Here is a 57,671-nt window from a genome sequence, read left to right as displayed (position 1 = left end):
AAGTTATGTGCTGCTAGTGCTTGTTTACGGCGGAGCGCAAGATCGCTTATCTTATCGTCAAGTTTCTTCATATTTAATGCGATGTTACTTTTGCTGGTTTGCTCTAATTTAGTTGCTGGAGCACTCATATCTTCATCTGGACTTATAGTTTTAGAGTGATCAAGAGTTGGTTCATTCGCTATGACTTGAGGATCTGATGGTTTTGCTGATACTCGAATATTGACATCTTCATCTGGACTTATAGTTATAGAAGGATGATTCTGAAGCAGGAGTGCGATCTCATCCAGTCTCTTCTGAATTTCAGGATTACTTGAAGTAGGCAGAAGATCGATCGCTTGCTTTCCATCCGTTCGTTTTAGAGTAAGATCTGCTCCTGCGTTAATCAATGCCTTGATGATCTTAGTGGTGTCATGTTTACCACTTTTCTTTACAGCAAGCATTAGGGCGGAGTTGCCATTAGTCATTTGCAGATTCACCGATGCATTCTTTGTAATAAGCAGTTGTACTGCATCGTAATCATTTGCGAGTACTGCTTTCATTAAAAAGGTGTTTCTTACTTTACCTATACGCTCATCAAATTGATTTATATCAAGTCCCGCTTTGATGTACCGATCAAGTTTTTTTTCAGTAATCGAAATTTTATGTTGTACATTAACATGTTCCTTCGACATAAACGGACCGAGATGTTGTGGTTTATCGAAATATGTATAGATTGAGTTTAAATTCGGTTTAATTCCTTTTTGATGCATTACCTGGAAGGCCTCATCATTGAGGATATTGTCAGTCCATAGTGCACGACGAACTAATTGTTCCAGATAGTTCCTATCCGTTATTTGTCTGACATATACCAGCACAGCATCTCGATTAGCATTTTTCACGGCTTCCTCACACAATCCTTTTAATCTGGCCTGATTTAATTGTTGAAATGATTTCGGATTATTATTTTTTGATAACTGCTCGATTGCGTCGATTATTGCCGGGTCATTCCATGAAATTTTGCTTGCTTTGAATAGTAACGTTTTCAATATATTGAAACGATTATCGTTTGTTGTTTTTGTTGCTATCAAAGCTATCAAGTCTTCTGATGAATTAAGTTTATAGTTGTATTCTTCAATGAGAAATAACGCGATGGGCTCCTGATTGTGTTCGATAGCGGTTTTTAGTGCCGCTTTAAATGCTTTAGAAGACAGGCGAGTTCCTTGTAATAACAAGGTGATATCAAAAATTGATTTTTGGTTTTTGACCGCATCCACAATTTCTTCTGTAGTAATTGGTTTGGCACCTTTTTTGAGCAGAAAATCGATTAAATCAGGGTTGGAATGTTGATAGATTGCTGTTTGAAGAGGAGTAAGACCTTGCTCATTTCGCTCTTCAAGATCGGCACCATTGCTAATCAGGCGTTCTAAAATATGAAATGAGAATTTATGAGCATCTTTGAGGTAGTTGAATAGGCTGGGTCTTATTGGCTCGGCGTATCGGGTTGTAGTGAAACCCAGATTTTGTGTTTGTATATGAGCAATTAATTGTTCACTCAGGCTTTTCTCAGGGGCAAGAGTGCCATCAACGGCTGCTGATATTAATTTTTTAATTTCCATTAATTGTTTATTGAACTCAATCACTTCCGAATTTGTGGATTGGAATTGAGGGACAATTGTTGCACAATAATAAGAAGAATATGCAAAAGGGATTATATTATCTGCACTCGTTGAATACCGTCCAACAGATAAATCGATTGTATTTATTATTCCATTAGGCATCTTTTCAAACAGGATGATTGCAGCACTTCCTTTTCCTCCAGGACACACTGCTAACAGATTTTTATTTTGATTAAACAGAACACCGTAGAACTCTCTGCCATGTCGATTAGGCTCAATCACAGTGCCCAGTTTTCCTTCAGGAACAGTTTGGTGTTCACTGGTATACAGTCTCAGATAGTCTTGAATCAATGCTAATGAACTATCGGGATAGTCGCAAAACAGTTTATCGTATCCTGTTGTTGCTGATTTCACCGCATCTCTATAAGGATTGGGTTCGTCAGGATTTATTGCGGATAATTTTGAATTGAATTGATCGGTATTGAGTATCTCCCACGATTCATCAGTTAATGCATAATGTTTTATAGCTGATTGATCTGCTGGATGACTGGTAGCTGCAACGCGTGCATTCGTCTTATTATTATCTTTAGTCATTAAAGATGTATCGTGTTTCATGATGTAACTCCTAATGTAAATAAACGTCTGATTTTGCCTTTCTGAGTTTAATTTTGGCATTTGGAGATTAATTGAACATTAATTTTGCTGTGTATTTATTGATGACGGCTATGAGTAATTTCAATGTTGCTTGATTTTCAGTCGTACAGTACCATTTTTGAATGAGGTAAGAATAGGTACATGGCGATCGTAGTAACTGTTCTAAATTTTTAATTCAAGACAGTTCCCACGCATATTATTTCATATCGGAAGGTATTCTGATTTTTATTCCATATAAATACCTCAATTCCAAACAAGCATTTCAGGAAACCACTTAGGTATTTCCTCAATTAATAATAATTAAATAACAAAATAACCATGATGTATAAATTGCGCTAGGAGAGTTTTTGATACGTTTTAAAGTCTTCTATTCTAATAATATCGCAACATTCTTCTGTATGTGAATAAACAATAACAGCATCACCAGATGCAAGTTTATCTATTAATTGTTTCTTTTTAATTTGAATATCAATTTCATACTCACCGTAATCAGTAGCTTGACGAGTAATGATATCAATAATCAAATTTTCCAAGGCTTCTTTACTTAATAAAGTATAATCAATCTCAATCATTTTTCCCTCAGGGCACTTCTCAATTACTTTTGAGTGTAACATTCACTCGCCAGGTAATACTAATTTTAGAACACTAGGGTGAACTGTAATACGCCCTCGTTTTCCCCAATTAACTATTCTAAACAGCAATCAATGAATCTCTAAAGACGTATACATCATGGGCTTGTTTCAAGTAGGCGTGTTTCCTGGATCTCTGGATTTTTTGCACCAAGAATGGATCGAAGCTCTTGCAGATATGCTCCTTTATGGGAACGTAAGGAAATAGCGCCACGAATTGTTGTTTTTAATTGCTTCAGATCAGGATTCTGTAACTTGAAGGAAGTTCAAAAATTATTTCATAAATAAAAATTACTTTTAAAAAGAGATGTAATCTCTACTATTATATGAACTAAACATTGATTAATAAAAAGGCATCTCCTTGAAGACTAAACGACTAAAAATTGGTTTGGCACTGGGTAGTGGATCTGCTCGAGGATGGGCTCATATTGGGGTGATCAAAGCCTTAACCCAATTGGGTGTTCCTATTGATTGTGTTGCCGGTTGTTCCATTGGTTCATTGGTCGGGGCTATCTATGCCTGTGGAACACTGGATGCATTTGAGCAGTGGGTGTTAAAACTTGACAGAAAAAAAATGAGCAAGCTTATTGATTTGAATTTCACAGGAGGAGGGCTGATTTCGGGAAGTAAGTTAATGAATTTTTTTAAAGAATTTGGGCTGGAAAAGAAGATAGAGGAACTTCGAATTCCATTTTGCGCCGTGGCTACTGATCTTAATACGGGTCGTGAAGTCTGGCTGAATAAAGGGTCATTGGTCCCCGCGATTCGTTCTTCAATATCATTACCTGGTTTATTTACTCCTTTAGGCCATGAAGACCATTGGCTGGTAGATGGAGGTTTGGTTAATCCCGTGCCTATTTCTTTATGTCGAGCTATGGGTGCAGAACTGGTCATTGCAGTAAATCTTAATCACGAATTGTTACGTTCAGTTCATAGTCCTATGGAACAATCGGGAATGCTATCTATTTTTAGTCTTCGTTTTGATAAGTTATTACAGCGAATTTTTGGCTATAGTGAAGGGCCAGGTTATTACGATGTATTAACAAAAAGTATTAAAATAATGCAAGATCGAATCACTCGTGCCAGAGCTGTTGGTGATCCTGCTGATTTAACTCTGATTCCTCAATTGCCTCAGATTGCTTTACATGATTTTCATCGAGCTGAAGAAGCAATTAACGAAGGGGAGGCCTGTGTATTAAGAGAAAAAACTAATATTTTACAATTAGTTGGTCTAGACTAATATTAAAGTGATTTAATAAACTCAATTGCTTAAGGATAAGTCATGCAAAATGAAACTACGTCTAATTCATTATTCCAGTTGCTGTTAAAAAATGAAAAAGATTCAGCTGATCGAGTATACCTTAGACAACCCAAAAATGGGGTATGGCATGAATACACCTGGGCAGAAGTCATGCTTCAAGCCCGTAAAGTAGCTGGATTTTTGCAACAATTAAAAATTAAAAAAGGAAGTCATATTTCCATTATTTCTAAAAATTGTGCTGAATGGTTTATTACAGATTTTGGGATTCATCTTGCCGGTATGGTCAATGTTCCGTTGTTTGCAAATCAGAATGCGGACAGTGCTCGTTATGTACTGGAACATGGGGATGTAAAACTGGTATTTATAGGCAAGTTGGATGATCATCAACACGTACGCCAATTCATCCCGGATAACTATATTACTGTCGATTTTAACTATCACCCTGATTTAAAGGTTAATTACAAATGGGCTGACGTAATGGCAAGTAATCCTTTAGTCGATTTAATTGAACCAGGTCCGGATGATTTATATACCATTATTTATTCCTCTGGTACTTCTGGCTCACCTAAAGGGGCTATGTACACGAATAACTCTGTAGCAAATTATCTTACTTTGTTCCCGAAAGACATACTTAGAGTCAGGGATTTGAATCATTATAAATTAATTTCATATCTTCCCTTGGCCCATGTTTACGAGCGTTCTGCCATCCAGTTAGCAAGTGTCACGATTCATTGTGATGTCTCTTTTGTTGAAAGTCTGGATAAGTTCGCCGAAAATTTACGGGAAATTCAACCTACCTTTTTTACCGCAGTACCTCGTATCTGGGGGGTATTTAAACAAAAAATTGAGCAAAAAGTACCACCGGCCAAACTGAAATTTTTATTAAAAATCCCGTTTATTTCTTCACTAGTCAAAAAGAAAATAATTCATGGTCTTGGCCTGAACGATTGTGTCAATTCTTTTTCGGGAGCGTCGCATTTACCCATTCCCATAATTGAATTTTTTGAGAAAATAGGCATCTACATACAAGAAGGGTACGGTCAAACTGAAAATCTGGCTTATGCAACTTTATCTATGTTAAACGAAAGAAGAGCAGGGTATGTAGGTACTCCAAGGTTAGATGTAGCAGTTAAAATGGGTGAGGACTCTGAATTATTGATTAACTCACCTTGTCTCATGTCCGGATATTATAAAGACAAAGAAGCCACGAAGAATGCTTTTACCTCTGAAGGTTGGTTACGTACAGGAGATGTCGTGGAGTTGGATTCCCTGGATCGAGTTAAAATATTGGGACGACTATCGGAAAACTTTAAAAATCAGACTGGGGAATTCGTTGCTCCTTCTCCTATAGAAAAGCGATTCGCTTCGAACAGCAAGATTGAACAATTATGTCTGGTTGGTCGTGGATTACCTACTAATGTGCTGTTAGTCACCTTAAGTGAAGGGGCTCGTTTGAGCAAAAACAAGAACGAGATCAACCAATCACTACAAGAGAGTCTGCACAAGGTGAATGCCAAGCTGATGAAATACGAAAAAATCAGCCATATCATCGTTGTAAAGGATGCATGGTCTACTAATAATGATATGTTAACTCCCACTCTCAAGGTAAAACGTAAAGTCGTTGAACAAAATTACGATAAGCTGATTCAGGATGTTTTATCGAAACATCAAACGGTGGTCTGGGAGTAATTGAACTTAGTACAAAACTCCCAGGCTGTACCAAAAAGGAATAGATGCCAGGATGACGAATAATTTTAAAAACGTGAACCAGGCATTTAACTTTAATAGTGGCTTGAGGAGAAAATTATTATTGCGTTTAAGGAGTTCTTCAAAACACAGAAAGTAACTGGATTGATAGGGAAATATCCAGGCTTCTGTAGCCAAAAGAATGACAAAAGCGATTATCCAGTTGCAAACGGGACTTTGCAGCGCGAAGGGGATAATCGCAGTAAACAATATGGCAGGGGCAATCATTGTTCCTAAAATCAAACCACCAACCCAGCTGATGGCATAAATCAGGGTAATAAAACAGGCGACATTACTTTGAGCGAGATGAGTCAGCCATTGGAAATGATGAATTAACCAGAGATCAACCCCGATGCTTTGAATGGTACGCATTACCCCAATAATGGCGCCAAAATAGAACAGGAAACCCCAGTTAATATTATTTTGTAGTTCTTTTGAAGTTAAAGCACCAGTCACATAAAGAATGATAAAGAGAATCAGGCAAGTCCAGAGACCCGATATATTGAACCAGGTTGATAGAATTGTTCCTGCAAAAAATACGATGAAACTTATTATCGCTACATGCTCGATTAAGGTGGTTTTTCCCATGGAACACAGTTCTTTTTTTAACTTATAGCGATTGATATTCAGAGTGTTATTGGGTTTGAATAGAAGAGATTGCAGAATAAAAAATACAGCAACAAGCATTAGTCCCGGGAATGATGCTAACCATAACCAACTGAACCAATTGCCTTGCCATTGATGTTGTTCAGAAAGCAATCCATAGATAATAAAATTACTTGATTTTCCCGTAAGAAAAATAGTGGAAAGCAGTATGCAGCCGTTAAATGCAGAATTAGCTAATGCATTGGCCGAACTGCTGCGTGGTTTTATTCGGCTGCTTTCCATAATATCATTCAATAATGGAGCAATTAAAGCGACTCTGGAGCTTTGGACGCTCATCATCGGCGTCATTAATGCCCCAAGAAAAAACAAGCATTTTTGCAATACTGCTTGTTTAAAAGGCAGTTTAATTAACAGGATCAATGACAATCGATAAAAGAGCCTTGATTTGGTTAATAGAGCGCCAATACTAAAAACACTTACTGCAAAATAAAAACTATCAGAATTAAATCCGGATAATATTATGGTGCTAGGGGCTATATTAAGCAGTATGGTAGCAATCATTATTAATAAGGAGGGTATGTATTCAGGCACCAGCCTAAAGATCCACATGACCAATGCGGCGACCAGAATGATTGTGAATTTGGAGTAAGCCAGGCTGATGGCGTAATTCTGGGTAATATGGAATACGACCAGAGAACATAAAATAGTCATTAACCATCCCAACACTGCTACGCTGTTTTTGGATGCCGTGATCATGGTTTTGTTCATCAGAATTCGACTGTGATGGAGCATCATACTCGAACCCTGTAGAAAATAGTTAAAAATTGCCATCAGTACATAGTGCCATAATGGGTGATTACTTAGTAACGCGAACTTATTTGTAAGCTAACTTACTTAACAAAGAGCTTATTTCAAAGATGCGTTCATCGGGGGCGGTGCTATCCAAAGTGAAACGCAGGCGCTGTGGACCTTCCATTTGATAACGTTTTGCATGTACTTGAATCAGACTAATTAATGCGCCTGGGTCTATTGATGGTTTTTCGTTAAAATCCAATTTTCCCTGTTGTCCACTGGCACTGATCTTTTGAATGCCTAATTCTGCGGCCTTTAATTTCAGTTCAGTAATCAGTAGTAAATGTTTAACAGGTTGAGGTAATAAACCGAACCTGTCGATTAGTTCTATTTGTAAATCGTGAATTTGTTGATTGCTTTTAGCATTGGATATCCTTTTATACATGATTAAACGATTATGAATATCTGCTATATAATCTTCTGGAATAATAGCGCTGATGCGCATATCAATTTCCGGCCCCTGGTACATGGGCGCTGATAATTCCGGAATTTTTCCAGCTTTTAGATCATGTACTGCTCTATCCAGCATTTCCATAAACAAATTAAAGCCTATAGCATGCATATTTCCACTTTGATCTTCTCCGAGTAATTCCCCGGCTCCTCTAATTTCAAGATCGTGAGTTGCCAAAGTAAAGCCTGCTCCCAGGTCCTCAAGTGACACTATGGCTTCCAGGCGTTTTACGGCATCAGGAGTTAATGATTTTTCTTCGGGTGTTAACAAATAAGCATAGGCTTGATGATGCGAGCGTCCTACGCGACCACGGAGCTGGTGTAATTGCGCCAGACCGAATTTGTCTGCTCTATCAATGATGATGGTATTGGCGGTAGGTATGTCTATCCCGGTTTCTATGATTGTTGTACAGACCAATACATTAAAACGATGATGGTAAAAATCGGACATCACTCGTTCCAGTTCTCGTTCACGCATTTGTCCATGAGCACTGCGAATTTTTGCTTCGGGTACCAGGGTTTGCAGATCCTGGCATACTCTATCGATAGTTTGTACATTATTATGCAGGAAAAATACTTGTCCACCTCTAAGAATTTCCCGAAGCAAAGCTTCTCGGACTACGATGTCTTTCTTTTCCTGCCAAAAAGTTTTTATTGCCAGCCGTTTCGCAGGAGGAGTTGCTATCAGTGAAATGTCCCTGATTCCCGCCATTGCCATATTGAGCGTTCTGGGAATCGGAGTTGCGGTCATCGATAATATGTCTACATGAGTGCGTAATGATTTCATGTGTTCTTTTTGTTTTACACCAAATCGATGTTCCTCATCAATGATCAATAATCCCAGATTCTTAAAGTTAATGTTACTTTGGAATAATTTATGAGTTCCAATAACGATATCGACTTTGCCTGATGTTAATGACTGGAGCACGGACTCTGATTCTTTGGCGCTGCGAAAGCGGGATAAGAGCTCAATATTGATAGGGAAATCCGCGAAGCGGTCTCTGAATGACTCAAAATGTTGACCTGCCAGAAGGGTAGTAGGTACCAGAACACACACCTGCTTTCCATTTTGTACAGCCACAAATGCTGCTCGCATGGCAACTTCAGTTTTACCAAAACCTACATCACCGCAGATTAATCGATCCATCGGCCTTGGGGATTGCATGTCTTTAATGATCTGGTCTATGGCCTGGAGTTGGTCTACCGTTTCAGTAAATGGAAAGGCACTGGCAAATTTTATATATTCGCTGTGATTAAACTCATACTGATGTCCAGGTTGTGCTTCTCTTTTGGCGTACAAATCCAGTAATTCAATAGCCACATCATGAATTTTTTCAGCTGCTTTTTTCTTTTCTTTTTGCCATTGATCCGTACCGAGTTTATGCAGTGGAGCATGTTCACTGTCAACACCAGTATAACGGCTGATCAAATGAAGCGAGGTGACGGGTACATATATTTTATCATCACCCGCATAAGCAAGTACCAGGAATTCGCTGGAGGTATCATTGGTGGTGATGTATTGCAGCCCCTGATATCGTCCTACGCCAAATTGCAGGTGGACTACCGGAGCACCCAGTCTTAATTCAGCCATATCGCGAATAATTAAATCAGGGTCTACTGATTTTTGGGTTGTTCTGCGCTGTGGCGTACTTTGTTCACCAAATAACTGGGATTCGACAATTATAATAATATTCTTATTATTTAATTCACAGCCGTAAATCAGTGGTCCAGTGGTAATGTTGATTGGAGCATTATCATTAATAAAATCAACCCAGGTATTTTGCACCGTTGGGAATATTCCACTCGCTTTAAGAAGGTCCAGTACTACTTCACGTCGTCCAGCGCTTTCAACAACGATTAAGTATCGGGAAGAGGGTATCGAGCAGTACTGACGCAATTGCAGTAAAGGTTCCTGATTTTTTCTGTCTATAGGCAACTGAGGCGCTTTGGAAATATCAAAATTGACTACTGCGCCTTTTTTCTCAGAGGGTTTATGGAATACACGCAATTGCTCGTAAGTATTAGCATAGGTTAATAATTCAGTAGAATTAATGAAGCATGCGCCTGGAGTTAGAATGGGTCGACTTACATCATAGCGTCTTTGCTCGTATCGTTCATTTAATTCCTGCCAGAATTGTTCTGCGTTTACTTGTATCTCTTCAATAAGACATACTCTGGAGTTCTCAGGGAGGTAATCAAAAAAGGTAACGGTTTTATCAAAGAACAGTGGAAGATAATATTCGATACCTGCGGGAAACTGGCCATGAGAAATGGATTCGTAGATTGGGCATTGACTGGGATTTCCTGGGAAAAGCTCTCTGAAGGATCTTCTGAAGAGGGTTTGACTCTGTTCATTTAAAGGAAATTCACGTGCCGGCAATACATTTATTTCTGAAATTTTTTCTATAGTTCTTTGTGTTTCTGTATCGAATTCTCTTAAGCTTTCAATTTCATCATCAAAAAGTTCAATTCGAAAAGGAAGGCCGCTTCCCATTGGGTAAACATCTATTATGGAGCCACGTAAGGCATATTCTCCATGTTCCAGTACCTTGTTGACACAGTGATAGCCTGCTTGTTGTAATTGATTTCTGAACGTATTCAGATCAAGTTTTTGACCTTCTTTCAACATTAATGCATAGTGATTTAAAAATTCGGGAGGGCAGAGTCTGTGCATTAACGTGCTGGCTGAAGTAATTACTACAGCATCCGTTACCTGTTGCATGCGGCTTAAGGTATAAAGTCGTTCTGAAATAATGTCCTGATGTGGAGAGAACTGATCATACGGCAATGTTTCCCAATCAGGAAAAAATAACAGTTCTTGTTGTTTTTTTTGTGGGTTCAGGAAAAACTGCAGTTCGTCCTGTAACTGGCTTGCACTAAGATTGTCTTGTGCAATAAGTAATTTAATTCCAGGTGTCTCCTGGCAATATTCAGCCAAAGCAAGAGCCAGACTGCTACCATATAGTTGCCCCCAAATTTGTTTATTTTTTGTTGGATGGTAAAGCAGTGTTTCTGTAACCATGGGATTATAAAGCAGTCAAAACTGAAAAGAGGGGTATTATACCTGTATATTTTCTATTCTGCATCCTAAAATACACACATCAGCATCATCGTAATCAAATGTTGAACCATGATTCCCTCCGGGAGTGGACGAGGCACACACCGCCATTAAATTAAAAATTATTTAGTGCAGATGGGTTCTTTTCGTAGCCCGTATTAGCGAAGCGTAATACGGGGAAACAATGGGGTTTGTTGCTGCTTCTGATCCCGTATTACGCTTCGCTAATACGGGCTTTGATTTTCTCCTTAGCCTGATGGCTAAGAGTCGCGACCCAACTTAAGCCCACTGATCAGTAACCCTCATCCCCAACCCTTCTCCCTTAAAAAGGGAGAAGGGAGTGTTTGGGTATAGACCGGGTAGACTGGTAACACTCAAACAGTTGCTACTCCTGCTTATCAAATAGCCTTAATCTTTTTTGACGCAATGCTCAATGTTCAATTTCAAAGGTTATCGAGATCTTACTAGAATTGCCTTCTCCATCAGGGAGAAGTTGCCGACAGGCGGAAGAGGGGATCTTAAGGAGAAGGGAGCGGTTGGGTATAGACCGGGTAGACTGGTAACACTCAAATCGTTGCTACTCCTGCTTATCAAATAGTCTTAATCTTTTTTGACGCAATGCTCAATGTTCATTTTCAAACGTTATTGAGATCTTGCTAGAATCGCCTTCTCCCTTCGGGAGAAGGTGCCGACAGGCGGATGAGGGGATCATAAAATTATTAAAATTAGCCATCAAAATACTTAGCCCAACGGACAATGGATAATATGCATGGAGTTACTTGATAAAGCAAAAAGTAAGTGGCTTGGATCGTGAATCATAACCGTCAGGCTAAGGACTTTTTGTATTAAGAGTAGATACTGTCTTTAAAAGCGAGCTTTTAATGTACACTTAACTTGCTTTTAAAGACACTATCTACCAGGTTTCGCAAAGCGGCTTAGTTCTTAAGTCGGTATGGACTCCAGTTCAAAGCTTATTTCTTTATGCTCTTCAGTATTCAATACAATTTGAGACAGATAAAGCAGGATGATGCTCAAAGGCAGTAAACACATCATATCTACTGGAAACTTAAGAACACCAATTCCGCCAAAAGATCCAAGGTAGGAAACCAAAAGCAGCGAAAACATATAGAATATAAACCAATATAAGGGGTAATTATGGAGGATAAAACTTTTACGATGGTAGGCAATACTAATAAACAGGCCGATCAATAATGCGACATCAAGTTTCCATAAAATGGAAAATCCACACCAATACAACATTAAATTACAAAAATAAAATGCCAGATGAGAACATACCAGGCTGCCTGACAGTTTAAATGGTCTGTGTGTATTGGGTTGTAATTTGCGCATTGCCAGAAGACAGATAGGCCCAATGCTATAAGAGAGAATACTTGCCGAGGATAGGAACGCCACCAGTTTCTGCCATCCGGGAAAGGGTAAAAAGGAAAAGATGCCAACCAAAAAATTGGCATAAAGGGTTACATAAGGGATCTTGTGACGATTTACTTTTAAAAACAGTTTGGGTAAATGATTATTCAAAGCCATACCATGGACAATTCTTGAGGTTGCAGCGGTATATACAAGAGTAGTTCCAAAAGGAGAGAAGGCGGCATCAATCATTAACAGAGTCGCTACGACTCCAAGACCCAGCAGTAAAGTGAGTCCAACCAAAGGACCACTATCTCCAGGATAACTCAATGCGCTCCAACCGTGGGTTAAGTATTTTTGCGGCATGGCTGCAATAAAACTGAATTGCAGCATGAAATAAAGAAGAAAACCAATTAGAACAGCGCCCAATATTGCAATGGGTATGTTGCGTTGTGGGTTTTTAACTTCTCCAGCCAGAATCAGGCCATTTTAAAAACCAGTAAAGGCAAAAATAACACCACCTGCTGAAAGGGCTGAAAAAATATTCACCCAGCTGCTTTTATCGCCCAGACTTAGGCTAATATTTCCCAGGTCAGGTGCGCTGTGTAAAAGAGCGATGATTGCCACGCTGGGCAGGGCAAATTTGATGAGGCTGGCATATTTGTTACATTCTGCCAGTAATTTGATGCCGTATGAGTTAAGAATGACGACAAACAGCATAATGCCGATGGCTACAATATAGCCCGTTCCTGACAGTTTAAGCGTTGCCGGATCGTCAACAATCAGTGTGGGAAAAAAATGACTCGAATACTGCAGAATTGCCTGTATTTCAATAGGAGTCATCACGACGTAGGAGAGCCATGAAGTCCAGGCAAACAAAAAACCTACTTCCTGGCCATGAGTATAAGTTGGATAATTTGACATCCCCCCTGAAACGGGAAACATAGTACCCAGTTCACATAAGGGAAGGGCGATGAATAGCATGAACAGGGCGGCAATGACCCAGCTTATCAACGCGTTGCTTCCAGCCATCTGGGCGCTGATGAAGGGGCTAAAAAGCCAGCCTGAACCAATCATTCCACCAGCAGAGGCGACCAATATATTAATTGTTGAGATATCACGTTTTAGCAAGGGCAATTCCTTTTGGTTACTCGGTTTCGATTAATTCTACTTTACTCAGCTCCGGCTCATCCAACTCAATTTCTACTGATTCAATTTTTTGGAAGCGCGAAGTGATTTTTTTAGCTGAAGTATTCACTTCATTGACGTCTTGATGTGCTAAATCAATGTGTTTGGACAGTTTATCCATACGCTTTTCAAAACGTTGGAAATCATCTGCCAGAGCGTGTAAATGTTTTTGGATGATGTGCACCTGTTTTCGTGTGGCATCATCTTTTAGTACTGCTTTAGCAGTAGTTAATACAGCCATTAAGGTACTGGGTGAGACCAGCCATACTTTTAATCTTTGTGATAAAGAAATCAGATCGGGGTAATTTGCATGAATCTCGGCAAAAATGGATTCAGCAGGTATGAACATCATGGCACCATCTGTTGTTTCATTGGGGATGATGTATTTTTCTGCAATGTCCTTAATGTGTTTCTGGATGTCCTGACGAAATTGCTGTTGGATGGATTTTCTTTCAACAGACATGGCATCTGTGTTGATTAAGCGTTGGTAAGTTTCCAGAGGAAATTTGGCATCGATGACTACATTGCCTGTAGGTTCTGGTAAAAACAAAATACAATCAGCCCGTTTTTGGTTGCTCAAAGTGTATTGCATTTGATAATGGGCACTTGGGATCATATTGCTGATTAATGTTGAAAGTTGTACTTCACCAAAGGCGCCTCGGGCTTTTTTGTCTACCAGTACATCCTGTAAACTGACCACATGATTGGACAATTCGGTAATTTTCTTTTGTGCTTCATCAATGATGGTCAGTCGTTTGACTACATCAATAAATGTTGATGATGTCTTTTCAAATCCTTCAGTTAACTTATGGTTAACCTGCTGCGTCAGGCTGTGCAGATGATTGCGTATTTCTTCAGTCAGAAGGTGTAAATGAGAGGTTAGAGAGCCTGCATGTTGCTGAAAACTATGACTCATTTGTTCACGAACATCAGTCATTTGTTTTTGTATCGTATCACTGATGATTTGTTGGGTAATCAGTTGTCCATGAGCAATTTTTTCATTAATACTGTTTTGGCTGCTTTGATATGATTGAGCCAGATCCATATGCAACTGATGCAATTGAGTAGTCAGAGCGTGCTGAATTTTTTCGTTAATACTTTCGCTCAGGGCTTTTTGTTGATGTTGCTTTTTGATAAACCAGAGTGTCAGGAGCACTTGCAGGGCAATAGCGCATGCTATGCCCTCAATAAGGGTGAAGGAAGAAAAGGATATCATGCATTATTCCACTAATTGGGTAAGCTTGATAGGTTGATTGTATTGGTACACTGTTTTCAGCTGACCGTAATCTATCAAACGTAAATAACCTAAATAGAGACTATCGTCTGATAATTGATTGGAATTGTCAAAGGTAAATTGAATAACCTGTTTTCCAGGTTCAAGCCATTGCGCCCGTTGGGAAGTTTCAATAGGAGTCACTTCACCTTTGCCATTTTTTCGATATAAGACACTTTGTAAGGCATAGCGGCTTCCAGTCGCTACATCCAGGGTCGCGACAAAGGTTAAGGGTTTAGATGATAACTTTTTGACATTCAGCATACTGGCAGATGGAACTGAATAAGAAAATGCGGTGTGTCCACTGCGCCGTATCAGTTCTTGCCCATATTCAGACTGGATGTTTGTTTCAAGATACCAATTCTCGCCATGGTCATTGTTTTCCGAGTTTAATACAATAGTGGCTTCAAACTGGTTTTTTTTAACTTTGCTTAATTTCAGAGGTACATATTGTCCGCCGGGTCCTATGAGCGTCGCATTAATATCATAAATATCATGATCGATATAATCATCTACCAACGTTATTTTTGCAGTTAACTTATCGCCATATTGATAATGGATAGAGTCCGTCTGGACTTCCAGATAGGTTGGGGAAAATTTGTCATACACGTTAATCAGATATGCGTCGGCATCATTTGAAGAGTGTTCATCGCTTTTAAGAATGAATGTTCCAAAACCTAATTCTGGCTTTATTTGCAGCATGGTTTGATGTTTGGTTGATAAGGTTTTATCGCCAAAAGGCTCATCCTGACTGAATAAGGCGGAGGCTTCCTGTAAACTCAATAATTGATTCTTAGGAGTTTTGATCTTTAACTGCGGAATCAGTTTATTTTGCATGGGAGTAATGCGCACAACCGCTCCCGGGGCTGTTGTGGTGATCAGGACTCCAGCACGAAGCTGTTCCAGGCTGATGCGTTCTTTATAACCATAACTTTTTTGGCTGTTATTGATTTTACGATTCAATGGCTCATTGGATATGCTCCATTTATCCTGTAAATTTTCATGTGATAATTGACTGCACACATCGCACTCATAGGATTTGACAGGTTGTCTTGGTAAGGTCAATGCATGTGCCTGGGTAAAACAAAATGCAGAGATTAATACGAGTTGAGTCGTTTTCATTGTACAGCTCCTTCTGTAGATAAGGCACTTTTCAGAATTTGATCAAAACCAAAACAGGAGTGACGGCTTTGGTTATGGCTTAGAGGCGCATTATTTTCGGTTTTATCCCGGTCGTAAAACCACAGTTCACCAGCAGCCGTTTGTGAGGTGCAATTTAAAAAACCATCCGCGCAAGTGTCCAGATACAGTTTGGTTATTTTTAATCCACTGTTTTGTAGATAACCATTGCAATAACTTGACGTAGAAAAGGGTGAGGCATAGACATCGGTACCCACAATTACTTTAAAAGGAGTTGAAAGGGAAGGGCGTCCTTTACCACCCAATAATAATTCTTCATTATAAATGAGCATGTCGCCTACACGTTGTTGCTTGACCGCATCAGAGATATAACCCAGCAACCAGGCAAGGCTGGTTTCAAACACTCCACCACCAAGAACTTCATCCGCCAATGGTGTTCCTGAACTGGACGGTGCGATAGCGATGACCTGACTTATTTTGTGTTTCAATGTCAGATAGCGGCCGTCATAAGTAGGATTGGAGAGTATCCAGCGAATAATATTGGCGCCATCAGAGTGGGTGTAGACGGTCATGGAACTGATTTTTTTTCCCTTAATAAAATCAAGGAGTTGGTCTGCAACGCAGTTTGCAGCGTCTTCATGCCACATATACTGACTAAAATCGCAATGTACCACTAATAAGTTTTCCGGATTAGCCAAGCCTTTGGACATACTGTCAATAAAATCCGCCTTCCAATATCCGCCATAGGCGTCTTCTCTATGATCACGGGTACCATGTACTAAAGCGATACCTGGATTGGGTGTGTTTTCTGGAAGAGCCTGGATTAAAGTCGAGAATAAAAACAAACAGAGAGCGATTATTTTGCGTTGAAGGTCCATTTCTAAAATACCCCAATTAAATCAGAAACGTATCTATATCATAATTATGATCATGGATTCAAGCGCTATAAAATGAAGTATAAAGTGTACTTTTTGAGGTTCGAAAGTAGGAATAAAAGTGATAAACTGGATTTTTAAAAATCGGGAATCTTTTCAATGAGTAATGATGAAATTAAAGAGCAAATTAAAACTCTTAGAGATTTAATTCAAACCTACGATCATCATTATTATGTTCTTGATGAACCCTTGGTTCCTGATGCTGAATACGATCGAAATTTCAGGGCATTGCAGCAATTGGAGGCTGAGTACCCTCAATTTTTAACTCCGGATTCACCAACCCAGCGAGTCAGCGGAACACCTGCTGATGCTTTTATGCCGGTGTCCCATAAGCAACCCATGCTATCCCTATCGAATGTTTTTACTGATGAAGAGTTGCAGGCCTTTATAAAAAGGGCTACCGACAAGCTGGATGAACCCAATCAACAATTAGTATTTACCTGTGAACCCAAGCTTGATGGTTTAGCTGTGAACATGACTTATGAACATGGAGTATTAACCCATGCGGCGACTCGAGGTGATGGGGCTACCGGTGAAAATATTACTGCGAACATAAAAACGATCAGCTCCGTTCCTTTAAAATTGAGAACAGCGAATCCCCCTCGTTTGATTGAAATTCGAGGAGAAGTGTATATTCCCAAGGCAGGTTTTGACGCGTACAACAAGAAGGCCAGGGAAATCGGTGAAAAAACTTTTGTTAATCCTCGAAATGCCGCCGCAGGCAGTTTAAGGCAATTGAATCCGGCAGTGACCGCCAGTCGACCATTGGCAATTTATTGTTATGGTATAGGCGCATGTGAAGGGTATAAATTACCTGACAGTCATTGGGAACAATTGCAGTTGCTTAAAGAATTTGGTTTTAGAGTGTCTGCTGAATCGAAAAAAGAAATCGGGATGGAAGGATGTCTTGAGTACTATCATCGTATGTTAGAGAAAAGGCAACAATTGCCTTTTGAAATTGATGGTGTTGTTTATAAAATTGATAGTATTCCATTGCAACAGCAATTGGGTTTTGTATCACGAGCTCCTCGTTTTGCCTGCGCACATAAATTTCCTGCATCTGAAGAAATGACCCAGCTGCTGGCCGTAGATTTTCAAGTCGGTCGTACGGGTGCCTTAACTCCGGTAGCTCGTTTGGTTCCTGTTAGTGTAGGAGGTGTTACAGTCAGCAATGCCACTCTACATAATATGGATGAAATTGCGCGAAAGGATATACGCATTGGCGATACCGTCATTGTGCGTCGAGCGGGTGATGTCATACCCGAAGTGGTTTCTGTCGTTTTAGCCAAACGTCCTGCGATCACAGAAGCCATCGTGCTTCCCGCACATTGTCCCGTCTGTGGCTCCGATGTGGTTCGTGAAGAGGGAGAGGCTATAGCACGATGTATCGGTGGTCTGTTTTGCAAAGCGCAATTAAAAAGGATGATGTGGCATTTTGCTTCGCGTAAGGCCATGTATATTGAAGGTTTAGGTTCAGTTTTAATTGAACAATTGGTTGATGAAGGATTAGTGCGTCATCTTGCAGATCTTTATGAGCTGGATTTACCTACCTTGGCAAATTTACCCCGAATGGGTGAGAAGTCTGCGCAAAATCTTTTGCTGGCTTTGGAACAGAGCAAGAATACAACATTCAACAGATTTCTTTATGCTTTAGGGATTAGAGAAATAGGGGAGTCCAGCGCGCGGGTATTAGCAGAACACTATTCGGATATCGGTATGATTCAATCAGCCACTGTTGACGAGTTAATGTCTCTTCATGATATAGGACCAGTGGGGGCATCATACATCGTTCATTTTTTTGCTCAACCTCATAATATGGAAGTTATAAACCGTTTATTGGCGCTAGGGGTTCATTGGCCGAAGACTGAGAAAAAACAGATTAATCAGGATAATCCATTTTTTGGAAAAACAGTCGTTTTGACTGGAACTTTGGAAAGTATGGGGCGGGAAGAAGCTAAAGCTCAGTTATTAACCATGGGTGCCAAGGTGAGCGGCAGTGTTTCTGCCAAAACAGATTATGTCATCGCGGGAAGCGAGGCAGGATCCAAATTGATAAAGGCTAATGAATTAGGCGTTAAAGTTTTGGATGAAGAGGACTTTAAAGAGATGCTGTCAGCATCTTAAAAATGACACTCGCTAATCGGTTTGAGATAAGGATATACTTTCATGAATATTCTATTATTTTTGGCACAGGGAATTTAAGTGCGGCGACTTTCCGTTAAAGTGATGCTGTTGGTTTTATTGCACTACAGCCTGGGCTTGGCTAATGCCAGCTCCTGGGTGTTAAATAATCCTTATCCTGAAAATGAGTCCAATGAAAATATTTATTATTCATCTTTTAATGAGCAACCTAAAACCCTGGATCCGGCAAAATCCTATTCCGCCAATGAGTATGTTTTTATTGCCCAGATTTACGAACCATTGCTAGAATACGATTATTATATTAGACCCTATCAATTAATTCCGTTAACGGCCACTCAATTACCCCAGATTAGGTATCTGGATGATAAACGGAATCCAATTCCGTCTGGTGAACAGATTAACCCCGCATACAGTGTTTATACCATCCAAATAAAGAAAGGAATTTTTTATCAGCCTCATCCCGCTTTTGCGAGAACTAAAAAAGGCACCTATCGTTACCATCATTTATCAGAAGATTATCTTGATGATCACGATATTAATCAGTTATCTGATTTTAAGTATACAGATACCAGAGAACTGATCATTGATGATTATATTTATCAAATTAAACGAATGGCTAATCCTATGGTGAATTCACCAATCTATGGATTAATGAGTCATTATATAGAAGGTTTTAAGGAGTTTGGCGAAACAGTTCCCCAGGTACCCTTATCAAATTATCGCTATGTAGATTTAAGACAATACCCCTTGCAGGGAATAAAAAAAATTGATGACTATACTTTTGAGCTGACTTTAAAAGGGCAGTACTCACAATTTTTATTCTGGTTGGCTATGCCTTTTTTTTCCCCAGTTCCCTGGGAAGCCGATCTGTTTTATTCACAACAAGGCATGGATGATAAAAATTTATCATTCGGTTGGTATCCAGTGGGTACGGGCCCGTTTATGTTGGCTCAAAATAATCCAAACAGACAGATGGTTTTAGAAAAAAACCCGAATTATCGCGAAGTATATTTTCCAGTTGATGCTACAGAGAGGGATAGACGAGAAGGATTTACAACTAACATAGGCAAAAGGTTACCCCTGATTGCCAAGGCAGTTTATACCCTTGAAAAAGAATCCATCCCTCGTTGGAACAAATTCATGCAAGGATACTATGATATTTCTGGAGTCAGCGCGGACAGTTTTGATCAAGCAATCCATATAAACCGTTTTGGAGAAGCTATTTTAAGCCAGGAAATGGTAGATAAAAAATTACATTTAACGCAAACCCTTGAGCCTTATATTTTTTACATGGGCTTTAACATGCTCGACAATGTGGTCGGAGGGCGAAGTGAACGGGCACGTAAATTAAGGCAAGCCATATCCATTGCAGTCAATTACGATGAAAACATAGCCATATTTTTTAATGGTCGTGGTATTCCTGCTCAAGGCCCCATTCCCCCAGGCATTTTCGGTTATAAGGAAGGAAAAGAGGGCATTAATCCCTATGTTTATCAATGGAAGGATAATGCGCGTCAACGGCGTTCATTGGCTGAGGCACAACAATTGATGAGACAGGCAGGATATCCTGATGGCATTGATCCCAAAACTGGCAATGCTCTGATTTTGCATTACGATGTGACCACCAAGGGTGGTCCTGAAGATAAATCCATGTTGGACTGGATGCGAAAGCAATTCGCCAGTATCGGTATTGATTTGAACATCAGAGCGACTTTGTATAACCGATTTCAGGAGAAAATGCGAACAGGTGATGCGCAAATCTTCAGCTGGGGCTGGAATGCGGATTATCCGGATCCTGAAAATTTCCTGTTTCAGCTCTACAGTAAAAATGGAAAAGTACAATTTGGTGGAGAAAATGCAGCGAATTATTATAACCCTGAATTTGATCGATTATTTGATTTAATGAAAAATCGAAGTAATGATGAGCTCAGGCAGGAATATATAGATAAGATGGTGGAGTTAGTCCGATATGATGCACCCTGGGTATGGGGTATGCATCCAGAAGATTTCATTTTATCTCAAAGTTGGGTTTCTAATGTAAAACCTAATGCCATCGCGCTCGGTACTTTAAAATATGTTTCTATTAATACCACGGAACGCAATAAACTACGTGATGCCTGGAATCAACCCGTATTTTGGCCTTTGATGGTTATTGTACTTTTGTTGGTGGCATTAACTCTTCCATTGATAGTGGCGTATCGAAAAAAAGAGAAACAACCTGCAACGAGGTTTAAATTATAATGCTTATTTATTTAGTACGAAGAGTCATTTATGCAATTCCCATTTTGTTTGGAATTAATTTGTTAACCTTTGTTCTTTTTTTTATGGTTAACACTCCTGATGATATTGCACGCATGCATCTGGGGAACAAGCACGTTGAGCAAAGCACGGTTGATGAATGGAAGGTGGCTCACGGATATGATTTGCCTTTATTTTTCAATCAGACAAAACAGGGGATGAGTCGCTTTGAACAGACTTTGTTTTATCAAAAATCATTGATGCTGTTTACCTTTAACTTTGGGGTATCTGATGCAGGCAGGGACATCAGTCATGATATTACCTACAGAATGTGGCCCAGTTTGGCGATTGCTGTTCCAATTTTATTTTTCGGAATTCTGATCAACATAGTCTTTGCAATGGGAATGGCGTTTTTCAGGACCTCTTATCTTGATCTGACTGGAGTGGTTATCTGCATCATTTTAATGTCCATATCCAGTCTTTTTTATATCATCGGCGGTCAGTATCTTTTTGGAAAAATACTGCGTTTGTTCCCTATCTCTGGTTATGATGGGGGTTTTGAGGCGCTTAAATTTATTATTCTTCCTGTGCTTGTTGCCGTTTTAGGTCAATTAGGAGCTGGGGCCAGATGGTATAGAACTTTGTTTTTGGAGGAAATACATAAAGACTATGTTAAAACGGCTAAAGCCAAAGGTTTGTCGGATCAACAAGTATTGTTCAAGCACGTGTTAAAAAATACCATGCTGCCCATTTTGACAGGAGTCGTGGTTATTATCCCCTCATTATTTATGGGAAGTCTGGTATTGGAGTCATTCTTTGGGGTGCCCGGTTTGGGTAGCTATATCATAGACGCCATCCAGCAGCAGGATTTTGCCATCGTTCGTGCCATGGTGTTTCTGGGGTCGATTCTCTACATTATTGGACTGGTTATGACGGATTTCTCCTATATGCTGGTAGATCCACGTGTACGATTGTCATGAGGAACATTATTTTAATGAGCGCTGAATATCACTTGAGAGTTGAATCATGAGCTTTGAATTTCTATGGACAGACACGTGTTTTCTAACTCTGTTGGTATTGGGGTTGATCATCACTTTGTTCAGCTTGCGAAAGCAACACATCAGATTATCCTTTTCCATCATCTTGCATAGACCTATAGCGCTAAGCGCCGCGATTGTATTATTGCTGTTTTTGACTATTGGCGTCCTGGATTCAATCCATTATAAATCGGGTGAAACTGGCTCTGATATTGCTGAATCACTTTTGGATAAAATATTAGCTCCTCTAGGTACTGTATATGAAAAAACCTATTCTGCTCCTTTAGCGTTAACCATGTTTGTTACCGAAACCGAGCTGGTGGATGGAATAACAAAACAGGTCTATCCCCGCTTAAAGTATCCTCCTGCTTCCATCACGACAGATGCAGATAAAGTGATTATTATAAAAGCAGTCACCGAGCGTGCACTGGTGTATAGTATAGGGGTTACTTTAGTGTGTTGGCTGCTGGTGTTTTTAATTAGATTAGCGACGCAATCGAAGCGACTGTATCAATTAAGCTCGAGAGGCATCACTGTTTTATTGACCGTAGGCCTACTCACTTTTGCCGTGCTTTTGAGTTATTGGTTATCACGATCATTTCATGTCTTTGGAACCGGTCAGATTGGACAGGATATCTTTTATTTTAGTGTGAAAAGTATTCGAACCGGATTAATCATTGGTTTATTAACTACGTTGTTCATGCTTCCTTTAGCTTTATTTTTGGGCATAGTAGCTGGATATTTTGGTGGCGTAGTTGATGACATCATTCAATACATTTATACCACTTTAAGTTCTATTCCAGGTGTTTTATTAATCACTGCTTCAGTTTTATCGTTACAAACCTATATTGCCAGTCATCCGGAGCAATTTGCTACTTTGGCGCAAAGCGCTGATGCTCGATTATTGGCATTATGCCTGATCCTGGGCGTAACCAGTTGGACGAGTTTATGCCGTCTGTTGCGAGCAGAAACTTTGAAATTGCGTGAAGTAGATTATGTGATCGCAGCCCGAGCTTTGGGGAGCAGCTGGTTTACGATCATTCGCAAACACTTGCTTCCTAATGTGATGCATATAGTGGTGATCACGTTGGTACTGGATTTCAGTTTTTTGGTCATGGCAGAGGCAGTGCTGTCTTATGTTGGTGTAGGTGTCTCTCCAATGACCATCAGCTGGGGAAACATGATCAACGGTGCTCGACTGGAGTTGGCTCGTGATCCTGTGGTCTGGTGGCCAATTTTTGCTGCATTTCTCTTTATGTTTATTTTGGTTCTGGCAATTAACCTGTTTGCCGATGCAGTAAGAGATGCATTTGATCCGCATCAATCTTTAGCGTAGTTGAAATAAATCCACAGGGGACAGGAATACGTTTTAAAAAATCGGGCACTACAGAGAAAAATCGATACTGCTAGTGGATTCGATCCCGCTATTTAGGTTAAAGTTCCTTAATTAGGCTTAATGAGTTTATCCTCCTATGCAACAACGTTTTGTTCATTTACGTGTACACACTGAATTTTCTTTAGTAGATGGTTTGGTTCGGGTTAAACCTTTAATGAAAGCGTTGCCGGCAAGAGGGATGTGTGCGGTAGCGGTGACTGATTATTGTAATTTATTTGCCGCTGTAAAGCATTTTAAAAATGGCGTTGATGCCGGAATCAAACCCATTATCGGAAGTGATCTTCCTTGCCATAATCCTGAAATCCCGGATGTAACCAGTTCTTTGGTTTTATTATGCCTTGATGCTCAAGGTTATAAAAATTTAACCTGCCTTGTATCCAAAGCCTATCAGGAAGGGCAATATCATGGCCAACCCAGAGTACAATTCCAATGGATTGATGATTATGCTGATGGATTAATCGCTCTGTCAGGAGCTAAGTCGGGTGATATTGGTCAGGCTCTTCTGGCTAATGATGAATCACTGGCCACTGAGCGGGCATTACACTGGATGAAATTATTTCCTAATCGTTTTTATCTGGAGATTCAACGCACGGGTAGGGCAGATGAAGACTTATATAATGAGAAAGTCATTGCTTTAGCCGATAAATTGCAGTTACCCATAGTGGCAACTAATGATGTCCGCTTTCTGGATCGGGAAGATTTTGATGCCCATGAAGCCAGGGTGTGTATTCATGAAGGATATACTTTAGCTGATCCTCGCCGAGTCCAACAATACAGTTCACAGCAGTATTTACGCTCTGCAGAGGAGATGGAAGCTTTATTTGCTGATTTGCCGAGTGCCATAGCAAACACGGTAGAAATCAGTAAACGGTGCAATGTCAAACTGAATCTGGGAAATAATTATCTTCCCAATTTCCCTATTCCTGAAGGATCCACAGTTGAGGACTATTTATCTCACTTATCAGAGCTGGGTCTGGAGGAACGATTAAAACATCTCTTCAGAAATAAATCCGAAGAAGAATTAAATGCTTCAAGAGACGAATACGATAAGCGTCTGCAGATTGAGTTAAAAGTAATTAATAACATGGGGTTCGCGGGTTATTTTTTAATTGTTGCTGATTTTATTCAATGGGCCAAACAAAACGGTGTTCCTGTAGGCCCTGGTCGTGGATCGGGTGCTGGTTCGCTAGTGGCTTATGCTTTAAAGATTACTGATCTTGACCCCTTGGAATTTGAGTTGCTTTTTGAGCGCTTTTTGAATCCTGAACGGGTTTCCATGCCCGACTTTGATATTGATTTTTGCATGGAAGGCCGCGACAGGGTTATCGAATATGTTGCTGAAAAATACGGCAGACAAAGTGTGTCGCAAATTATTACCTTCGGTACCATGGCCGCTAAGGCTGTGGTACGTGATGTGGGGCGTGTTTTTGGGCATCCTTATGGCTTTGTTGACAAATTAGCCAAACTTATTCCTTTTGAAATTGGAATTACCTTAAGCAAAGCAATGGAGCAGGAACCGGAACTTCGTCGTCGCTACGAAGAGGAAGAAGACGTTAAAGAATTAATCGATCTTGCTTTAAAACTTGAGGGCATCACACGAAACGCGGGCAAACATGCTGGAGGGGTAGTCATTGCCCCATCACAACTTACTGATTTCACAGCTATTTATTGTGAAGAGGGGTCTACCCAAATCGTAAGTCAATTTGATAAGGATGATGTTGAGGCTGCCGGACTGGTTAAATTTGACTTTTTGGGTTTGCGGACTCTTACCATCATCGATTGGGCTTTGGCGACGGTAAATAAACAACGTGAACTGGCCGGTTTGCCGCCAGTTGATATCAGCCATATCCCAACGGATGATAAAACTACCTTTGATTTGCTGAAAGCGTGCAAGACAACCGCTGTGTTTCAGCTTGAATCACGTGGCATGAAGGAGTTAATTAACCGATTGCAACCCGACTGTTTTGAAGAAATCATCGCTTTGGTTGCTCTATTCCGTCCCGGTCCGTTGCAGTCAGGGATGGTGGATGATTTTATTGATCGAAAACACGGTCGAGCTGCGGTGGATTATCCTCATCCTGATTTGGAGCCCATTCTAAAACCTACTTATGGGGTTATTTTATATCAGGAACAGGTTATGCAGATTGCTCAGGTATTAGCAAATTATACCCTGGGCGCAGCAGATATGTTACGTCGAGCCATGGGTAAGAAAAAACCTGAGGAGATGGCCAAACAACGCGAAATCTTTACCAAGGGAGCTACCGAAAGAGGAGTAGCTGAAGAGGTCGCGACTCACATATTTGACTTGATGGAAAAATTCGCAGGATACGGATTTAATAAATCGCATTCAGCAGCTTATGCTTTAGTGGCTTATCAAACAGCATGGTTAAAAGCTCATTACCCGGCCGCTTTCATGGCTGCTGTAATGTCTTCCGATATGGATAATACGGATAAAGTAGTCACTTTCATTGATGAATGTGCTCATATGAAACTCAAAGTATTGCCGCCATCAATAAATCACTCCATGTATCCATTTACTGTAAGTGATGATGCTACAATTATATACGGGCTTGGAGCGATAAAAGGAGTAGGGGAGTCTGCTATTGATTGCATTACGCAGGAACGCTCTTTGAACGGGCCCTACACTGATTTATTTAGCTTTTGTCAAAGACTGGATTTACGCAAAGTAAACAGGCGAGTTCTGGAAGCATTAATTAAAAGTGGCGCATTTGATGATTGGCAGATTGAGCGGGCGGTATTAACTGCTTCTTTGGAAAAAGCATTAAAAGTGGCTGAAAAAGAACATCAGAATCAGTCCAGCGGACAATTTGATCTATTTTCTCTTTTGGATGATAAGGCCGATGAACAGGATTATATCCAATCCAAACCATGGTCTGAAGCCCATCGACTGGAAGGCGAACGAGAAGTATTGGGTTTTTATCTTACCGGCCATCCTGCGGATCAGTACCGACGTGAGTTTGGAGATTTTATAGTTCCCATTAGTCAATTGAATCCTTCCATGCATAAAAAGGCGAACATCTGTGCCCAGGTTACAGCGATTCGAAAAATCATTACCAAACGAGGCAAGAAATTAGTGATCATTGGTATGGATGATTCTACAGCTCGCATGGATGTTGTCGTATTTGGCGAGATATTTGACCTTTTTAATGAGCCATTGGCAACAGGTAACATGCTGGTTGTAGAGGGTGAAGTAGCCCATGATGATTATAATGGGGGGGTTAAAATGACAGCAAATCAATTGCATAGCATTTCATCATCCCGAACCAAATTTGCCCGTTGCCTGGAATTAAGATTGAATCAATCAAATCAGTCTGTGCTGCCAACCATCCAATCCATTTTGAAAGCTCACTCAGGGAGTTGTGTGGTGCAATTTTCTTATACAAATGATCATGCAAGGGCTAATTTAAGTCTGGCTCAGCAATGGCATGTAACGCCTAGCGATGAGTTGCTCGGTCTTTTAATTAGCGTTTTGGGTGAGGAACATGTAGTAATGCGTTACTGATGTCGGATAGCTTGCTCAAAGAAACATGGCTCCCGTTATTTCAGGGAGCCAAATGGTATAAGTCAGAAAAGTGGGCCTAAGTGCTCATAGCTGGTGTAGATTGTTCGATGCTTTTGGAATTGATTAATGCATCATCCACCTGAGGACATAATTTTAATTTTAATTGTTCAAGAACTTCCGGGGGAATTTTAGAATCAGGATCAGTAATTTCAAGTGGCTTGCCGTTGATGAGCAGGCTACCTTCTTTCATTTCAACAGATTGTGTATCTTGATGTTGTGTTAAAGTAGGATCGGATTCTGGAAGGAATTTTACTTCCATACCGCATATCATGTTCGCACCGTCTTTAATACGAATACCTGTTGTAGTATTTGGAATGTCAGAATAATAACCACTAATGATTGCGCAGGCTTTCCAAAGTAAATTATAAGCTGCATCCAATGGCAAACCAACTCCCATTCCAACTCCTTGCCCTACTATCCCCATCGCGGTTCCAAGTATGTGAGCCATACTGATACTGCAAAAAGTAGTTATTAATTTACATGCAATAACCTGAGAAAATAGTGCAACCCCCATAGGACCAGCTGAACCAATCATCAGTAATGAGCTGCCTATAAGAGCAGTGAGTTGAAATTTTAATGGGATGACCTGGACTGAGTCGCTGACCATTTGGCCACCCATACACCCTAAGGTCGCTCCGGTATAAGCGAATGCAGCTCCAAACATGGGTTGAGTGATTGATGTAACCGGGTAATTTTTATACGGATTATCAGCGCCTGATTTTTTGCAGGTCTCGCTAAGGAACTTGGAAAATTTGTTCCAGTCTTCGTCTGAAAATGGCTCCATGCCTACTTTCTTAAGGGCCGTATTTGCCTGTGTAAGTGCCATTAATGATGAATTAATAAAGGTATTGGCTGCCATAAAACATATTAATTTATCATCTTCTTCAAAATAGTTTTCTGCGTTAATCCCTAAATCTCGATTGATTAAATTAAATAATGCTGAATGTGTCTTGGGCGATTTTATTTGCGTTTGAACATACAGACAGGTGGCAAGCATGATTCTGGAAGCAATAAAATGCGCTTCCAATTGTCCAGCCCATAATTCTACATTTTGCATCATGGCTTGAATTTGTTCATCCTTAAGCAAATTGGCGGAAAAAACAACCAGCATCTTTTTAATAAATTTTGTTTGGGCATCACGAGCTACTACATCGGTCCCTCCCAATATTATGGGAGTGCCAAACATTGATGGTGATTTATCCAGGTCGACTTTTCGTTCTTTCTGATAATCGTCGCGTAAAAAATTGATACTTGTAAATGCACCAGGTGGTAAAATATAACGCATAATAAACCTCATATCCTTTGAAGAATTTCCTTATGTGTTTTTTATATTACTTATTCATTGGTTAAATGCAATCATATTTGGTTATTTTTTATTAAATAATTTTATAAATTTATATCAAACACTTTTATTTTTATTTTAACTTATTGAAATGATGATTTTTTTGAGGATTATGGTACTTTTAGCAAAAGGTTTCATCTTAATAGTGTCGAACACTACAATAGACCTCCTCGGAAACTCGTTGCTTGTGAGGTTTAATGATGCCCATGTCCTGTGGCCTGCTTTATAAATCAGTTCATTCTTTTGTTGAACGAACGAATTGATTTAAGGTGTTTTAAATAGTTTTGGGAAGATTATTATGATCGAATTGCTGAATAACTCCATCAAGGTACGATACATGGGTAGGTTAATTAATTTCTTTTTACTTCTGCGCGTTTCACATTGGAGTAAATCTGTATTTGTGATGTTGGGCTTTATCTATACTCCGGTACCAGGATATCTGGTTCCTGCGTTATTGGCTTCACTTGCTTTCTGTCTTATTTCCAGTGCGGTATATATTTATAATGATATTCAGGATAGGGATGAAGACAGTTTACACCCCTATAAATGCCATAGACCTTTAGCCAGCGATCAGATCACTGTATCCGATGCGATTTTTATGTTGTTTTTGTTGTTGGTAACCGGCCTGGTTCTTGGCGTACTGATCTCCAAACAGTTGGCTATTATTCTAACGATATACTTGTTGATTAATCTGGCTTATAACCACGTGTTAAAATTAATTCCGATACTGGATGTTGCCTGCATCGCTATGGGATTTATGCTGAGAGTACTGGCTGGTACTGTAGGCATAGGAGTTGCTATTTCTGGCTGGCTGATAGTAGCTGCAACCTTGCTTAGTTTATTTATCGCATTAAACAAGCGCCAATTGGAAATGCATTTGGGATTAAAAAACTCTACCCGGACAGTACTAAGAAAATATAATCCTGATCTGTTACAGCAACTCATAGTAGGAACCGGATTGGCCTGTTTTGTTACTTATTTGTTTTATACCGTATACGCACGAGGCGAGTCATTTTTCTTTATATTAACCTTACCATTTGCTGCAATTGCTCTATGGCGTTTTGCCTGGCTATCTAATCAGAATGTCGAAAATGATGATCCCGTTAATGTATTTCTTGGTGATCGATTATCCCGATTAAATCTGTATTGTTTTGTCATTCTTACGTTTATGGCATTGACTTGATGAGATCGGGTTTACGTTGGTATGACACTATTTTTGTTTTAGTGTTTTTTTATTTGTTGGTTTTGCAAATTCAAGCCATTTGGCCGTTTACAATAGATGATATGTACATTTCCTTACGCTATGCCAGAAATTGGGCGTCAGGAGATGGGTTGTTATGGAATCTTGATTCACCACCAGTCGAGGGATATTCCAATTTTAGTTTCGTAGTATTGGGAGCATTGTCCTTAGTATTTAATGGAAATCCGATTGTTACTTTAAAAACGGCAGGTTTTATTGGCTTGGTGGGTACTTGTTGTTTTCTTTTTTTGATAAGCCGGTTTTGGTTTACAATACGTGAATCTCTGATTCCTTGCATTATTTTATTAGTATACAAAGGACAAATCATTTGGGCAGTAAGTGGGTTTGAGACTACTGTCTATCAAGCGTTAATCTGTGGTTCTGTCTATTTTATTTTTCGAGGACAAGGATATGATTTATATCCTGGAGGGCGGGGTGAACTCCGAACCTTCAGTTTTTTTATTGCAGGTATCTTACTTGCCCTGGCTGGAATGACGCGGCCTGAAGCACCTGCTTTCATGATCCTGTTCTTTATTTTAATATGCTGGGACAGGCCTCAAACCAGCTTACACCGCCACAGGAAAGGGGTACTGTATTTTTTTGTTTCGCTAGTGTTGTTTTATCTCCCTTATTTTCTCTGGCGTTGGCATTATTATGGATTTTTGTTTCCTAACTCTGTTTATTGCAAAGGGTTTACTGAGGGATTTTTATATGAGCTGGATCTCAACTACCTAAAGCTCATTTGGCCTTTTGTCATTTTAGCTCTTCCTGCCTTTATAAAGGCTTGGGATAAACGGTACTTCTTTCTATGCTTACCCAGTTTGGCTTATCTCATAATGTTACGAGATGCAGATCCCATCGTTGCTTTTGATAATCGCCTTTTTTTACCCGCATTTACATTGTTTATACCACTTGCCTATAAAGGGCTTGACCAACTGAATTTATCCTTATTTAAAAAAAAGGAAACTTTTACAACGTTTGCCTTGTACCTTGTGATATGTGCTGTGCTTACTCTGTTTTTGCCCTGGATGTCTCTGGCACAATATCGCTATTTTAGCGAGAATCCTGTCCGAGGAGAGCAATTACGAATGTCTGTAATTCAGTGGCTGAATGCTAACGCGAGGATTGATGACAGGGTTGTATTGGGTGATTCAGGTATGATTCCATATTTGAGTAAATTGCATTTTATTGACTCTTATTGCTTGAATAATTTATCCATGACGCAATACCCGGGACAGCAACGATATGATCAGTTTTGTCATCAAATTTTATTTGAACGACCGGAAATTATTATTTTGACATCGTTTATAAAAGATGGGCAGGTATTCTACGCACCAAGTGATGCATGTTTAAAGGCAGTACTTGATAATCAAACTGATTACAAGTTAACCAGATCCTTTACGGCAGAAAATCCTGATTCAGAATATCGGTATGAAATGTTTACGAATTTTTAATGCGATGAAGAGTAACATGGTGTAACATCCTTTTTTATTATAATGGATTTAACACTGTATATTATATGAAGCATCGAATAAAATTATTAATAAAAAAATTACTGTCTAAATTTCCAGTTATTCTTTTTGATATAACGGCTATTCCAGTGGCATGGTATGCTGCGTACTGGTTGCGATATAACATGCAGCCATATCCTAGCATGTTAACATCAACTCATTCTTTTGTTGCCCTGGCTTTGTTATTTGTTGTACAGATCAGTTGTTTTTACTACTTTAAAATATATCGGGGCTTATGGCGTTTTTCTTCGTTAAATGATGTTATTCGTATTTTAAAAGCTTCAGTTGCCGCCATGTTTTTGGTGATCCCGGTATTTTACGCTACTTCAATATTGCACCATTTATCCCGATCAGTTTTTCCATTATATTGCATTATTCTGGCATCCATACTGTGCGGCGGCCGATTGTTAATTCGGTTGCGATGGGACAGAAGAGGAAGAAACGATAAAATTTTAGATGTCAAAAGAGTCTTAATCGTTGGCGCTGGGCAGGCAGGTGAAGGCTTGGTTCGAGACTTAAAGCGCAGTAGTTACTATCAGCCTATAGGTTTTGTTGATGATAATATCAGCAAGCGTGGTCTGGAAGTGCATGGGGTGAGGGTTTTGGGAACTACACGTCAAATTGCTGATTTAGTCAGACAAAATGTAGTCGATCTTATTTTTATTGCCATACCTTCAGCCCGATCCGCCACCATGCGTCGCATAGTGACTCTTTGCGAAACCTGTAATGTGCCATTCAGAACATTACCCAGCATTTCAGCTTTGGCAGCTGGCCGTGTCGAAGTCAATGCGCTAAGACCAGTAAATATTGAAGACTTATTAGGAAGGGATCAGGTTAATCTGGAATGGGACAGAATAGCGACGACCATTTCTGGAAAACGTGTATTAATTACTGGTGGTGGTGGTTCTATAGGTTCCGAGTTGTGCCGTCAGGTAATGGCGCTGAAACCTGAAAGTCTTGCTGTAATTGAAAATTCCGAATTTAATCTCTATCAGATTGAACAGGAACTTAAACTCAATTTTCCAGAGATTCCCATTGATCTAGGATTGGTCAGTGTTACCGATGAAGTGGCAATAAATCATATTTTTCAGCGTTTTCAACCTGAAATTGTATTTCATGCTGCTGCGTACAAACATGTACCTATGTTACAAAACCAAATCAGGGTGGCAGTTTTTAATAATGTTCTGGGCACTCAGGTTGTTGCTAAAGCCAGTGTCGCGGTGGGTGTAGAGAAGTTTATTTTGATTTCTACAGATAAAGCAGTTAATCCAACCAACATTATGGGTACCACCAAACGTGTTGCTGAAATTTACTGTCAAAACTTGAATATTCGAGTTGAAACACAATTCATTACAGTTCGCTTTGGTAATGTTCTGGGATCCGCCGGTTCTGTAGTTCCGTTATTTCAAAAACAATTGCAGGCGGGCGGTCCCTTGACGGTTACCCATCCTGACATGCAACGTTATTTTATGACCATTCCTGAGGCATGCCAATTGATTTTGCAAGCGATGGTCAATGGACATGGCGGTGAAATATTCGTTCTTGATATGGGCGATCCGGTTAAAATCAGTTATTTGGCAGAGCAAATGATTCGACTGGCTGGAAAAGAGCCAGGAAAGGATATAATGATTGAATATACTGGTTTGCGCCCAGGTGAAAAAATGTATGAAGAATTGTTTCATGAGACGGAACAATTAGCGTCCACTGAACACGAAAAACTGTTTAAAGCTCGATTTAGAGAGTTGGACTGGCATGAGTTAACACAAACCATGCGCATGTTGAATACCGCCTGCTATGAACATCAGGATGATGAGTTGTTGATTCTGCTTAAGAGTTTGGTTCCCGAGTTTCAATTGGATGCGTTAGTAACTGCATAAGTGGTATTTATAATTCAAGGGAATTGAGTTTTATTTTAAAAGGTGTCTTTTTTAAGGTAAATACAAAAAAAAACGCTGTTTTAGTCAATTAAGACCTAGTAATTCACTCTAACTATGCTAAATAGTTAGATAGTGAATTATATTTTATCAGGGATGAATACACTTTATGTACACAAAACGTATTTTAATTGGTACAGTATTCTTAATGGGGCTTTTTTTAGCAGCCTGCAAGGACAATAAATCAGTCCAGAATGCTCCTCGTCCTGTCCCTGTAGTTAAACTTGCCTTAACTAAAATTCCTCTGAAACGATCTTATATTGGTATCACTCAATCCATAGCTGAAGTGGGTATTCGCGCACGGGTTGAGGGTTTTCTTATTCAGAAGAATTTTATTGAAGGGAAGCCTGTTAAAAAAGATCAATTAATTTATGTTATTGATCCGAAGCCTTTTCAGGCTCAATTGGACCTTGCTAAAGGACAGCTCGCTAAAAGCATTGCCAATATGGAGTATCAAAAGGTTCAATACCTCCGATTGAAAGAGTTGGTTAAAAAAGGAGATGTGTCGCAAACACTATTTGATGAAACAGCTGCACAATATGGCGAAGCTCAGGCCGAAACTCTAGTTCAGAAAGCGAATGTTGAAACAGCTGAGATCAATTTGGGATATTGTTCCATGCTTGCTCCTTTTGATGGAATTATTGGTAAAAAATACGTTGATGTTGGAAATTTGGTGGGTGCTGGTGAGAACACATTACTGGCCAATATTGTTCAATTAAATCCCATCTATGTATTGTTTAGCCCAAGCGTTGAAGACTATGTAACCTTTTTAAAATATCGAAACAACATGCCTTTTCATGTTGAGGCAGTGTTACCGCATGATAATAAATTAGTATTCACGGGTAAGGTTGATTTAGTAAATAATCAGGCGGATACCCCAACTGCTACAATTTTGATGAGGGCGGTTGTTGACAATTCAGAGCAATTACTGTTGCCAGGTATCTATGTGAATATAACTCTTGAACTTACTAATGATGAACCTTCAATACTCATTCCTGCCTCAGCTGTAACCGAATCTCAAGGTCAAAGAACAGTCTATTTAGTCAATGCAAAAAATCAGGTTGAAGTAAGTACAATACAAACTTCGGGGATGTACAAACAACACTATATCGTAACTTCCGGAGTTAAAGAAGGGGATTTGCTAATCCTTAACGGGTTACAAAAAATTATACCTGGTGAAAATGTAATTCCTCAAATGCAAGAAAAGCAAGGCCAAAATAATGGTTAGATTTTTTATATATAGACCTATTTTTGCCATGGTAATAGCCATCATCATGGTACTTGTTGGTGGAATTTGTATTTTTATTCTGCCTGTAGCCCAATATCCGTCAATAGTTCCACCAGAAGTACAGGTTTCTTCTCAATATATTGGAGCAAGCTCTCAAGTTGTATCCGATACCGTTACAACTCCTCTTGAACGAAATATTAATGGAGTTGAAGGCATGATTTATATGTCTTCCAACAGTACTAATAATGGTGACTCGATCATCAGTATTACTTTCGATGTGGGGTATGATGTGGATATTGGTGCGGTTGATGTGCTCAATAACTCGAATACAGCCAATCCCTTGCTTCCTCCTGATGTGATTCAGGCAGGCATATCCATCCAAAAAGTTTCCAGCGATATGGTTCTGGTGGTTAACTTAATCTCTCCTGACGGCACATTGGATGATGTGTTTCTGGGCAACTATGCGGACATTCATCTTACTCCGGCGATTGAGCGAATACCCGGAGTCGGTAACGTGAATAACTTTGGTTTATTGCAATATTCTATCCGAATTTGGTTAAACCCGGACAAGCTGGTGAGTATGGGCATATCTCCGATAGAAGTTATCAATGCAGTTAAAGAGCAGAATCAGCAAGCGGCAGTGGGGGTTATAGGCCAACCACCGGTTCCTCAAACCATTCCTTTTCAGTATCAAATTACTACTCTAGGCCAATTAAGTGACACACAGCAATTCGAAGACATTATTGTTAAAACGAATCAGAATGGACAGATAGTACGCGTTAAAGATCTCGGGCGTGTCGAAATGGGTGCTGAAACCTACATCACTACCTCACAACTTAATGGAAAGCCTAATGCCAGTATTGGTGTGTATCAATTGCCAGGAGCCAATGCTCTGCAGCTGGCAGATGGCATTAGAAAGCTTATGGATAAAATGAAAAAAGATTTTCCGGATGGAATGGATTACACCATCGTATACGACACAACCAAGTTCGTTAAGGAATCACTAAAAGAAGTAGTGATTACCCTGTTTGAAGCAATAGGCTTGGTCTTTATTGTGGTTTTTTTATTTTTACAAAACTGGAGAACCACTCTGATTCCTTGTATTGCGATTCCAGTGTCCTTGATTGGAACCTTTGCCTTGTTTAGTGTGTTTGGGTTTTCGATAAATACTTTGAGTCTTTTAGGATTGGTGCTCGCAATAGGATTGGTCGTTGACGATGCGATTGTAGTGGTTGAAAACGTTGAGAAAAAATTGGAAGAACATGTTTCTGACATTAAAGAAGCCACTTTATTAGCTACTAAGGAAGTACAGGGCCCTATTATAGCAACAACATTAATTCTGTTGGCAGTGTTTGTTCCTGTTGCGTTTATACCTGGAATGACGGGTAGTTTGTACAATCAATTTGCTTTGGCAATTGCTTTTTCAGTGGCGCTTTCCGGGATTAATTCTTTAACCTTAAGTCCTGCTTTATGTGGGGTGTTACTCAAACAGAAAGTAGAAAATAATTTTATTTTGTTTCGTTGGTTTGAGCGAGGTTATCAAGCAACCTTAAACAAATATAAAGCGATGGTCGAATTGTGTTTGACTCATAAAAAAATAGTTTTAATTATTTTTGCCTTGCTAGGTGTAGCCACAGCATTTGTTTTCAAATCACTGCCCACCGGATTTTTGCCCGAAGAAGATCAAGGCTATTTTATTACAGTTGTTAAAGGTCCAGATGCCTCTTCTTTATACAGGACAGAAGAAACCGTCAAAAAGGCGCTTAAAATATTGTCTTCAACTGATGGTGTAGCTAATGTGATCAGTATTAATGGATTCAACATTATTGATTCAATAAATCAACCTGATACAGCCGTAATGTTTGTAATATTAAAGCCTTGGTCAGAGCGGACTACGCCAGAGTTAAGTGCTACAGGCATAATGAAGAAGGTACAAGCCCAATTTAATACTATAAATGATGCCAGGATTGGTGTATTAAACGCCCCAACTATTCCAGGTCTCGGATCTGTTGGTGGATTTCAGCTTGAAATAGAGGATGTGAATAATCAGGGAGTAAACCAATTAGCCGCGGTTGTTAACCAATTTGTGGAAGATGCTAATAAAGATCCTGCTATTCAGGGATTATTTTCTGATTTGTCGGTTCAGGTACCTCAGTTATTTTTGAATATAGATAGAACAAAAGCCAAGGCTTTAAATGTATCAATCAACGAATTACTTGCAACATTACAAACCTATTTGGGTTCATTTTATATTAACAACTTCACCAAATATGGACAAACCTATCGGGTAATGGTTCAGGCTGAGGGCAATTCAAGGGCTGAGGTGACTGATATCAGCAAGCTTTATGTTAAAAGCAATACAGGTGCTATGGTCCCTTTAAGTAGTTTATTAAAAGTTGAATATACTAATGGCGCCTATAACATTCCTCATTACAATTTATATACCGCAGCTAATCTGAACGGTGCTCCTGCACCTGGTTATAGTTCAGGTCAAGCGTTGGCTGCTGTTGAACATTTAGCAGCCAAAAAATTACCTAAAGGTTATGAAATGGAGTGGACTGGTATTACCTACCAGCAATTAAAAGCAGGTAATATGGCTTCATTAATTTTTATGTTGTGTCTGGTTTTCGTATTTCTGTTTCTTTCTGCTTTATATGAAAGCTGGTCCATGCCGTTCATGATTTTATTGGTAGTTCCTTTAGCTCTTTTAGGTGCAGGGCTAGCACTTTTGCTACGACATTTGGACTTGGATGTATACGCGCAAATTGGTTTGATCTTGTTAATTGGTCTTGCGGCCAAAAATGCAATTTTGATTGTGGAATTCGCAAAAGAAAAACGCCATACAGGTGCGTCCATTATTGATTCTGCAAGGGAAGCTGCCGCATTACGTTTAAGGCCTATTTTAATGACTGCCTTCGCGTTCATCTTTGGTGTACTACCCTTGGCAACGGCTACTGGAGCAGGAGCCGCCAGCCGCCACTCAATTGGCACTACAGTTTTGGGGGGCATGCTGGTTGCGACGGTACTGAGTCTTTTGGTTGTTCCTGTTTTTTATGTGGTCATTGAAACGCTACGAGAACGTAAAAAAACAGGTATCAGTAAGAGTGGTGAATTTGGGGATTAATTTTAACTCAAATCGTTAAACGCCCGATCTTAAAAAATCCATTGGTTCAATAGTCGAACTGAGCTGCTGTATTTTGGAGTTTTGTCTTCCTGTAATTCACGCATCAAGACAATACTGTTCATTTATGATAAGTTTGCTTCTTTTTGATAGGAAGGAATCATGTTAGCGAGTTATGAAGATTTTGAAAAAATTGAATTACGATCTGGCACTGTAGTAAAAGTAGAAGAGTTTCTACGTGCAAAAAAACCTGCCTATAAGGTATGGGTAGATTTCGGTAAAGACATAGGCGTTTTACAAACATCCGCGCAAGTTACGGTGCATTATACTCCCGAAACTTTATTAGGCCGCTCCGTTGTAGGTTGCGTTAATTTAGGTGAAAAAAATATTGCGGGATTTATATCGCAATTTTTGCTGGTTGGATTTTCTGATGAACAAGGCGCTATTTGCTTAATTACGACAGATCCAAAAGTACCCAATGGGCAAAAGCTGCATTGATTGTTGGTTTACCTGTTTTTGAGTGAAGACTGAATGATCGTGTTATGGGAATTCCAGAATACGATCCGAGTTAAGCTGGCACTTTAGAACTACATGAAACCATGTTCATTCAGTACATTTCTGAAGATCATGGTTCCATGATATAACCTGCTTTAGATTGTACAGTCCATGCTTTGATTTGGCTCTTGACTGAAATCAATATGCTCTAGAGTATTGGCCAGCGTTACTTTCAAATCATTTACTGCCTGGACAACATCATCTACCGCGGTTCTCGGTTTTTTGAAAAACTGAGGGGTTGTACCTAAGCTGAACATATAGATTCCCCAGTTTGCTATGGCTTTTAACATATCAACAATGACAGTTATTCCTGAACTATTGCCATCAAGCTTTTTAGCAGCACTTTTACCTGCATCACAGCATTCTTTAAAAAATGCATTAAAATCCTTTGCACTAATCTGCTCAATTTGCTTTCCAATTAATGGTTCATGCAAAAGATAAAAATGAGTTTCTTTTGCTTTCTGAATCGCGGTATAAAATTCTAATACGGCCAGATTAATATTTTGATCGTTGTTTGGATCCAATTTTTTGATTACTTCTTCTATGGTTTTAAAGGTTGGGACTCCAAATCCTAAAGATTCAAGTTGATTTTTTCGTTGCGGTATTCCATCCAGAACGTTTTGAACCAGAGCATGGATCAATTGGTATAGTTGTTTAGGATAATTGGAAGATGGATTTAAATTAAGTTCTGTTAACATAGCATAGAGTTGAGTTAATAATTGATCTCGAGTTTGAGATTCTAATTCATCCTGTCCGGGACATTTTGAGTAAACAACATCAATAATAATTTGATGCAGAAAATCAGGACTTGATATTAATGTGTCGAGATCCTCAGGAGATTGCTCTAACGCAACTTCAATGTATCCCTTAGCCGCAGGAAATGCTTTGCTTAATAAAAAAAGGTTACAGAGTTTTTCTGTATGTTGAATGATATCTGTATCAACCTGTTGGGATACTTTTGCAAAGAACTCTTCAACTTGAAATATATAGATCTTATGTTTACCAAGCCGCATCTCACTCAGAGCTTTTAATTCATTATCTTGTTTGAAAATTTCATCAATGCTCCTAAGTAACTTTTTATTGACCATGCTTGTTGATGCCAAGTCGTGTAATCTTGTTTTTAAGACGTTACTGGTGAGTTCTGTCGTGCGATGGGCTACTAATGCAGAGACCATTTGTGATTGCTCTTCCTGACTCAAAACACCTGTAAAAGGTTGAGAATCGGAATGTGTACGCATATAGTCAATAAATAAAGAGATCAGGCTATTAATATTGGTATATCCTGTGTCTCGCATGCTTGTTGACAGCTTAAACAACTCATTCGCAATCGGATCTTCATCTGATAAACCATTCTCTGCCAGATGGATTTTCAAATTGGTCACGATGGCATTGACAAAGTTCTTGACTGACTCGGGCAAATTAGCAATCGAATTGTTTAATTGTTCCAACTCATTTAATCGATGGTGATAAGTACTGGACCATAAATTGGGGTGTTTTTTCATCTTTTCATACATCGATACAACCACTTCTTTTTTCATGGTAAATGGTTGAATTAAACTGACTAATCGACCCAGTTCCTGTACTACCAATGCTTTTTTACTTAATGTATCAAAGTCGGGACACTGACCTGACGTGCTCGCTTGCATAATGGTATTAAAGTCCTTTACTTCCTTTATCCAGTGCATTTCTTCTTTATAATCATCCCTAATATCCTGATACACATTTTCTGGATCAATGTGTTCCAAACGACTTACAATATAGCTCATTTTTCCAACAACTTGACTATGGTATAGTTCTTTAGGGAGGTTATGCATAAAACACCTTTATATTTATTACAGAAAGAAATTGGTCAAATAATATCAAATGTGAGGAAATATTGCAATGTTTCGTTAGGTTTGTTTCTTTATTGTTTCATATTTGTTAAACGAAGAGTGTAATAGCAATCAATATGTTCTTTAGTTAACCTATCGATTTCAGTTAAGAAAATAAAAGGGGAGTTCTGTAACTTATTGATTTTTACTCAGGAATTTTTTAGATAAGTCACTTGGCGAAAGCCAAGTGAGAGACAAAAATGTTTGAGACCGTGATAAAGAAAATAAAAGCTATTTCAGCTAAATCAGGAATAAAATACTTCCTTAACTTTCTCAACAGCTAAAGTGGAGGAAATAAATCCTGAAACTTAACCCGACTTTTGACATGTAAGGCTTTGCGTCTGTCTTTAGATAAATCGAATAATTTATAGATGATAATGGGTAATATAAAGCTCACTACGCCGATTCCAAAAGCCAGTTTATACATTGGATCTTTATTTAAAACCAGAAAGAATAAAGCAAATAACATCAAGATAATGGCTACTATTCCAGTATAAGGAGAGTAGGGCGTCACATAACGCAGATCTTTGATGGTATAACCCGCCTGATACAGCCGATTTCTAAAACTGATTTGAGACAGACATAAAGAAATCCAGGCTAAAGTACCAGTAAATCCAGAGACTAGGAGTAATGCAATATAAAGCTTGGTTTGACCAAAAAAGTACCCAACACCCAATAATGTCCAAACTCCGGTCAGGGTAGCGATTACAGCATTTTGCGGGATAGCATTACGATTGAATTTAGCAAAAGCATGAGGAGCCATACCATCTCTGGCAAGCGCATTGAGCGATCGCACGGTACCATAGAATCCCGAGTTGGCGCAGGAAAGAGTAGCGGAAAGAGTCACAAAACTGGTTACTGCTCCAGCCCAATTTAAACCGTAAAAATTAAGTGCGTCAGCAAATACTGAGTTTGATAATCCGGCTTTTTGCCATGGAAAGATCAACACTAGACAAAACACGGGTATGATGTAAATGAACAAGATTCGTAACGTAACATTCCGTATGGCATGCGGGATCATTCGAGCAGGATTCTCAGATTCCCCTGCAGCAAGGCCAATAATTTCCGAACCTTGATAGTTAACCAGAAGCAGAACCATGGCCGTCAATAAGGACATGGTGCCGTTAGGAAGCAGACCTCCATCTCCTAACATATATTTAAAACCAATGATTCCAGGTGGTTCGGTTCCATGGATCACGCCAAAGAAAATGAGCAACGCTAAAACCACAAATGCCATCAGTGCAACAATTTTGATTAGAGCGAGCCAGAATTCAATTTCACCAAAAGTATCTACTTTTGCCAGATTGATGTAGGTAATCAGTAAGCCAAAACAAATTGCCCAGACATAGCCATTGATTCCGGTAAACATTTCCATAATTATGCCGCCGGCGACGCATTCAGCGGGAATATAAGCCACCCAGCTTATCCAGTACGACCAGCCAACCCCACAGGCAACAGAAGGTGATACAAAATCAGAAGTATAAGTGACGAAGGATCCAGAAATAGGGATAGCTACAGCCAGTTCACCCATACACAACATCGTTAAATAGATGATCAAGCCACCTAACATGTACGCAATAAACACAGCCGGGCCAACGAGGTTAATGACCTCTCCAGTCCCTAGAAAATAACAGGATCCAACGATCCCACCTAAAGCAATCAGCTGAACATGACGGTCTTTTAACCCACGGCGGTAGCCACTATCTTTGATGGGTTTAGCTAAGGTTGGATTTTTCACAGGCTGTTTATTTCTCACATGGTTATTAAAAGTATAAACTCTAATGTTATATTTAACTGAAATATTTTAAAACTACTCTTACAATAAAAAATATAAAATAGTTTCTTTGTAATTGAATAATCAGTTAATTTATTTCATCAAGTTACTCAATTATCAATTCAGTATGAATTAAATTTTGGCGTTTATAGCATAATTTTTGAACTTTTAAAAGAAAGTTTTTAGCTGATCCTTGATGGTTTGTTCTTGCAGGGCTTCCCTGTCATTGACTTTGCTCCAAAATTATTTGTAACTATATGATTATAATAAAAAATTATATAAGTTCGGGATTGAATATTTTCAATTGTTAAATTTTTAAAATGATTCATTTTTAAAAGTGCATTTAAGTTTTGACCCTAAGAATTTACTCAGGTAGGATAATTTTATCTTAGGCTGTAAGGATAGATTATGTACCGATTATGGACACTCGCCAGTATATTATTTGTTTTCACTTCTGTTTCTTTTGCTGATAAATCAGATTGCCTGAATCATCATTGTCTTGCTGTAATTGATGCAGGCAGCTCCGGATCCCGATTGCATGTTTATGCCTATGATCTTGATCAAACCAATACTCCAACCGGCATCAGGGAAATATGGAATAGAAAGGCATTACCGGGACTATCGACCCTTGAACATGAACATCGGTCAATTTCAGTCTATATGGAAAAATTATTTACCGATGCTCCAACCGTCCAGATGCCAGTTTACTTTTACTCAACTGCAGGAATGCGGTTATTACCAAAGACCCATCATAAAAATGTAAATCAATTGGTAGCTGACTGGTTTGATAAACAATACTACTGGCGTTTGGTTTCTGCACGAACCATCACCGGTAATGAAGAAGGGGTTTTTGCCTGGTTGGCAACAAATTACCAATTAAAACTGTTTGATCAAACCGAAAAACCTTTGGCCGGTGTAATGGATATTGGCGGCGCTTCCGTACAAATTGTTATTCCTTTAAAGGATGAGTCAACTATTGATAAAAAAGATACCGTAGAATTTAACTTATACGGAAAAAAATACCGTTTATATACCCACAGCTTTCTTGGGCTTGGTCAAAATGAAATGGGGCATCAATTCTTTGATTTGAAATCCTGTTTCCCCAATGACTACGAATTACCCAGCGGACGCCTGGCTGAAGGTGATGCCTACGCATGCAAAAATGAAATATCCATTTTAGTCAATGAAGTTCATTCAGTAAGAAAAACCATCAAATCAGTACTCGCTTTAAACCCGGTAGACAATTGGTACATCATTGGCGGCATTTCCTTCATGCTCAACGACAAAATCTTCCCAACCACAAAACAACATTTTACCAACCAGGACTTAATCTATTTCGCAGATAAAAACATCTGCCACCAAAAATGGTCCACCCTGGAAGAAATCCACCCCGATAACTTCATGCTCTACAACTACTGCATGCTACCATCCTACCTCTACGCACTAATAGTAAACGGCTACGGCCTCCCAGTCAGCCAAAGCATAAACTTTTTACCCCTGAACAAAAATGCCGACTGGACCATAGGAGTAGTATTGCAACATCACCAAACTTAAGTATACTTTTTATATGCCGCTGTAGCTCAGTTGGTAGAGCAGTTGATTCGTAATCAAAAGGTGGGAGGTTCGATTCCTCTCAGCGGCATAGTAAAATCAATGGATTGCGTTTCCATCTGTTCTGCATCTGAGTCTATGGGTACACTTTTGGGTACACTTTACTGAAATCCACTATTTTGAAATGTTATTCAATATTTTAAGGACTATTTCAATTACCGAGGCATAAATGAGTTTAAGGAAAAGTTGGGATTAGAAGATCTTTACAGATATTTTTTGCAGTATTAGGATTAATCTGATTGTGTCTAGGTACAGTTGATATACCTGATTTATTTGTTGTATTGATATAAATATCATGTTTTCCTCCATGGCGATGTAACTTGCAACCATGGTTCTCAAGATGTTTGATGAACTGATGACGATTTATCAATTATTACTTCCTTATAAATTTCATAGTCATGAATTCCCTTTATATCGGCAATGATGGACAATGCTTCTTTTAAGTTATCTCTAACTTCATCAAGGTTATCTCCTTGGGAATTTACTCCTGATATCTGCTCTATATAAGCCGAGAAGCCGAATTCATCCTGCTCTATTACTGCGGTTAATTTCATATGATTTTCCATCGAGCCTCATTGATTAAATTATAGATCAAAAGATCTATATTTGATCTATATATTATATTTTAATGTATTTTGAGTATGGTTTTATTAAATTATACTTAATTGTTAGGATTATGATAGATGCAATATCACGGCGGAATTGATTGGTATGGGTTGGTATTTTTCTTTTCTCTTGATTGAATATAGAAGATATTGAGCCTCAAAAGAGACTCAATATCTTGAAAAGACATGTATCTGCCCATCAACATTTGCTGAACAATAATCCCCGATAAAAAGATCACGAGCAAAAGCCTCGCAATCAAAATAACAGATCAAATTATCCGGCATCTGATGTGTATAGCACTCATCAAATAATTGCCAGGCAAAATCAACTTCTGAATCAAAGCATCCTTGATAACAATCATTTAGCATCGTTTCAGCATCATTGAGAGCATATTCAGCAAGTAGAGCCTTGCCGAGTTCGCCATGTTGAGTGATGAATGATGCATATTCAACAATTGTGTTAATGGAGGAATATTCTTCAATTCTGATATCACCGAAGCCTTCGAAATCATGAATTGCCCATTCTTCAGCATCTTCAATAGGGCTATTTGCCAGTATTTCCTGAATTGTAGCTACAATGTCATCTTCATCTTGTGTAGCGTCAATCCATTCACCGTACAATATGCCATTGTTATAAGATGCCAGACAGGCAACATAGATTTGAGGGGAATCCATGGGGTTGTTCTCCTTTTAAAATTAGAGTGCAAGCCCCAACGGGAGCATGCTCCCGATTTGGGTGATTTAAAGATTTAACAAGCGATCTTTATGTTCGAGTACTGCTTAACAAATGAAATCAGTGACTCTAATTTGTTTAAACTCAGTTCTGCTTGCTGTATATCGTCAACAGATATTTGTAATCGAAAATTACTCAGATCATTAACACAACAATTCAGCTCAAAGAGCAAATGTTCAATCTCAAGTTGTACTGGTTCCTGTTGTTGCATGGTGGCTCCTTAGGGTAGGGAGGATTAGCCCCAAAAAGGACTGTTCATCCCAATTGGGTTATGCAAAAAAGATCACCGAAACATCGGTTGATTTACCTGGTTATTAATGATGATGTGCTTAAAGCACTCCTCGGGCGAAAAGCCGTAAAACATCTCCTGATGGGGTTTCCCTGCTAAACGCTTTGCCATGAATTAGGGAACAAAATGGCATATCACAAGACCTGTGGTGGTTTCGTCAGAATTTCACTGGCTCATCAGTTGTGTTGCTTTCAGATTATCAAGCCAGTATTGGAAATCAAGACTTTTTTCTTGTTGATATTAAATGAACGCTAATTAACTTATTGTGCTCTTTTTATGTGATAGGGAATGTGTTTCCCTAATTGGTGATTCATCATGCAGGATGCTGACTTCATTAACTCCTACAACGATTACCAAACCGTTGTGTTAAATATGCCTGATGCTCAACATCAGTTTCGTTTGTTAATGCCAGGCGTAGATACTCTAATCGCCCAACGCAAAACTGAACACGATTTAAACTTAAGACACCATCGGTGTATTGTTCGATTGCAGGAATTAATTCTTCTAAATAAAAAACATTATGAGGTTTGGCACTTTTAAACACGGCTTCCCCACTAAAAACTACGATATTATGGATACACTGTGGCTCTATGAAATCAAGGGTCTTTTGAATGGCTTTAATGTGTTTATAATTTTGATGAATGGGATTTTGAAATTTGAATTTATCGTAATAGAGCGATTGAGACCAGCTTCGTGAGTTTGCTTTAGCGAATATCCATCCCTTGTAATGCTTTGTTTCTATTATGAATATGCCTTTTGTTGCAATTAGAATATGATCGATTTGAGTTGTGGAGCCATCCTCTAAACGTAATGTAATATTACTCAGAACATGAGCATCTTTGTTCTGGCAATACTTCGCTAATGAGTGTCTGACTCGGGCTTCGCCGCAATTTTCAGCAGCCCGTTTCCGATATCGTCCGGCAATATAACCAAATACAATACCCAAAAAAATTAATGACAAGAAACTAACGATTTCAAGATCAACCATACATCATACCCCCAAAGAGCGCATTATTTTAACAGTGCCAATCGATATTTTCCAATTTGGTGAAAACCAAGGGCAAGGTATGCGCATATAGCGGAATTATCATTGGTGAATAAAACGGCTCTTTTAACTTGTTGGTCGGTAGCTTGTTTGAGGCAAAAGTACACAGCGATTCTGACAAAACCTTTATTTCTTAATGAAGGAGGAGTATAAACGGGACCTATCTGATGTATTAAAATAAATAGCACTCCTACTTCCAGTACTCTTCTTCAAAATGTATACTCCATGAGTTTATAACAGAGCTATCGGATTGTTTATATGTCCAAGAATGCCGGAACTGATTTACATCCATTAAATAACATTTCTGATTATGAAGCGTTTATAGAGGAAAAGGTTAATGCTAATGTGAAGCCATATGAGGAAGTATTGAGATTAAAATCAGACGATTTTACAAAAAGCCTTCATCGCATTAGAAAAGGGGTAAGATTAGAGGCATATATTTTTATTGGTTTATGCGTTTTGAAAATATTTTGGGATGTTAGCTTAGGATTTTATTCTAATTAATTACTTTAAAATCCCATATTAAACAAGTACATACCGAGAATACAATCTATGATAAAAAATCCTGAATATGAAGATTTAATAGAAGTGAAGTTTGCCGCTGCCTTAAAGTCAGATGAATATATGAAGAGATACAAGCGGATTAACCTTAAGATTAACCTCTGTATTGGCTTAATGGCATTGAAACTTTTATTGATTGTTTGTGGCGTATTTTAGTTTTTTCAAGTTATTAGCCGCGCTTACTGTTGTGCAGTAGTTTAGCAAACCAGATTGTATGTTGTTCATAAACTGCAGCAGTTATGAAAAAATTATACACAGCTGATTTCTAGTATAATGACTACTTAACTTTAGTAGTAGCGATTAACCTAATTTTATATTTAACTCTTTGGTATCTAACTATGAACTTTCATTCAAAAAAATTACAGACCCTTTTCGACAATTCAAAACATTTTTTGGACAATCTGTCTTCTTTAAAAGAATATATTATCGAGGATATAAATTCCCTTGAAAGTTATCTTAAAACCATAAAGTTAGATAAAAGTGTGTCGCATACAATTAATGGTGACAATGGATTTACTCCTACTACTGAGTTGACCAGTGAAAAACCTGTTTATGGTTTTACTAATAGGGAAGTCCTTTTCTGGTGCCCAGAGGCAAAATGTATTATGTATGAAATAAGACACTACACCACTATATATGACTACTCTAAACAACACCCATCAGAAAGATTAGTAGTACAGAATGATAACTTTGAAAAAATAGTGTCGACACCTTTAAGTGAAGCAGATTTTGAGATAAAAAAATTTGTGTATTTGAATAATCATTTGGAAGGTTTTATACAATCCATATTGGAGATATACACAGAGAGCTGAGTAACTAACCGCAATAGATCTTAGTAATACTGAGCCTAGAATGCCCAAGTTCTTGGCTAATTAGCTCTCTAGCAGTCCTATCCCAATATTTTTCAAGAAGATTCAGTTCTTTGTATACTCTGCCTCCTTGAATTGGGCATAAAAGACCTTTGCCAGTCTTGTCATAGGATTGTGTAATTTCCTGATATCTTCGCTGAGCATAAGCATGGCGAAGACCATGGCATTTACTTAAGCCCATTTTTTCTATTACTTCATGATAGTGTGTCAGATGATTTTTATAGGTCTTTTCTTTAGGAATGAGGGATTGTCCAGCAGGAACCTGTTTTATAGCATTGAGTAGCCATTGCCGTTGCTGTTCACTGGTGAGTTTAATATCACGGCCAATTCCACCTTTTGTCCAGCTAGGCTTTATGGCCAGTTTATTTCCTTGCCAGGCTTCACTAAGTACAATCTTCATCGATTCTTCACGGCGGAGGCCAAATAGGGATTGGGCTTCCAGGGATAAACGGATCATCGGGTCTGGGCATTTGGAGAAATCGACGTTGTTGATTGCTTTATTGTACTGAGGAACATAATTGCGTTTGTTGATTTGGTAGCTGTTGTTGCCTTGCTTTACCAGCTCTGACTTGTCTAGTACAGAGGCTACTTTTCGCAGTTTAGCCATGTAATTTTTAATCGTTGCAGGGTTTTTATTCTGGGCTTTCCAGTGATCAACCAGAATGTGAATGTGCTTTGGCTTTAATCCTTTAATGTGCGTGACCATGTAGCCTAGTTCGTGCAAATCTTTGACGCACCGATTCAGCATGTGTTTCATATCTGCCCGGCTAGCGTGGGAGTAGTTTTGGATTTTCTTAATACATTCATTGATGGAATACTGCGCATTTTTAAGTTTGGATTTACTCATTGAGATACCTCCATAAAGAATCACGGGATTTGATGCCCATTTCGCTGCGAATAACCCAATAGGTTTCATATTTTCCCAATAGCGGTAAAAGATACTGAGCCATTTGTTTTGCATAGAGATAGCGGTAGGCTTTGTTAATTGGTAGGGCATGTTTTTTTAAAGCCTTTCGCCAGACAACCTTGGTGTCTTCATAGTCGTTAAATTCAGCAATGGATTTACTGTCAGTTAGCTTTTTGATTTCATCCAGGATGGCTTTTTGCACTTCAAATCTGATAGGGATTGTCCGGTCTCGGGAATTAAACGCAATGTTTCTCGTTATCCAGATGCTGTCATCTTGGATGTTAATTTCAGGTTTTATATAAATGGCTTCTTGAAAGGTCAGGCCAAATTCTGTTTGTAATGCCATGATGAGACGCGGTATTGTATCGTCCCATGATTGCCAGTGATCGTGCTGGATTTTGAGTTTTCTTTTACGCTTTTTGGAAGCTTTGCTGAGTTGGAGTGATTTATTGTCTATATTGGGAATGAGGCAATCTATCCTGGTTAGATAATGCCTGACAATCGTCATATGATTCATAATCGTGCTGGAACGTAGCTTACTCTTTCTCCAATGAGCTACCAATTGGTGAATATGGTGCGATTGGATATTTTTCCAGGAAGATGGAACATCACCAATGGTATAGAGATCATCAATCATTTTACGAATGACGTATGCCCGTTGTTTTTTGATTTTGTAGCTGCCTTGATTGCCGAGCTTTAAATATTGGTTGGCAGTTTGTCTTAAGCTGTATTTTCTCATCATCCCATCCGATAAAATTTATTTGCCCTGTCTTTGGTTTAGTGTTGAACGGGCGGCTCACTCAAAGATGAAACCTGGCCAAAGCCATAAAGCCCGAAGTAGGGGGCAAATCAATCGTTATAAGGCAAACGATCTCGCCGATTTACAACAGTTTTTGTGATGCTTGTTTCTCCTTGTTTTGATGATTAATAAAAACGACAAGACAATGGCTCTTGTCATACAAGTCCATGGTCAAATTGAAATAAATTGACTTAAACTCCCGAGGGAGTTGCCCTGTCGGATGACAGAGATTCCTAGATGGTTTTCCCGACTGAACGTCCAGCCACAGGGTTAGGGAATGAAGTGGCTTAGCATAAGACGTCGGTTGACGTTTCGCCGGAATTTCACCAGCTCTTCAGTCATGCTTGATTCCAAATTAGCAAAGCAGAGCTTGCTTCGCAAGGGATTTTGGAAAGAATTTTGTCCAATCCCGATTGGCGGGATCGGACAAAATGCTGAAATGAGTTGATTTTACGCGGTAAAATCAAAGTGATTTTTCTGCGTCACTGCTGGGAAATATGCAGTGACGCAGATATGGCGAAATTTGTTCAGGAAAAAACCGATAAATTATGGTATATTAATTTACAAATAACAGGAAAATTTACAATGCAACGAAAAAAATATAAAAATGATTATCTTGATAAAGTCATTATTAAAATTGATTTTCAAACAGAAAAAAACTGAAGTCAGATATATTGAATAAAGAAATTTTTTCATCTTTAAAGACTAGATTTCCCATCACAGAAGAGAAGAAGCTAATTGGACGTGAATATAGACTCGGTGAAGATGTATCAAAAACAAATGAATCGGTTGATGATGAGTGGCATTTCTTTGGTAAGGATAGGGAAAAACGATTAGTTATATCTCAACGATATATGTTTATTGAATACCTTCAGTATGAATACTTTGAACAACTTTTTGATGATTTTAAAGATTTGTATACAATTATTTCTCAATCTCATCCTGATCTCCAAGTATATCGTTTAGGTCTCAGGTATATTGATAAGATATCATTGAATGAAGACAATCCTTTAGAATGGGATGAGTATTTTAAACCTGAATTAAACTCGATCATTAAACTGTCAGAAAATCAAAAAAATCTTGCTAGGGTGTTTCATGTCTTGGACTATAATTTTAATGGAGAAATACTAAAATTTCAGTTTGGTATTTTAAATCCTGATTATCCGTCTCCAATAAGAAAGAAAGAGTATATTCTTGATTTTGATATGTATTCAAATAAATTGTTTGAAAAAGATGAAGTTTTTGAAGCTATGGAGAGATTTCATCAAAAAAATAACGAGTTATTTGAGAGCGTGATCACTGACAAGTTTAGAGAACATATGGGGGTTCTGGAAAATGAATAATAATCCCTTCTCCGAAGAGTATGCCAAGCCTGAAGACTCCTTTCAATTTAAAAAAGTTAGTACTACGGAAGTTTTTAAAGAAATTAGTAGTGAGATTGACAGTAGATATCCCCTAGATAAGCCAAGAAGATATGAAATAAGAGCTAGGATCATTCAAAATGAAAATGATTAAGGTTGGACAAAGCTCTAGACTTTCACAAGGAGATGTAATAAGACATGTAGATTATATCGAGTATGCGATAGAAAAGGATGGTATTCTAGAAATATCAAAAATCAAATTCCCAAATGTAATTGTATTATCCCAAGATTGTGATTTAACTCATGATTATCATTCACGGTGGGCAAGAAAAAAATACAAAAATCAGGATAAGTATCTTTTATCTGTCTTAGTTGCCCCATTGTATAATGTTGATCATTTTTTTAATGGTGAGCATTTATCCGAGTTAGATATAAAAATGGATAATGAGCTCAATAGAAACAAAACTCCTGGTAAAAATATTTTTCAAAATGTAAATCCAAGATACCATTATGTGAATTTTCCTGAAAACGTACCTGCAGTACCATCTATTATTGATTTTAAGCATTATTTTTCAGTGAACGTGAAATATCTTAAGGAACACAAGCGTAATAATTTTGTTTGTCAAATTGGTGAATTATATAGAGAGCAAATATCTGCAAGATTTTCAGCTTACCTGGCAAGAATAGGTTTACCTGATTGACACAACTAAAATGCAAAGAGCTTATAATCTCTAATCGATCTTAGTAAGTTATCAAATGCACCTCACTAAGGGTAATCTCACTTTAAATAAATCTCCTCCGTTAGTTAGAATAAATGCCTGTCCTTTTGGCAAAGTTAAGATATCATCCACTCCAATCATGGGCACAGAAGAAGTTTGAACTCTGTCCTCGTTAGTCGTATTAAAATAAACTCCATCATCCCCGTGCGGTGTATCATTCACCATAGAAACCTGTGTATGCCCAACAACTCCAACTTGAGGCAGTACCTTTACCAGTAAATTGGCTGTTTCTTCATTTTTAACACGCAGCATAATCAGGGTATTAAAATTTCCCTCCGATACCTCAGCTTTAGCTCTTGAGCCTAGTGCAACCTCCATATCCTGAATAGTTTGAGCATAAGCGGTTACCTGAAAACCTGCGCCACCTGCTTTATTGAGAATTTTCACAAAGGAATCTTGGATAATCTCTGATAACTCATCGCAATGCAGATTCAAAGTATATCGCGCGTTAGGTTCTTTATAGATTTTACCAGCTGTTGATACCAGATCTGACAAAAAGGCTTTACCTACTGCTTGAGCAATATTGGGGTTAGTCAGGCTATCCAAGCCAATATAAAGTACTTTCTTATTTTTAATGACATCCATCAGTTCAATTTCATCTGGTTGAGCTTTTGACGACAGGATTTTTGAGGCATTACTTTTATTGATTTCAGACAGTACAGGACCAACACTGGCTGTGATTTTGTCGTAATAGTGTTTATCCATAATGGCTGCATCGTAGAGATCTATTAAGATTTGGTCGTGCAGAGCTTCAGCATTGTTGCTTTTGATGGTTTTGTTGATGTGATCTTTGACATATTGAACGACTGCCTGATGACGCTCCATTGGGGATTTTGTCTTATTATTTTTTCCTATTTTACTATCATGTTCCTCGATGATTTCATCTATCTCTTGATGATAGTTAGGGTAGTGGTTAGGAAGAATCTTATCAGCATAGGACATTAATAATTGCTCTAATCGGCTGATATAGAAGGCTATTGTTTGGTAGGTAATGGGTTGATTCATTTCTTCCAGACATATGGCAACGATATTGACGTATTTCCAGGCGAAGGCTGCGAACTGTTTTCCTTCACCTTCTGCGGAGATTGCATCAGTGATGCGTGTTGCAACTTCGCTGATTTGATCGAAGTTCTTTAAGGGGTTGTATTGTGCGGATTGTTCTGGGAATCCTAAGTGTACGATTTTGAAGTCTTCTGTCCGTCCTGATACTTTACAGGCTGCCATCATATCTCGAACCAGATCTTGATCGCCTTTGGGATCTACAACGATAACAGCATCCCCATTTCGGATGTCTTGGTTAATTAGAATACTGGCCAACCGTGTTTTTCCTACCCTAGTTGTACCGACTACAAAGGTATGGCCTACTCGTACATCTTGAGGGATGTATACAGGCTTATCTTCTTCACCAACGCCATGCAAGAATGGACTGCCGCCAACAGGCGGATCAGGTCTAAATGGGTTTAGTTTTGAATTGGTATTTAGCCATTTGGCTAGCTTCGAGTGCTCATGGTTTTGGCAGAAACTTCTGGCAAGCTGGTAGCAATTGTTTCGTTGCATGAACTTTTCATTTTTGACCTGTTTAATTTGATGCAGCTTTTGAGTGTGGCTTGGTCGCCAGCGAAATCCCTTACCCAGGAACAACCAGTTTTGGGATAAAGGGATTTCTGTGGTGGATAGGGCATAGGTGGGCATGGCTAATAATCTTCGGTGATAGCGTTTTATTTTAATTGCTTGCCAGGCTCTGTAAATTCCAGGAATTAATAATGCGAGTGCAGCGTATAATCCCATAGTTTGTGTTAGTAAAAACAAATGCGGTTGAGTATATGCCAGTAAGGCTAGAGACAAACAGGTAATGGCTGACCAGGCTTCTGTTGGTTCTCTTAATAGGTTATTAATGGGGTAATTGCTCATAGTCGACTCCCAATCATCAAAGCATCAATGAATACAAAAATAGCCAGCAGATACCAGCGAGCGTTTAAGGCAGTGCTCAGTTGCTCTGCGGTAAGTTGGTGTTGATTCTGTACTCGTGAAATTAGCTTTGGCCATAATAGGACAAGGGCTAAATAGAGCACTCCATGCAGGGTGAGAAATAATGGTAGAATGGTAGTGAAGGTGCTTTGCCAGCGTGCCAGTAGATTGCTATTAATGAACCAGGGCGCAATTACTAATAAGGCAATCATTGGTAAAACGGTTTGAATTAATACTATAATGGATGAACGGATATAATGTTTAATCATAGGGATAGCTCCAAATGAGTAAGATATTTCGGTTGTTGGCAGTTATTCTTGATGCCATTGTCGGAGTGGCAGAGGATAAACCTGCCAAACGCTACATGTCTGTTTATGAGGCTCAAGATAAACTTGATAATGGCTTGATCACTATTCGTGAATACAATGAAGCCTTCGAGCGTAAAGATGTGCTTTAACATGTTCATCGAATTCCTTTTGCAATAATTTTTACTCCTGTCTTGGCTACCTGCATACCGGATTGCGCCATGCTTTCGCTCTGCCTATCTGAACCATTAACCAAATCCATAAGACCAGCCCCAGCGTCGCCACCAAAATGACTTGATAATCTCAGCAATAAAACTGGTGCGACAAAGTAAAACATCACAGCCATATTCTTCATTGCAGAAATCGCATCGTTTTCACCTAATGGATCAAGTACTGAACGTTCAAGAAATCCGACTAAATGCCAGAGGTATTGAAGAAAAATAGCCATGACAAATAAGGCACACAGGCTGCCTAATGCTCTGGTGCTGTAGCAGCTCAAAGACAAAACCATTGGGGTGAGAATGATTAAAAAGAACATGAAAAACGCCTGCATTACAGGTAAGGTTTGCATGATGGCTTCTCTTTTCAATGGGGTAGATGTCCAGGATTTTGTCCATTGCCCGACATTGACCAAGTTATGGGTAATGGCAGATGCGACCTTTCCATTGTTATTGTCCATGAGATTTTGCACAGAACTGGTCTGCATGTCTCTGCTTTCTTGCAAGAGCATTTTCGCAATAAAATCTTCTGCGCTGATGTCTGCTTTCCAGGCTTTTGGGTGTTTCACTTTATACTGACGAACCCTATCCAGCATGGCGTAGTAATTTAGATGTTTGTTAAAAACACTGGCTTGATTAGAGACTTCAACCAGGTCAGTTTTGATTTTGCTCCACCATTGCTGACAGCTGGGGTAGCCGTCTTCTGGCAATTGTTCTGGTGGGATATCACCGCGATTAGCCGCCTTTTCAAGATTACGATTAGGGGCTTGATGGAAAGTAAAACCAGGGACAGGTTGACGTGCATGAAGTTTGCTGTAATACATTTTTTGCAGGATTTTAGAACCCATCCAGTTTAAATCATCTTCACCGCCATAGCGTTTTAGCATGGGATCTAATTCACTGGCTTCATGCTTCTCACTGTTGAATTGCGTTCTCGCTTCGATAAAACATTGTCTATGAAAATCCAGGGCTTGTTTGCGAATATTCTGTGGCAGGTAGGTTGATACCAGGTCGCCTTGTATGGACTGTAGACTGTCGGTGCAGCCCGTTACTTTCATGAGACTGTAAGTAAAGCTCGACATAAAGTTCTGAATGATGGCAAAGCCTATAGGAATCTTGACTTGGTTAGTCAGCAGATCTGCAAAGGCTTCATCATAAGTTGTTCCGCTGTCACCAATGACCGCAGCTGTTGGATTCTTCAATCCACACAAGGGTTTAAATTGTAGGGCTTTGGTTTCCAACGGTACACAAGGATAGACAAATAAGCTACATATCAGGATAGTGATTGCCAGTTCATAAAGAAAATTATTTAAAGCATGTTCAACCGCATAGAACGCGCCAGCTGGATTGAGCACGTTTTTAAGAAAGCGATAACCAATGGCTAAAAAACCAAGATACAACAGCCCTGTTTGCCACAGGGCGTTGAATAGAACCTCATACTGTTGCCAGCCTAGATAGGTGGTATAAAGGGATAAAGGATTAAAGACAATCATGATTAAGCTCCTTTATTTTCTTTAACGTAAATTGCGCCATTTTTAACAGCAGGCTGTTCGTGATCCTGGCCTGGTATATTTTGGCTTTGGGCTTGATGTCGAATATCCATGATAGTTCCCAAGGTTTCAGTCATCATTTTTTTTCGGACATCGTTTTCAAATGATAAGGAGTGAATGTCATCATCCAATTTTTTAAGGGCAAACAAGACCATATTCATCGCAGGTTTTAAATTTTGTACTTCTTGCACTTGTAATCCAGCCTGTAAGATACGGCGCATCATCAACGCTTTATCCAACATATTTTGAACAGCGATTTCTTCTGCGAGTTTTGAGACAGTGAGCATTTGCTCTTCGCGTGGTAGATGCTGAATGGTGGTAATGACCTCATCGGTAATCAGTAAATTGGAAGCACTGACTTTATGCAGATTTTCCTCGGTCAGTTTCCATGTACCATTGACCAAATTCCATAAGGCCTTTGCAATGTTCTGACTACAGGTATTGGCGTTTGCACAGCTTTGCAATAAAGCTGACAAACCAATTCCTGCTTTAGCATCATGGCTTTGTTTGTTCTCACTACTGCTGACCTGGATGTCACCAAGAACCTTAACTGCCCAATTAGCAGCATCGGTTGGTGTTGACCAGCTTTGTACCATAGGAATTTTGGTACTTGGCTTTTCCAAAGAATCTAAGGGTTTTCTCTCTAAAAGGATGTTGTAGCCAGCAATGACCACATCATTGATGACCTTAATGGGACGTTGAAACTTACCGCCAGCATTGCCTTTATCGTGGCCTATCCAGGGCAGGCCATATTCATCTCGTTTTTGAGCGATGCTTTTCGATGTCTCTGTTACATCGACGTTTTCCTTTTTAGCCCGTTTGGCAGCGTCGAGCCATCCTTGGCTATCGGATACTGATAATATGCCTTCCATTGGCGATTGGTTTTGTTCCAGTGCTTGTTTGACTTCCTGACAATCTTTAACCTTGAGGGTAAATTCATTTTGTGCACTTGATGCGGCATTTTGTAGAACATTGTATAAAGCAGGCATGGACTGCTGTAGCTTATACAGCGGGAATCCTGCGACAGAACCTTTGAGGTTATCAATGACACCACCAGGGATATTTAACGCTGATTTTTTCAAATCCTGAAAGGTATTGGTAATGGATACGACAGGATTAAAACCGCTACAAGAGAATCCCATACGGCCATCAATATCTGCACCAATAACCAGTGTTTGGTCTTTATTAACAGGTGGAATAAATAAATTAGATGTTCCTCCTAATTCATAATAGTAATCCGATTGACTTGGCATAAAGCTGCCAGCATGAGTCAGTGTTGGAATGAGTAAAGCTAGTAATAGAGATTTCTTCATGATGATGTCCTATCGTTTTTGAGGTTGCCCAACCTTGGGGAAAGTAAGAAAGTTCACGAGTTTGCCTTTATGCTGAATACAGCCGCGATATTTGCGCCAAAGGACAAACACGTAATTGCCATTTCCGGCTTTTTCATCTTCAATGCCGAAATCCTGTACATTGCCTGGGTGAATATTGCGATTTAACGGATAAATTTCCTGCCAGATGACTTTCGTGTTTTGTGGGTCGTAAATGGCATTAGCCACCACACAGTTTTTACCGCAGGAATTACTGGTTGACTTGGTGACATGTAAAGGGTTTTTATTAGTCACAATATCTACTGCGTGCATAGCTGCAACCACTGAGGCTCTATAGTTGTAAGGTTGCGTTACACGCATTAACCTGGGAATTTCAGAACCCCAATGCTGTGTTAATGTGCCGATTTCATGGTTGATTAACAGGTGAGGGTGAGTTCCCATATACAGTAATTCAGCTGCTTCTGTTCTATCCATGACTGCATCAGCTTCGGCCAGATAATAAGGAACACCAAAACCAGTTTCCGGCCTGTGCGATAGATAGGGGATACGGTAAAACGCAGCAGGGCTGCCAATCACATCAACAATGCGAGTCCGCTCATCATTGATATGAAGATCTGTGGTTTGACCGCTGTCATTGCCAAATCCTAATGCTGAGCCAGTCGCAGCTTTATAGGCTTGTTGGTACAACGTTCTTGCTGCTTTGTTTTCATAAAGCGTTCGAGCTTCAAGCCAGGGATTTTCTTCAGGTTTATTGCTGACGGTAATTACTAAATCAGGCAAAAACTGCTCAACCGCAGGAGTGACTTCAAGCCTTGGCGGTAAACGTCCTACCGTCCAAGTGCAAGAACCAATGACTTTGTAATGACTGTTTTGAAACAGCTTTTGCAAAACCCGCGTGGCAATTGTGAAGGTATTCACCGGATGCGGCGGGCTTGTGCTTTCTATAGCAAAGGCAGTATTAGTCATAAAAATAAGCCCTGCTATGAGTAGTTTCTTTTGGTTGTTCGAGTTTT

Annotated in this window: 46 protein-coding genes, 1 tRNA gene and 1 pseudogene (2 of these 48 running past the window's edge); 23 read left to right on the top strand and 25 right to left on the bottom strand. The window is 39.1% G+C overall.

What is annotated here, in order from left to right; all coding sequences use genetic code 11:
• Both IZU94_RS07560 and IZU94_RS07555 read right to left on the bottom strand, forming a co-directional pair.
• Positions 1-2,210, bottom strand: the 5' portion of a protein-coding gene (locus IZU94_RS07560; RefSeq protein WP_203109496.1) for an ankyrin repeat domain-containing protein. Its footprint begins 361 nt before the window's first position; 2,210 of the gene's 2,571 nt are visible here — the first part of the coding sequence; the start codon lies at positions 2,208-2,210; its stop codon lies beyond the left edge, outside the window.
• A gap of 374 nt (positions 2,211-2,584) precedes the next feature.
• A complete protein-coding gene (locus IZU94_RS07555) occupies positions 2,585-2,863 on the bottom strand; it encodes a YheU family protein (RefSeq protein ID WP_238400343.1) in 279 nt (92 codons plus the stop codon).
• A 376-nt stretch (positions 2,864-3,239) separates the two neighbouring features.
• Between IZU94_RS07555 and rssA the strand changes: the two genes are divergently transcribed.
• Together rssA and IZU94_RS07545 are read left to right on the top strand one after the other, a co-directional pair.
• The gene (rssA, locus tag IZU94_RS07550; protein WP_203109494.1) at positions 3,240-4,118 is read left to right on the top strand and encodes a patatin-like phospholipase RssA; all 879 of its coding nucleotides are present in this window, start codon (positions 3,240-3,242) and stop codon (positions 4,116-4,118) included.
• Between the two features lie 42 nt (positions 4,119-4,160).
• The gene (locus tag IZU94_RS07545) at positions 4,161-5,828 is read left to right on the top strand and encodes an AMP-binding protein (protein ID WP_203109492.1); all 1,668 of its coding nucleotides are present in this window, start codon (positions 4,161-4,163) and stop codon (positions 5,826-5,828) included.
• A gap of 6 nt (positions 5,829-5,834) precedes the next feature.
• Here IZU94_RS07545 and IZU94_RS07540 read toward each other — a convergent pair whose 3' ends face one another.
• The 6 genes and pseudogenes from IZU94_RS07540 to IZU94_RS07515 form a co-directional block, all read right to left on the bottom strand.
• Positions 5,835-7,322 (bottom strand): SLC13 family permease, encoded by a 1,488-nt coding sequence (locus tag IZU94_RS07540; protein WP_203109490.1) that lies wholly within the window; start codon positions 7,320-7,322, stop codon positions 5,835-5,837.
• 43 nt (positions 7,323-7,365) lie between these two features.
• Complete coding sequence (mfd, locus tag IZU94_RS07535; protein ID WP_203109488.1) at positions 7,366-10,815, bottom strand: transcription-repair coupling factor; 3,450 nt, start codon at positions 10,813-10,815, stop codon at positions 7,366-7,368.
• Between the two features lie 978 nt (positions 10,816-11,793).
• Positions 11,794-13,350 (bottom strand): annotated as a pseudogene (locus IZU94_RS07530) (APC family permease).
• A 16-nt stretch (positions 13,351-13,366) separates the two neighbouring features.
• Positions 13,367-14,623, bottom strand: a complete 1,257-nt coding sequence (locus IZU94_RS07525; protein ID WP_203109486.1) for a DNA recombination protein RmuC — start codon at positions 14,621-14,623, stop codon at positions 13,367-13,369.
• A gap of 3 nt (positions 14,624-14,626) precedes the next feature.
• Entirely contained in the window at positions 14,627-15,802 is a 1,176-nt protein-coding gene (locus IZU94_RS07520) for a DUF4785 domain-containing protein (RefSeq protein WP_203109484.1), read from the bottom strand.
• The gene (locus IZU94_RS07515) at positions 15,799-16,698 is read right to left on the bottom strand and encodes a hypothetical protein (protein ID WP_203109482.1); all 900 of its coding nucleotides are present in this window, start codon (positions 16,696-16,698) and stop codon (positions 15,799-15,801) included. The genes IZU94_RS07520 and IZU94_RS07515 overlap by 4 nt, the downstream gene beginning before the upstream one ends.
• A 156-nt stretch (positions 16,699-16,854) precedes the next feature.
• Here IZU94_RS07515 and ligA point away from each other — a divergent pair, with 156 nt between their 5' ends.
• The 5 genes from ligA (at position 16,855) to dnaE (ending at position 27,091) form a co-directional block, all read left to right on the top strand.
• The gene (ligA, locus tag IZU94_RS07510; RefSeq protein WP_203109480.1) at positions 16,855-18,879 is read left to right on the top strand and encodes an NAD-dependent DNA ligase LigA; all 2,025 of its coding nucleotides are present in this window, start codon (positions 16,855-16,857) and stop codon (positions 18,877-18,879) included.
• Positions 18,880-18,981: 102 nt separating this feature from the next.
• Positions 18,982-21,138 (top strand): ABC transporter substrate-binding protein, encoded by a 2,157-nt coding sequence (locus IZU94_RS07505; RefSeq protein ID WP_203109580.1) that lies wholly within the window; start codon positions 18,982-18,984, stop codon positions 21,136-21,138.
• A complete protein-coding gene (locus IZU94_RS07500) occupies positions 21,138-22,115 on the top strand; it encodes an ABC transporter permease (RefSeq protein ID WP_203109477.1) in 978 nt (325 codons plus the stop codon). Before IZU94_RS07505 ends, IZU94_RS07500 begins: the two co-directional genes overlap by 1 nt.
• Positions 22,116-22,161: 46 nt before the next feature.
• Positions 22,162-23,508, top strand: a complete 1,347-nt coding sequence (locus tag IZU94_RS07495; protein ID WP_203109470.1) for an ABC transporter permease — start codon at positions 22,162-22,164, stop codon at positions 23,506-23,508.
• Between the two features lie 136 nt (positions 23,509-23,644).
• Entirely contained in the window at positions 23,645-27,091 is a 3,447-nt protein-coding gene (gene dnaE / locus IZU94_RS07490; protein ID WP_203109468.1) for a DNA polymerase III subunit alpha, read from the top strand.
• Positions 27,092-27,167: 76 nt separating this feature from the next.
• On the opposite strand, the gene IZU94_RS07485 is transcribed toward dnaE, so the two are convergent.
• Positions 27,168-28,436, bottom strand: coding sequence for a type IV secretion protein Dot (locus IZU94_RS07485; protein ID WP_203109466.1), 1,269 nt, complete (start codon positions 28,434-28,436; stop codon positions 27,168-27,170).
• A 355-nt stretch (positions 28,437-28,791) separates the two neighbouring features.
• Here IZU94_RS07485 and IZU94_RS07480 point away from each other — a divergent pair, with 355 nt between their 5' ends.
• The 6 genes from IZU94_RS07480 (at position 28,792) to IZU94_RS07455 (ending at position 38,025) form a co-directional block, all read left to right on the top strand.
• Positions 28,792-29,676, top strand: coding sequence for a decaprenyl-phosphate phosphoribosyltransferase (locus IZU94_RS07480; protein ID WP_203109464.1), 885 nt, complete (start codon positions 28,792-28,794; stop codon positions 29,674-29,676).
• Entirely contained in the window at positions 29,676-31,187 is a 1,512-nt protein-coding gene (locus IZU94_RS07475) for a DUF8728 domain-containing protein (RefSeq protein WP_203109461.1), read from the top strand. Before IZU94_RS07480 ends, IZU94_RS07475 begins: the two co-directional genes overlap by 1 nt.
• Positions 31,188-31,252: 65 nt before the next feature.
• Complete coding sequence (locus IZU94_RS07470) at positions 31,253-33,121, top strand: polysaccharide biosynthesis protein (RefSeq protein WP_203109459.1); 1,869 nt, start codon at positions 31,253-31,255, stop codon at positions 33,119-33,121.
• Positions 33,122-33,287: 166 nt separating this feature from the next.
• A complete protein-coding gene (locus tag IZU94_RS07465) occupies positions 33,288-34,406 on the top strand; it encodes an efflux RND transporter periplasmic adaptor subunit (protein ID WP_203109457.1) in 1,119 nt (372 codons plus the stop codon).
• Entirely contained in the window at positions 34,399-37,530 is a 3,132-nt protein-coding gene (locus IZU94_RS07460; RefSeq protein ID WP_203109455.1) for an efflux RND transporter permease subunit, read from the top strand. Before IZU94_RS07465 ends, IZU94_RS07460 begins: the two co-directional genes overlap by 8 nt.
• 159 nt (positions 37,531-37,689) lie before the next feature.
• Positions 37,690-38,025 (top strand): tRNA-binding protein, encoded by a 336-nt coding sequence (locus tag IZU94_RS07455; RefSeq protein WP_203109453.1) that lies wholly within the window; start codon positions 37,690-37,692, stop codon positions 38,023-38,025.
• A 152-nt stretch (positions 38,026-38,177) separates the two neighbouring features.
• Here IZU94_RS07455 and IZU94_RS07450 read toward each other — a convergent pair whose 3' ends face one another.
• Together IZU94_RS07450 and IZU94_RS07445 are read right to left on the bottom strand one after the other, a co-directional pair.
• Positions 38,178-39,896 (bottom strand): hypothetical protein, encoded by a 1,719-nt coding sequence (locus IZU94_RS07450; RefSeq protein WP_203109451.1) that lies wholly within the window; start codon positions 39,894-39,896, stop codon positions 38,178-38,180.
• A gap of 337 nt (positions 39,897-40,233) precedes the next feature.
• Positions 40,234-41,709, bottom strand: coding sequence for an amino acid permease (locus tag IZU94_RS07445; RefSeq protein ID WP_203109449.1), 1,476 nt, complete (start codon positions 41,707-41,709; stop codon positions 40,234-40,236).
• Positions 41,710-42,135: 426 nt separating this feature from the next.
• Here IZU94_RS07445 and IZU94_RS07440 point away from each other — a divergent pair, with 426 nt between their 5' ends.
• Complete coding sequence (locus tag IZU94_RS07440) at positions 42,136-43,281, top strand: acetate and sugar kinases/Hsc70/actin family protein (protein WP_203109447.1); 1,146 nt, start codon at positions 42,136-42,138, stop codon at positions 43,279-43,281.
• Positions 43,282-43,296: 15 nt separating this feature from the next.
• Positions 43,297-43,369 (top strand) — tRNA-Thr (locus tag IZU94_RS07435).
• A gap of 144 nt (positions 43,370-43,513) precedes the next feature.
• On the opposite strand, the gene IZU94_RS18430 is transcribed toward IZU94_RS07435, so the two are convergent.
• The 6 genes from IZU94_RS18430 to IZU94_RS07405 all read right to left on the bottom strand — a co-directional run bounded on the left by IZU94_RS18430 (position 43,514) and on the right by IZU94_RS07405 (position 46,198).
• The gene (locus IZU94_RS18430) at positions 43,514-43,708 is read right to left on the bottom strand and encodes a type II toxin-antitoxin system HicA family toxin (protein WP_203109445.1); all 195 of its coding nucleotides are present in this window, start codon (positions 43,706-43,708) and stop codon (positions 43,514-43,516) included.
• Positions 43,674-43,904, bottom strand: a complete 231-nt coding sequence (locus tag IZU94_RS07425; RefSeq protein WP_203109443.1) for a type II toxin-antitoxin system HicB family antitoxin — start codon at positions 43,902-43,904, stop codon at positions 43,674-43,676. Before IZU94_RS07425 ends, IZU94_RS18430 begins: the two co-directional genes overlap by 35 nt.
• A gap of 207 nt (positions 43,905-44,111) precedes the next feature.
• Entirely contained in the window at positions 44,112-44,618 is a 507-nt protein-coding gene (locus tag IZU94_RS07420; RefSeq protein WP_203109441.1) for an antirestriction protein ArdA, read from the bottom strand.
• Positions 44,619-44,692: 74 nt separating this feature from the next.
• Positions 44,693-44,887 (bottom strand): hypothetical protein, encoded by a 195-nt coding sequence (locus tag IZU94_RS07415; protein ID WP_203109439.1) that lies wholly within the window; start codon positions 44,885-44,887, stop codon positions 44,693-44,695.
• A gap of 412 nt (positions 44,888-45,299) precedes the next feature.
• Positions 45,300-45,953, bottom strand: coding sequence for a nuclease-related domain-containing protein (locus IZU94_RS07410; protein ID WP_203109437.1), 654 nt, complete (start codon positions 45,951-45,953; stop codon positions 45,300-45,302).
• Between the two features lie 23 nt (positions 45,954-45,976).
• Positions 45,977-46,198, bottom strand: coding sequence for a GNAT family N-acetyltransferase (locus tag IZU94_RS07405; RefSeq protein WP_238400344.1), 222 nt, complete (start codon positions 46,196-46,198; stop codon positions 45,977-45,979).
• Positions 46,199-46,268: 70 nt separating this feature from the next.
• On the opposite strand from IZU94_RS07405, the gene IZU94_RS07400 reads away from it, so the two are divergent.
• From IZU94_RS07400 to IZU94_RS07390, 3 genes are all read left to right on the top strand, one after another.
• Positions 46,269-46,514 (top strand): hypothetical protein, encoded by a 246-nt coding sequence (locus IZU94_RS07400; protein WP_203109435.1) that lies wholly within the window; start codon positions 46,269-46,271, stop codon positions 46,512-46,514.
• Positions 46,515-46,562: 48 nt separating this feature from the next.
• The gene (locus IZU94_RS07395; protein ID WP_203109433.1) at positions 46,563-46,727 is read left to right on the top strand and encodes a hypothetical protein; all 165 of its coding nucleotides are present in this window, start codon (positions 46,563-46,565) and stop codon (positions 46,725-46,727) included.
• A 182-nt stretch (positions 46,728-46,909) separates the two neighbouring features.
• Positions 46,910-47,383 carry a hypothetical protein gene (locus IZU94_RS07390; protein WP_203109431.1) on the top strand — a complete coding sequence of 158 codons (474 nt, stop codon included), beginning with the start codon at positions 46,910-46,912 and terminating at the stop codon, positions 47,381-47,383.
• Positions 47,384-47,387: 4 nt separating this feature from the next.
• On the opposite strand, the gene IZU94_RS07385 is transcribed toward IZU94_RS07390, so the two are convergent.
• Positions 47,388-48,287 carry a phage integrase N-terminal domain-containing protein gene (locus IZU94_RS07385; protein ID WP_203109429.1) on the bottom strand — a complete coding sequence of 300 codons (900 nt, stop codon included), beginning with the start codon at positions 48,285-48,287 and terminating at the stop codon, positions 47,388-47,390.
• Positions 48,280-49,086 carry a phage integrase N-terminal domain-containing protein gene (locus tag IZU94_RS07380; RefSeq protein ID WP_203109579.1) on the bottom strand — a complete coding sequence of 269 codons (807 nt, stop codon included), beginning with the start codon at positions 49,084-49,086 and terminating at the stop codon, positions 48,280-48,282. The genes IZU94_RS07385 and IZU94_RS07380 overlap by 8 nt, the downstream gene beginning before the upstream one ends.
• Before the next feature lie 573 nt (positions 49,087-49,659).
• On the opposite strand from IZU94_RS07380, the gene IZU94_RS07375 reads away from it, so the two are divergent.
• The 4 genes from IZU94_RS07375 to IZU94_RS07360 are packed head-to-tail and all read left to right on the top strand — an operon-like array spanning position 49,660 to position 51,208.
• The gene (locus IZU94_RS07375) at positions 49,660-49,809 is read left to right on the top strand and encodes a hypothetical protein (RefSeq protein ID WP_203109427.1); all 150 of its coding nucleotides are present in this window, start codon (positions 49,660-49,662) and stop codon (positions 49,807-49,809) included.
• A gap of 11 nt (positions 49,810-49,820) precedes the next feature.
• On the top strand, positions 49,821-50,489 hold the full coding sequence (locus tag IZU94_RS07370) for a TIGR04255 family protein (protein WP_203109425.1): 669 nt from the start codon (positions 49,821-49,823) through the stop codon (positions 50,487-50,489).
• The gene (locus IZU94_RS07365) at positions 50,482-50,661 is read left to right on the top strand and encodes a hypothetical protein (protein ID WP_203109423.1); all 180 of its coding nucleotides are present in this window, start codon (positions 50,482-50,484) and stop codon (positions 50,659-50,661) included. Before IZU94_RS07370 ends, IZU94_RS07365 begins: the two co-directional genes overlap by 8 nt.
• Positions 50,648-51,208 carry a hypothetical protein gene (locus IZU94_RS07360; protein ID WP_203109421.1) on the top strand — a complete coding sequence of 187 codons (561 nt, stop codon included), beginning with the start codon at positions 50,648-50,650 and terminating at the stop codon, positions 51,206-51,208. The genes IZU94_RS07365 and IZU94_RS07360 overlap by 14 nt, the downstream gene beginning before the upstream one ends.
• A gap of 51 nt (positions 51,209-51,259) precedes the next feature.
• On the opposite strand, the gene traD is transcribed toward IZU94_RS07360, so the two are convergent.
• Entirely contained in the window at positions 51,260-53,197 is a 1,938-nt protein-coding gene (gene traD / locus IZU94_RS07355) for a type IV conjugative transfer system coupling protein TraD (RefSeq protein WP_203109419.1), read from the bottom strand.
• Positions 53,194-53,523, bottom strand: coding sequence for a hypothetical protein (locus IZU94_RS07350; RefSeq protein WP_203109418.1), 330 nt, complete (start codon positions 53,521-53,523; stop codon positions 53,194-53,196). The genes traD and IZU94_RS07350 overlap by 4 nt, the downstream gene beginning before the upstream one ends.
• 14 nt (positions 53,524-53,537) lie before the next feature.
• On the opposite strand from IZU94_RS07350, the gene IZU94_RS07345 reads away from it, so the two are divergent.
• Entirely contained in the window at positions 53,538-53,711 is a 174-nt protein-coding gene (locus IZU94_RS07345) for a hypothetical protein (protein ID WP_203109416.1), read from the top strand.
• A 5-nt stretch (positions 53,712-53,716) separates the two neighbouring features.
• Here IZU94_RS07345 and IZU94_RS07340 read toward each other — a convergent pair whose 3' ends face one another.
• The 4 genes in view from IZU94_RS07340 to IZU94_RS07325 are tightly spaced (at most 9 nt apart) and all read right to left on the bottom strand, a layout consistent with a single transcriptional unit that may run on beyond the window.
• Positions 53,717-55,270 (bottom strand): conjugal transfer protein TraG N-terminal domain-containing protein, encoded by a 1,554-nt coding sequence (locus tag IZU94_RS07340; protein WP_203109414.1) that lies wholly within the window; start codon positions 55,268-55,270, stop codon positions 53,717-53,719.
• Positions 55,271-55,272: 2 nt separating this feature from the next.
• Entirely contained in the window at positions 55,273-56,640 is a 1,368-nt protein-coding gene (locus IZU94_RS07335) for an integrating conjugative element protein (protein ID WP_203109412.1), read from the bottom strand.
• Positions 56,641-56,649: 9 nt separating this feature from the next.
• On the bottom strand, positions 56,650-57,624 hold the full coding sequence (locus tag IZU94_RS07330) for a TIGR03756 family integrating conjugative element protein (protein ID WP_203109410.1): 975 nt from the start codon (positions 57,622-57,624) through the stop codon (positions 56,650-56,652).
• Positions 57,617-57,671, bottom strand: partial view of a conjugative transfer ATPase gene (locus tag IZU94_RS07325; protein WP_203109408.1) — the 3' end only. 2,696 nt of this gene lie beyond the right edge of the window; 55 of the gene's 2,751 nt are visible here — the last part of the coding sequence; its start codon lies beyond the right edge, outside the window; the stop codon is at positions 57,617-57,619. The genes IZU94_RS07330 and IZU94_RS07325 overlap by 8 nt, the downstream gene beginning before the upstream one ends.

The sequence above is a fragment of the Legionella bononiensis genome (assembly GCF_016786215.1).
In the GTDB taxonomy this organism is placed as follows: Bacteria; Pseudomonadota; Gammaproteobacteria; order Legionellales; family Legionellaceae; genus Legionella; species Legionella bononiensis.
The sequence above is the reverse complement of the archived record's forward strand: the minus strand, read 5'-3'. Positions and strand labels throughout refer to the sequence as shown.

What these genes read in the sequence shown, in the direction of transcription:
- IZU94_RS07470 (WP_203109459.1), top strand. Translation starts at nt 31,253, where the DNA reads ATGAAGCATCGAATAAAATTATTAATAAAAAAATTACTGTCTAAATTT.
- IZU94_RS07480 (WP_203109464.1), top strand. Translation starts at nt 28,792, where the DNA reads ATGATCGAATTGCTGAATAACTCCATCAAGGTACGATACATGGGTAGG.
- IZU94_RS07450 (WP_203109451.1), bottom strand. Translation starts at nt 39,896, where the DNA reads ATGCATAACCTCCCTAAAGAACTATACCATAGTCAAGTTGTTGGAAAA.
- IZU94_RS07425 (WP_203109443.1), bottom strand. Translation starts at nt 43,904, where the DNA reads ATGGAAAATCATATGAAATTAACCGCAGTAATAGAGCAGGATGAATTC.
- IZU94_RS07415 (WP_203109439.1), bottom strand. Translation starts at nt 44,887, where the DNA reads ATGCAACAACAGGAACCAGTACAACTTGAGATTGAACATTTGCTCTTT.
- IZU94_RS07475 (WP_203109461.1), top strand. Translation starts at nt 29,676, where the DNA reads ATGAGATCGGGTTTACGTTGGTATGACACTATTTTTGTTTTAGTGTTT.
- IZU94_RS07375 (WP_203109427.1), top strand. Translation starts at nt 49,660, where the DNA reads ATGGCGAAATTTGTTCAGGAAAAAACCGATAAATTATGGTATATTAAT.
- IZU94_RS07400 (WP_203109435.1), top strand. Translation starts at nt 46,269, where the DNA reads ATGTCCAAGAATGCCGGAACTGATTTACATCCATTAAATAACATTTCT.
- IZU94_RS07465 (WP_203109457.1), top strand. Translation starts at nt 33,288, where the DNA reads ATGTACACAAAACGTATTTTAATTGGTACAGTATTCTTAATGGGGCTT.
- IZU94_RS07335 (WP_203109412.1), bottom strand. Translation starts at nt 56,640, where the DNA reads ATGAAGAAATCTCTATTACTAGCTTTACTCATTCCAACACTGACTCAT.
- IZU94_RS07540 (WP_203109490.1), bottom strand. Translation starts at nt 7,322, where the DNA reads ATGGCAATTTTTAACTATTTTCTACAGGGTTCGAGTATGATGCTCCAT.
- IZU94_RS07350 (WP_203109418.1), bottom strand. Translation starts at nt 53,523, where the DNA reads ATGATTAAACATTATATCCGTTCATCCATTATAGTATTAATTCAAACC.
- IZU94_RS07380 (WP_203109579.1), bottom strand. Translation starts at nt 49,086, where the DNA reads ATGAGAAAATACAGCTTAAGACAAACTGCCAACCAATATTTAAAGCTC.
- IZU94_RS07455 (WP_203109453.1), top strand. Translation starts at nt 37,690, where the DNA reads ATGTTAGCGAGTTATGAAGATTTTGAAAAAATTGAATTACGATCTGGC.
- IZU94_RS07500 (WP_203109477.1), top strand. Translation starts at nt 21,138, where the DNA reads ATGCTTATTTATTTAGTACGAAGAGTCATTTATGCAATTCCCATTTTG.
- traD (WP_203109419.1), bottom strand. Translation starts at nt 53,197, where the DNA reads ATGAGCAATTACCCCATTAATAACCTATTAAGAGAACCAACAGAAGCC.
- IZU94_RS07485 (WP_203109466.1), bottom strand. Translation starts at nt 28,436, where the DNA reads ATGCGTTATATTTTACCACCTGGTGCATTTACAAGTATCAATTTTTTA.
- IZU94_RS07345 (WP_203109416.1), top strand. Translation starts at nt 53,538, where the DNA reads ATGAGTAAGATATTTCGGTTGTTGGCAGTTATTCTTGATGCCATTGTC.
- IZU94_RS07390 (WP_203109431.1), top strand. Translation starts at nt 46,910, where the DNA reads ATGAACTTTCATTCAAAAAAATTACAGACCCTTTTCGACAATTCAAAA.
- IZU94_RS07525 (WP_203109486.1), bottom strand. Translation starts at nt 14,623, where the DNA reads ATGATATCCTTTTCTTCCTTCACCCTTATTGAGGGCATAGCATGCGCT.
- IZU94_RS07545 (WP_203109492.1), top strand. Translation starts at nt 4,161, where the DNA reads ATGCAAAATGAAACTACGTCTAATTCATTATTCCAGTTGCTGTTAAAA.
- IZU94_RS07385 (WP_203109429.1), bottom strand. Translation starts at nt 48,287, where the DNA reads ATGAGTAAATCCAAACTTAAAAATGCGCAGTATTCCATCAATGAATGT.
- dnaE (WP_203109468.1), top strand. Translation starts at nt 23,645, where the DNA reads ATGCAACAACGTTTTGTTCATTTACGTGTACACACTGAATTTTCTTTA.
- IZU94_RS07555 (WP_238400343.1), bottom strand. Translation starts at nt 2,863, where the DNA reads ATGTTACACTCAAAAGTAATTGAGAAGTGCCCTGAGGGAAAAATGATT.
- IZU94_RS07330 (WP_203109410.1), bottom strand. Translation starts at nt 57,624, where the DNA reads ATGACTAATACTGCCTTTGCTATAGAAAGCACAAGCCCGCCGCATCCG.
- ligA (WP_203109480.1), top strand. Translation starts at nt 16,855, where the DNA reads ATGAGTAATGATGAAATTAAAGAGCAAATTAAAACTCTTAGAGATTTA.
- IZU94_RS07495 (WP_203109470.1), top strand. Translation starts at nt 22,162, where the DNA reads ATGAGCTTTGAATTTCTATGGACAGACACGTGTTTTCTAACTCTGTTG.
- IZU94_RS07420 (WP_203109441.1), bottom strand. Translation starts at nt 44,618, where the DNA reads ATGGATTCCCCTCAAATCTATGTTGCCTGTCTGGCATCTTATAACAAT.
- mfd (WP_203109488.1), bottom strand. Translation starts at nt 10,815, where the DNA reads ATGGTTACAGAAACACTGCTTTACCATCCAACAAAAAATAAACAAATT.
- IZU94_RS07440 (WP_203109447.1), top strand. Translation starts at nt 42,136, where the DNA reads ATGTACCGATTATGGACACTCGCCAGTATATTATTTGTTTTCACTTCT.
- IZU94_RS07365 (WP_203109423.1), top strand. Translation starts at nt 50,482, where the DNA reads ATGAATAATAATCCCTTCTCCGAAGAGTATGCCAAGCCTGAAGACTCC.
- IZU94_RS07340 (WP_203109414.1), bottom strand. Translation starts at nt 55,270, where the DNA reads ATGATTGTCTTTAATCCTTTATCCCTTTATACCACCTATCTAGGCTGG.
- IZU94_RS07520 (WP_203109484.1), bottom strand. Translation starts at nt 15,802, where the DNA reads ATGAAAACGACTCAACTCGTATTAATCTCTGCATTTTGTTTTACCCAG.
- IZU94_RS07505 (WP_203109580.1), top strand. Translation starts at nt 18,982, where the DNA reads ATGCTGTTGGTTTTATTGCACTACAGCCTGGGCTTGGCTAATGCCAGC.
- IZU94_RS07460 (WP_203109455.1), top strand. Translation starts at nt 34,399, where the DNA reads ATGGTTAGATTTTTTATATATAGACCTATTTTTGCCATGGTAATAGCC.
- IZU94_RS07410 (WP_203109437.1), bottom strand. Translation starts at nt 45,953, where the DNA reads ATGGTTGATCTTGAAATCGTTAGTTTCTTGTCATTAATTTTTTTGGGT.
- IZU94_RS07360 (WP_203109421.1), top strand. Translation starts at nt 50,648, where the DNA reads ATGAAAATGATTAAGGTTGGACAAAGCTCTAGACTTTCACAAGGAGAT.
- IZU94_RS07515 (WP_203109482.1), bottom strand. Translation starts at nt 16,698, where the DNA reads ATGGACCTTCAACGCAAAATAATCGCTCTCTGTTTGTTTTTATTCTCG.
- IZU94_RS07395 (WP_203109433.1), top strand. Translation starts at nt 46,563, where the DNA reads ATGATAAAAAATCCTGAATATGAAGATTTAATAGAAGTGAAGTTTGCC.